This is a genomic window from Paenibacillus alginolyticus DSM 5050 = NBRC 15375 (genome assembly GCF_000422905.1).
Taxonomy (GTDB): domain Bacteria; phylum Bacillota; class Bacilli; order Paenibacillales; family NBRC-103111; genus Paenibacillus_E; species Paenibacillus_E alginolyticus.
This window is the reverse complement of record NZ_AUGY01000076.1, coordinates 1-42,072: the sequence shown is the minus strand read 5'-3', so window position 1 is coordinate 42,072 and position 42,072 is coordinate 1. Positions and strand designations below refer to the sequence as shown.

At 47.4% G+C, this 42,072-nt stretch carries 35 protein-coding genes and 1 riboswitch; of the genes, 7 read left to right on the top strand and 28 right to left on the bottom strand.

Going from position 1 to position 42,072, the window contains the following annotated elements; translation table 11 throughout:
- Positions 1 to 687 precede the first annotated feature (687 nt).
- The 3 genes from G519_RS0128040 to G519_RS0128030 form a co-directional block, all read right to left on the bottom strand.
- A complete protein-coding gene (locus G519_RS0128040; protein ID WP_029197516.1) occupies positions 688 to 2,265 on the bottom strand; it encodes a UDP-glucose--hexose-1-phosphate uridylyltransferase in 1,578 nt (525 codons plus the stop codon).
- A 100-nt stretch (positions 2,266 to 2,365) separates the two neighbouring features.
- Positions 2,366 to 3,352, bottom strand: coding sequence for a UDP-glucose 4-epimerase GalE (gene galE, locus G519_RS0128035; protein ID WP_029197515.1), 987 nt, complete (start codon positions 3,350 to 3,352; stop codon positions 2,366 to 2,368).
- Between the two features lies 1 nt (position 3,353).
- Entirely contained in the window at positions 3,354 to 4,535 is a 1,182-nt protein-coding gene (locus G519_RS0128030) for a galactokinase (RefSeq protein ID WP_029197514.1), read from the bottom strand.
- A 231-nt stretch (positions 4,536 to 4,766) separates the two neighbouring features.
- On the opposite strand from G519_RS0128030, the gene G519_RS0128025 reads away from it, so the two are divergent.
- Both G519_RS0128025 and G519_RS0128020 read left to right on the top strand, forming a co-directional pair.
- Positions 4,767 to 5,624 carry an AraC family transcriptional regulator gene (locus tag G519_RS0128025; protein ID WP_029197513.1) on the top strand — a complete coding sequence of 286 codons (858 nt, stop codon included), beginning with the start codon at positions 4,767 to 4,769 and terminating at the stop codon, positions 5,622 to 5,624.
- Between the two features lie 265 nt (positions 5,625 to 5,889).
- Positions 5,890 to 6,654, top strand: coding sequence for an SDR family oxidoreductase (locus G519_RS0128020; protein WP_029197512.1), 765 nt, complete (start codon positions 5,890 to 5,892; stop codon positions 6,652 to 6,654).
- 119 nt (positions 6,655 to 6,773) lie between these two features.
- On the opposite strand, the gene G519_RS0128015 is transcribed toward G519_RS0128020, so the two are convergent.
- The 7 genes from G519_RS0128015 to ilvA all read right to left on the bottom strand — a co-directional run bounded on the left by G519_RS0128015 (position 6,774) and on the right by ilvA (position 17,101).
- Complete coding sequence (locus G519_RS0128015; RefSeq protein WP_051253752.1) at positions 6,774 to 8,774, bottom strand: methyl-accepting chemotaxis protein; 2,001 nt, start codon at positions 8,772 to 8,774, stop codon at positions 6,774 to 6,776.
- Between the two features lie 189 nt (positions 8,775 to 8,963).
- Positions 8,964 to 9,947, bottom strand: coding sequence for an ABC transporter permease (locus G519_RS0128010; RefSeq protein WP_029197510.1), 984 nt, complete (start codon positions 9,945 to 9,947; stop codon positions 8,964 to 8,966).
- A 1-nt stretch (position 9,948) separates the two neighbouring features.
- Positions 9,949 to 11,028 (bottom strand): ABC transporter permease, encoded by a 1,080-nt coding sequence (locus G519_RS0128005; RefSeq protein ID WP_029197509.1) that lies wholly within the window; start codon positions 11,026 to 11,028, stop codon positions 9,949 to 9,951.
- On the bottom strand, positions 11,021 to 12,562 hold the full coding sequence (locus G519_RS0128000; RefSeq protein ID WP_029197508.1) for an ABC transporter ATP-binding protein: 1,542 nt from the start codon (positions 12,560 to 12,562) through the stop codon (positions 11,021 to 11,023). The genes G519_RS0128005 and G519_RS0128000 overlap by 8 nt, the downstream gene beginning before the upstream one ends.
- A 129-nt stretch (positions 12,563 to 12,691) precedes the next feature.
- A complete protein-coding gene (locus G519_RS0127995) occupies positions 12,692 to 13,765 on the bottom strand; it encodes a BMP family lipoprotein (RefSeq protein ID WP_029197507.1) in 1,074 nt (357 codons plus the stop codon).
- Positions 13,766 to 14,022: 257 nt separating this feature from the next.
- Positions 14,023 to 15,561, bottom strand: a complete 1,539-nt coding sequence (locus G519_RS44865; RefSeq protein WP_051253751.1) for a putative bifunctional diguanylate cyclase/phosphodiesterase — start codon at positions 15,559 to 15,561, stop codon at positions 14,023 to 14,025.
- 132 nt (positions 15,562 to 15,693) lie between these two features.
- Positions 15,694 to 15,782: riboswitch (cyclic di-GMP riboswitch) on the bottom strand.
- Between the two features lie 62 nt (positions 15,783 to 15,844).
- The gene (ilvA, locus tag G519_RS0127985) at positions 15,845 to 17,101 is read right to left on the bottom strand and encodes a threonine ammonia-lyase IlvA (RefSeq protein WP_029197506.1); all 1,257 of its coding nucleotides are present in this window, start codon (positions 17,099 to 17,101) and stop codon (positions 15,845 to 15,847) included.
- Between the two features lie 167 nt (positions 17,102 to 17,268).
- On the opposite strand from ilvA, the gene G519_RS51360 reads away from it, so the two are divergent.
- On the top strand, positions 17,269 to 17,430 hold the full coding sequence (locus G519_RS51360) for a hypothetical protein (protein WP_164826787.1): 162 nt from the start codon (positions 17,269 to 17,271) through the stop codon (positions 17,428 to 17,430).
- A 146-nt stretch (positions 17,431 to 17,576) separates the two neighbouring features.
- On the opposite strand, the gene G519_RS44860 is transcribed toward G519_RS51360, so the two are convergent.
- Together G519_RS44860 and rluF are read right to left on the bottom strand one after the other, a co-directional pair.
- The gene (locus tag G519_RS44860; RefSeq protein WP_051253750.1) at positions 17,577 to 19,937 is read right to left on the bottom strand and encodes an S-layer homology domain-containing protein; all 2,361 of its coding nucleotides are present in this window, start codon (positions 19,935 to 19,937) and stop codon (positions 17,577 to 17,579) included.
- A gap of 249 nt (positions 19,938 to 20,186) precedes the next feature.
- On the bottom strand, positions 20,187 to 20,900 hold the full coding sequence (gene rluF, locus G519_RS0127970) for a 23S rRNA pseudouridine(2604) synthase RluF (protein WP_029197505.1): 714 nt from the start codon (positions 20,898 to 20,900) through the stop codon (positions 20,187 to 20,189).
- Between the two features lie 161 nt (positions 20,901 to 21,061).
- On the opposite strand from rluF, the gene G519_RS0127965 reads away from it, so the two are divergent.
- On the top strand, positions 21,062 to 21,685 hold the full coding sequence (locus G519_RS0127965; protein WP_029197504.1) for an NAD(P)-dependent oxidoreductase: 624 nt from the start codon (positions 21,062 to 21,064) through the stop codon (positions 21,683 to 21,685).
- A 476-nt stretch (positions 21,686 to 22,161) separates the two neighbouring features.
- Here the strand turns inward: G519_RS0127965 and G519_RS0127960 are convergent, their stop codons facing one another.
- The 4 genes from G519_RS0127960 to G519_RS0127950 all read right to left on the bottom strand — a co-directional run bounded on the left by G519_RS0127960 (position 22,162) and on the right by G519_RS0127950 (position 26,995).
- Positions 22,162 to 22,473, bottom strand: coding sequence for a hypothetical protein (locus tag G519_RS0127960; RefSeq protein WP_029197503.1), 312 nt, complete (start codon positions 22,471 to 22,473; stop codon positions 22,162 to 22,164).
- Positions 22,474 to 22,800: 327 nt separating this feature from the next.
- A complete protein-coding gene (locus G519_RS52495; protein ID WP_235549202.1) occupies positions 22,801 to 22,860 on the bottom strand; it encodes a putative holin-like toxin in 60 nt (19 codons plus the stop codon).
- Positions 22,861 to 23,157: 297 nt separating this feature from the next.
- A complete protein-coding gene (locus G519_RS44855; RefSeq protein WP_051253749.1) occupies positions 23,158 to 25,212 on the bottom strand; it encodes an ABC transporter ATP-binding protein in 2,055 nt (684 codons plus the stop codon).
- 37 nt (positions 25,213 to 25,249) lie between these two features.
- Entirely contained in the window at positions 25,250 to 26,995 is a 1,746-nt protein-coding gene (locus tag G519_RS0127950) for an ABC transporter ATP-binding protein (protein WP_029197502.1), read from the bottom strand.
- Between the two features lie 556 nt (positions 26,996 to 27,551).
- Here G519_RS0127950 and G519_RS50560 point away from each other — a divergent pair.
- Positions 27,552 to 27,728, top strand: coding sequence for a hypothetical protein (locus G519_RS50560; protein ID WP_154669620.1), 177 nt, complete (start codon positions 27,552 to 27,554; stop codon positions 27,726 to 27,728).
- A 102-nt stretch (positions 27,729 to 27,830) separates the two neighbouring features.
- On the opposite strand, the gene G519_RS51695 is transcribed toward G519_RS50560, so the two are convergent.
- The 3 genes from G519_RS51695 to G519_RS0127925 all read right to left on the bottom strand — a co-directional run bounded on the left by G519_RS51695 (position 27,831) and on the right by G519_RS0127925 (position 29,747).
- Positions 27,831 to 28,319, bottom strand: coding sequence for a DUF2231 domain-containing protein (locus G519_RS51695; RefSeq protein WP_029197501.1), 489 nt, complete (start codon positions 28,317 to 28,319; stop codon positions 27,831 to 27,833).
- Positions 28,320 to 28,488: 169 nt separating this feature from the next.
- Positions 28,489 to 29,328: a M56 family metallopeptidase gene (locus G519_RS0127930; RefSeq protein WP_036633970.1), complete on the bottom strand. Its 840-nt coding sequence runs from the start codon at positions 29,326 to 29,328 to the stop codon at positions 28,489 to 28,491.
- Positions 29,329 to 29,330: 2 nt separating this feature from the next.
- The gene (locus tag G519_RS0127925) at positions 29,331 to 29,747 is read right to left on the bottom strand and encodes a BlaI/MecI/CopY family transcriptional regulator (protein WP_029197499.1); all 417 of its coding nucleotides are present in this window, start codon (positions 29,745 to 29,747) and stop codon (positions 29,331 to 29,333) included.
- A gap of 165 nt (positions 29,748 to 29,912) precedes the next feature.
- On the opposite strand from G519_RS0127925, the gene G519_RS0127920 reads away from it, so the two are divergent.
- A complete protein-coding gene (locus G519_RS0127920; protein ID WP_029197498.1) occupies positions 29,913 to 30,683 on the top strand; it encodes a pirin family protein in 771 nt (256 codons plus the stop codon).
- 106 nt (positions 30,684 to 30,789) lie between these two features.
- Here G519_RS0127920 and G519_RS49345 read toward each other — a convergent pair whose 3' ends face one another.
- From G519_RS49345 to G519_RS0127880, 8 genes are all read right to left on the bottom strand, one after another.
- Positions 30,790 to 31,044, bottom strand: coding sequence for a hypothetical protein (locus tag G519_RS49345; RefSeq protein ID WP_084160375.1), 255 nt, complete (start codon positions 31,042 to 31,044; stop codon positions 30,790 to 30,792).
- Positions 31,045 to 31,103: 59 nt separating this feature from the next.
- Positions 31,104 to 31,571: a VanZ family protein gene (locus G519_RS44845; protein ID WP_036633967.1), complete on the bottom strand. Its 468-nt coding sequence runs from the start codon at positions 31,569 to 31,571 to the stop codon at positions 31,104 to 31,106.
- Positions 31,572 to 31,667: 96 nt separating this feature from the next.
- Complete coding sequence (locus tag G519_RS44840; RefSeq protein ID WP_051253748.1) at positions 31,668 to 34,172, bottom strand: trypsin-like peptidase domain-containing protein; 2,505 nt, start codon at positions 34,170 to 34,172, stop codon at positions 31,668 to 31,670.
- Positions 34,173 to 34,268: 96 nt separating this feature from the next.
- Positions 34,269 to 34,400 carry a formate dehydrogenase accessory sulfurtransferase FdhD gene (locus tag G519_RS50550; protein WP_127528301.1) on the bottom strand — a complete coding sequence of 44 codons (132 nt, stop codon included), beginning with the start codon at positions 34,398 to 34,400 and terminating at the stop codon, positions 34,269 to 34,271.
- Between the two features lie 9 nt (positions 34,401 to 34,409).
- Complete coding sequence (locus G519_RS0127900; protein ID WP_029197496.1) at positions 34,410 to 36,764, bottom strand: FdhF/YdeP family oxidoreductase; 2,355 nt, start codon at positions 36,762 to 36,764, stop codon at positions 34,410 to 34,412.
- 714 nt (positions 36,765 to 37,478) lie between these two features.
- Positions 37,479 to 37,838 (bottom strand): Na-translocating system protein MpsC family protein, encoded by a 360-nt coding sequence (locus G519_RS0127895; RefSeq protein WP_029197495.1) that lies wholly within the window; start codon positions 37,836 to 37,838, stop codon positions 37,479 to 37,481.
- Positions 37,839 to 37,969: 131 nt separating this feature from the next.
- Positions 37,970 to 38,980, bottom strand: a complete 1,011-nt coding sequence (locus G519_RS0127890; protein WP_036633964.1) for an ABC transporter substrate-binding protein — start codon at positions 38,978 to 38,980, stop codon at positions 37,970 to 37,972.
- 615 nt (positions 38,981 to 39,595) lie between these two features.
- Entirely contained in the window at positions 39,596 to 40,429 is an 834-nt protein-coding gene (locus G519_RS0127880; protein WP_029197493.1) for a DUF72 domain-containing protein, read from the bottom strand.
- Positions 40,430 to 40,606: 177 nt separating this feature from the next.
- On the opposite strand from G519_RS0127880, the gene G519_RS0127875 reads away from it, so the two are divergent.
- On the top strand, positions 40,607 to 41,779 hold the full coding sequence (locus tag G519_RS0127875) for a winged helix DNA-binding domain-containing protein (RefSeq protein ID WP_244280250.1): 1,173 nt from the start codon (positions 40,607 to 40,609) through the stop codon (positions 41,777 to 41,779).
- Positions 41,780 to 41,833: 54 nt separating this feature from the next.
- Here G519_RS0127875 and G519_RS0127870 read toward each other — a convergent pair.
- Positions 41,834 to 42,072 (bottom strand): IS3 family transposase (locus G519_RS0127870; protein ID WP_029197491.1); only part of this gene is annotated, 239 nt, incomplete at its 5' end.

The window sequence follows — 42,072 nt, the reverse complement described above, 5'->3', positions numbered from 1 at the left end:
GGGTACTGGCCTCGGCCTGAGTACAAATGAGAACAAACCTCATCAGCGAAGGAAAAGTCAACGAGTTCAGCAGCCCGACTCCAAATCGGATGTTCAGGAAGACATGCAAACACCTCAATGTCACTGAAAGATAATTGCTCAAATTGTTTATATCGGACTCTGCTCATAGGAATCCCTCCGGAAATGGTATATTTCAAGTATACCATTAAACGAGAGTATTGGAGAGTAAAATAAAGAAAACAAGCGATTATTTGGAGAAAATCACTCGTTTTGGAGTTTGTATATACGACAGAATATTTAGATTGAATCGACAGTCTCCTTTGTACAACTTTACGCAAGTTACTTCGCGTTTTCCAACCGACAACACTTTTAGTCTAAAGTAGCTCTGCAGCCTATAAAAGGGATAAATTGTTGTATAGCGTACAACATCCTGAGCTTTTCAAGAAGAAATCAAGGAAATTGTTGTACGCAGTACAACTTGCTTTTCTAATTATCCAATTTTCAAAAAACCAGAAACAAAACGATAGAAAAACATTGATACTTACAAATGACTATACTTATTCATAATCTCACTTAGCCTAGTAAAAATCTTGGCTAACTATCCTAAATAAGGTAAGCTTTATTGCTTACCCCTAACCCCAAATTGACAAAAAAACTCCCCAGTCTAATTGACCAGGGAGTTCCAAATTACTGCTGCGCAAAGCCCGCAGCTGCCAAAAACCGTCCAAAAGCCGCTTGCCCCGCTTCATCACGCTTGAACACGCCTGCGTCCAGCAGCACGTCCATGAACTTGCTGCCGACCTCGGCCTGCAGCACTGCATTGGCCTGCTCCTGCGGCAGCGCAGCGCCGTGCTTCGCGAGCAGCGTTTCGATCCATTCCGCATGCTTATGCAGCGGATGGCTGGCCTCTTCGCGGATCTCGCGGCCGAATGCGGCTTCGCCGGTGAGGAGCTTGGCGATATCCGCCAGCTCCTCTTGCAGGCGGCCTGGCAGCACCGCCAGCCCCATAACCTCAATCAAGCCGATGTTCTCCTTCTTGATGTGGTGCAAGTGCTGGTGCGGATGGAAAATCCCATCCGGATGCTCTTCGCTGGTGCGGTTGTTGCGCAGCACCAGGTCAAGCTCGTACTCGCCCCGTGCATTGTTGCGGGCGATCGGGGTGATCGTGTTATGCGGTACCCGCTGTCCGTCCTTCTCGCTGAAGGCGAGGACGTCCGCTCCCGCATCACTGTAGGCGCGCCAGTCTTCGAGCAGCTTGCTCGCCAGCATATAGAGCTGCTGCTTGTTGTGCCCGCTCAGGCGAAGCACTGACATCGGCCACTTGACGATGGCGGCCTTCACGCCGGCAAACTCAGCATGTGAGAATGCTTTCTCACTTGGCGCTTTTTCCATCGGGAATTTATGGCGTCCGCCTTGGAAATGGTCGTGGTTCAGAATAGAACCACCGACGATCGGCAGATCCGCGTTCGATCCGATGAAATAATGAGGGAACTGATCGATGAAGTCCAGCAAACGGTAGAACGTGTGCGACGTCGTTTTCATCGGAATGTGTTTCTCATGGAAAATAATGCTGTGCTCGTTGTAATACACATACGGCGAATATTGGAAGTACCACTTCTCGCCATCTAATTCTAACGGAATGACCCGTAGATTTTGCCTTGCCGGGTGATTCACACGACCTGCGTACCCTAAGTTGTCTACGCACAGTAGACACAAGGGATAGCTGCTTTGCGGCAGTGTTTTGAGCAGGGCAATTTCCTTCGGATCTTTCTCCGGTTTCGAAAGGTTGATCGTGATTTCCAGATCGCCATACGTTGTTTCGGCCAACCAGTAGGCATTTTTCTGAATGCGATCCATCCGAATATAGTTGGAGTCGATAGATTGCTTATAGAAGTAATCCGTCGCTGCCTCTATGCTCGTTGTTTTGGCTGTGTTCCAGAATTGATGTACAACCTCCGATGGACGAGGCATCAATAGCCCCATAATCCGCGCATCCAGCAAATCACGGTACGTTGTCGTATTCTCTTCCAAGAGGCCCGCCTCAAAAGCCGCATCAAGCAGCTCTTCCAGCATAGCAACCGGGCTGCTCAATTTCTCAGTCGGCACTTCACCTTGGTAAGGTTCGGCAAGACCGAATAAATCAAGCAAAGCATTTCTTGATGTATAGACATCAAGGTGTTCAATCAGCCCATTTTGCACAGCGAACTGAAGAAGCCTTTCTATAATCAACGCTGCGTGCTGCGGCGCTTTAACTGTCCGTTCCATGTTCCACATTCCTTTCTACAAAACCAACCTCTTTTCAGCTTCGTTCTGCACTGTTTTACGCTGTTTTACGCTGTTCCGCACTGTTCTACCCGTTTCTACCCTACTCTTCGTATCCGTTCGGATGATTTTGGTGCCAGTTCCACGCGCTCTCGATAATGGATTCCAAAGAATCACGTGTCGGTTTCCAACCCAGCTCAGCTCTTGCACGCTCAGAGGAGGCAATTAGCGTTGCTGGATCTCCGGCTCTACGCGGTTCGATGACGGCAGGAATCGCATGGCCGGTTACTTTACGGGCGATATCGATGACTTCTTTGACCGAGAAACCTGTGCCATTGCCTAGGTTATAAATATTGCTTTCTGCTCCGCCACGCAGCTTCTCAACCGCAAGAACATGGGCGCTTGCCAAATCGCTAACATGAATGTAATCACGTACACACGTGCCATCTTCTGTTGCATAGTCTTCTCCGAAGATAGAAATATGCGCCCTTTGACCAAGTGCCACTTGAAGAATGATAGGGATCAAATGCGTCTCTGGGCTATGGTCCTCTCCGATTTTGCCGCCTGCATGAGCCCCAGCTGCATTAAAATAGCGAAGTGATACATATTTGATACCATGCGCGATGTCGAACCACTTCATCATTTTTTCCATAGCCAGCTTCGTCTCGCCATACGTATTGGTCGGCAAGGTGCGGTCACTCTCTAGAATTGGAATATTTTCAGGCTCACCATACGTCGCAGCCGTAGAGGAGAAGACAATTTTCTTCACGCCGTATTGGGTCATCTTTTCAAGCAAACAAAGCGTTCCGTATACGTTATTATGATAGTATTTCGCAGGATTGGTCATACTCTCGCCAACTAACGAATTCGCTGCAAAATGGATGATAGCGTCAATGCTGTTCTCTGTGAAAACCGTATCCAGAAACTCGCCGTCACGCAGGTCACCTACGTACAACTTGCCCCCAAGCACAGCATTTCTGTGCCCTTGCTGCAAATTATCAACGATAACAACTTCTTCACCTTTGGCTAGCAGCTCTGCTACCGCATGAGATCCGATATAGCCTGCTCCGCCCGTTACTAGAATGGCCATTTTATATCGCCTCCCCGACTTGCTCAACACCATTGCCGATATCACAAACGTAGAAGCTTGGTGTCAGGCCTGTTTTTTCCGTATATTCTTTGCCCACTTGATCGATAAACGTCTGTACACTGTCCTCATGAACTAAAGAAACCGTGCATCCGCCGAATCCTGCGCCTGTCATACGTGCCCCAAGCACACCCGGAACCTTCAACGCTGCCGCAACCATCGTATCCAACTCTACCCCTGTTACTTCATAAAGATCACGAAGCGAGTCATGGGACCCGATCATCAGCTTACCGAAAGATTCGAGGTCGTTCGCTTCCAGCACCTCAATGGATTTGAGAACACGGTCAATTTCTTCAATAACATGCTGCGCTCGTTGGCGGATGGTTTTGTCTGGAATTAGATGTTTGAATTCATTAAATTGCGCAAGGTTCAGTTGACCGAGCAAAGTGATCGAAGGAAACTGCTTTTGCAAATAGGTCACAGCCTGCTCACATTGGCTTCTTCTCTCATTGTAAGCGGAGTCTATCAGACCTCTGCGTTTGTTCGTATTCCCAATAACCAGCTTGTAGCTGCCGCTTTGAAAAGGCACATGGCGATACTCAAGCGTGTCGCACATGAGCAGGATGGCATGATCCTTTTTGCCATTGGCTACAGCGAATTGATCCATGATGCCACTGTTGACGCCAACGAATTCGTTCTCTGTTTTTTGCGCGAGCAGCGCGATTTTCACGGTATCAATCGGATACTTTTCAAGTGTTAATAAGCCAAAAGCTGTAACGACTTCAATGGAAGCCGAGGACGAAAGTCCGGCACCATTCGGGATTTCACCGTGGAACAAAAGATCGTAGCCCTGTGTAACAGGGAAGCCTGCTTTCGCTAAGTGAACGAAGATCCCTTTTGGATAATTGATCCAGTCGTCCTCTTCTTGATAGGACAAGTCATCTATGGAAATTTGTTTGCGAAGTGCCAGGTTTGTCGATGCAAATCCAATTACACGATCTTGTCTTGGACGAATGATCATAGTCGTTCCGAACGTTAACGCTGCCGGGAAAACATAACCGCCATTGTAATCCGTGTGCTCACCGATCAAATTTACCCGACCTGGAGCATGAAAAGCTGAAATTGCCGTTGCAGAATTCCCGTAAATTTCAATAAACGTGGTTTTTAGAGCTTGCAAATCTGCCATTCTGGCACCGCCTTTAGTGGTTTTAGAAGTGATTTCGCTCGTCATCTGAGGATGACGGAGTCGTTTATGCTTGGTGTCTTGTAACTTCAGTATACGAGAAGAACGTAGGATTGGCTATGGAGGCATGTTATTTTCACATGGAAAAATGTGATCTCGCATTCGCAACTGTGGTTAGATTTATGATAAAGTGAAGCTAAATGAAGATGTGTCGATCGGAGATGAAAAGTAGGCATGACAAAGTCGGAGAGCTATTACGTTGTTTCGAATCCACTGCCTTCCCAAGTAAGTGAATTAACTGTGTTGTTTGCGGGTGAGAGCCAGACGAAGCCTGAGCATCGGTTAGGCCCCAAAGTATACGACTACTATCTGATTCACTATGTGATATCGGGGAAAGGGGTATTCTCTTCGCAAGGCGAAGAGTACGAGCTTGGCGCCGGTGACAGCTTCGTCATCGAGCCTGAACAGCTCATCAGCTATGTCTCCGATGAGACAGATCCTTGGCATTATTGCTGGATCGCTTTTACGGGTACGCAGGCCGCGGCGTTAGTCAGCTCTACAGGAGTGAATCCCCTGCAGCCCATTATTCATACCAAGCGCAACCGCCATATCCCTGTGCTTTTTCGCCATATCCAGCAAGCATTAAGAGCCAAAAAAGCGAACGCACAGCTAAAGTCCATCGGATACCTACATTTGTTACTCGGTGAATACTGTGAAACATTGTCAGCTTCCACATTGGCTGGTATGGTCACGGAAGCCGAGAGTGACCGCATCGTGCAGCAAGCGATTCACTACCTGTCCACCCAATACGCCGAGCCTATCACTATTGAGCTGATGGCCGAGAGTTTGGGTTATAACCGTGCGTATTTATCGCGCATGTTCAAGCGTCATACCAAGGTAACACCCGTCACGTTTCTTCTGAAACTGCGTGTGGATAAAGCTCGCCTGCTGCTTCGAGAACGGCTGGAACTAACCATCGAACAGATCGCATCATCCGTCGGTTTCTACGATCCTCTTTACTTCTCTAAGCAATTCCGACGTTGGTACGGCGTCTCGCCAAGCGAGTACCGGAATCAAATCAAATCCCTTTGATATTAACGTCCCATCTGTCTCAAGTCAACGATTCGCCACTTCGCAAGCATTGAATAATATCCTTCAAACAGCTCCTGAAGCATGCTCATACAGGGGTACTGGTAATATCAGTACTCCTCAATCCCAATCCTAAATCTACCCATTTCGATCGTAAAAGTATACTTACGAATGGCGTCTTCTTGTCGTGTCTGCGAATGAGAGAGCAACATTTCGAATGTCACTCTGTGATAAAACTAGACATGAATACATTGAAGGAGATGAGGATATGAGCATGCTGAAAGGTAAAATCGCTTTAGTAACAGGTGCAAGCCGGGGGATTGGACGAGGGATTGCTCTGCGTCTAGCGCAGGATGGGGCCATTGTCGTCGTACATTATGGAAAGAATTACGATGCTGCAGAGGAAGTGGTTCGTGAGATTCAGCATAAAGGCGGATCCGCCCTTACACTCGGTGCGGACTTGAATATCGTAAACGGCGTTCACGATTTATATGCGGGCTTGGACGAAGCCCTCGAGAAGCACACTGGTGGCAATCAGTTTGATATTCTTGTTAATAATGCCGGAATTGGGCAAGGTGGAACCATCGAGGAGACGACGGAACAATCTTTTGACGAAGTTCTGAGCCTCAATGTCAAAGCACCTCTATTTCTCATCCAACAAGCATTACCTCGCCTGAGAGATGAGGGCCGCATCATCAATATTTCTTCGGCTGTTACCCGTTTGGCTTTCCCAAATTTTCTGGGCTACAGCATTTCGAAAGGTGCGCTCAACACACTCACCTTCGTCTTAGCTCAGCATCTTGGGAATCGCAGCATTACGGTAAACGCCATCTTACCCGGTATCATCGATACCGATATGAATGCCGGAACATTGCAGGATCCGGGTGGGCAGAAATTCGCTGCCGGTCTCTCCCCTTTTAACAGATGGGGGCAGCCGGAAGATGTGGCCGATATCGCCGCCTTTCTTGCCTCTTCGGACAGCCGCTGGATAACGGGGCAATTGATTGATGCCAGCGGCGGGTCTCATATATAAAAAGACTAAAAAGCTTGGCGGATTCGCCAAGCTTTTTAAACCGTATTGGTTTCATGCGATTACTTCGCATTCGAATCCGCTTGGGAAACACCTACGAAATCGTGCCTGGCCGCAGTACGTTACTTCAACTTGAAACGGTTGATTTGATCCTGTAGATCGACCGCCAACACGCTGAGCGATTCGGAAGAGGAGCTGATCTCCTCCATCGCTTGCAGCTGCCCGCTTGCCGACTTGGCTATGACCTGCAGTTGATCCATAGCCTGCTTTACGATACCGACTGTCTCCTGAGAAGAAGCCGCCACCTCTTCGGTTCCCGCTGATATTTCCTCTGATGCGGCTGATACTTCTTGGATTTGGTCGTTGACATGCTGGGTCGAGGCCAGAATCGATTGAAACACTTGCCCAGCCGTTTGAACGAGTGCCGAGCCTTTCTCAACCTCTGAGAGTCCGTCTTGCATCGAGCTTGATGCCTCTTTCGTAGCATGGATCGTTTCACCGATAATGGAGGTGATGTTCACGGTCGCACTGCTAGTTTGCTCTGCCAACTTCTTAACCTCACTAGCGACGACGGCGAAGCCTCTGCCATGTTCGCCAGCCCTTGCCGCTTCAATGGAAGCGTTCAAGGCAAGCAAGTTGGTTTGTGACGCAATCTCGGATATAAAGCCAACAATTTGACGAATTTGCTCGGATTTCTCTTCTAAGCCGTGCACGAGTTCGGCAGTATGTTCCACGGCATGACTGACCTGTCGCATTTGGGTAATGGCTTGTTGAATTTCACCGTTTCCACGGCCAACCTCTTGAACGACGTTTTGCGCAGTTTCCGAGACATTCGTGGACGATTCGGCAATTTTCTGCACGCCCGATGACATTTCACCCATCGCGGTCGAAATTTGTTCGGATGCCTGGTAGTTGGCTTCGGAACACTGCACGACCTGCCCCACCGCTGCGGTAATATGTTCGGAGGCTTTCGTCGATTCGCTGGCAATCGCAGTGAGCTGCTCGGAAGATGCAGCGGTATGCGACACGGCTTCTGAGATTTTGCAAATCATCGCGGAAAAAGAATCGAGCATCGCATTGATGTTCTTGCGCATCGAGGCGATTTCATCCTCTCCATGCGTCTTCAAACGGCCGGATAAATCGCCCTGCCCTACTCGCTGCATGAGGAATGAAATTGTCGTGATTGGGCGAATCAACATCTGTGAGACGATCATAGCTATAACAATGACAACCAGCGCAGAAACAGCTAGCATAACGGCTGAATTTTTCTTTAATAGAGTCACCTGTTTGAATACTTCCGAATGCTCGGCAGTCAAAATCAACTTCCAGCTCGTGGCTTCAATGGTTTGATAAGCAGCTGACTTCAATGTGCCATCTGGCTCTGTATATAGGATATACCCGCTCTGATCCTTGAATACCGTATTCTTGTAAAGAGCCATCTTCTCAGCCGTCGATGATTCCTCTAGCTTTTGCCCCGTTTTCTTCGGGTGAACGAGATATGTACCGCTTGGTGAGAGAAGGTAGCCGTAACCTGTTTCGCCGAATTTGATATGGTTGATGATGGACAGTATTTGTTCAGGAAAGAGGAAAGATTGCACGATGCCGCGGAAATCGCCTTTGCTGTCCACAAGCGGGACATCGATGATGATAATATTTTTGCCGCTGCTTTCCTCCTTGATGATTTCGGACACCGATACTTTCTTATCCACAGTAGCTTTCTTAAAATTATCAAATTTGTTAGCGTCCAGCTTTTCGCCAGCTGTGTCAATGGACATGCCTTGCGGATCAATATAGGCAAATCGATAAACCTCCGGATCGCTCTCCGCCATAATTTTTAGCACGGGTAAGATCGTGTTCGACTTCCCATTCAAGAACTCTGGATGGGCTTTAACAACGGATTGAATCGAAGCAATTTTGCCATTCAACCAGGCATTGATCTCGCTCGTACTAAGCTCCGCAAGATGCATTTGCTGATTTTTGGTGTCAGACTCAACAACAGAAGAGGATTGAGAGGTAAGGATAAGCATAGAGATCAAAAGAGGGATAAGTGAGACGGCAAGCAGCAGCAGCGTCATTTTCACCTTGAGCGACTTGGCTCCTAACAAGGTTCGTAAAACAGACATTTGTGGCATTCTTCCTTCCGCAGTCAACTAATTTATGAAAAATAGCTAGGTGGATTGGAATTTCGCCATGTTTCGACATTTTCCCTGTATTTCCCGACACGTCACGTGTGGTAATTATTGACATTTACAGTAACAAAAAAAACATGCACAGCCGCGGGATTACTCCCATAGCCATGCATGTTTTTAATTTTATCGCTTACCTGGATCGTAAGGTTCACCAAGGGCTGATGGAGCTTTAGCCCGGCCTACTGCGCCTGCCAGTACTAAAATTGTCAGTACATATGGCAGCATGTAGAGGAATTCCTGCGGAATATTTTTCGAGAATTCGAACAAACGCATGAAGTTGTTGAGCGCCTGCGCCATTCCGAAGAAGACTGCTGCGCCCAGCGCGCCAACTGGATGCCATTTACCGAAAATCATCGCGGCCATCGCTATAAACCCTTGACCTGAGATCGTGTTGTGCGAGAAGGCACTTGTTGTCGTGAGTGTAATGGTCGCCCCGCCAAGTCCGCCTAAAAGACCGCTAATCAATACAGCGGTGTATCGAATACGCTTTACTTTAACCCCTACGGTATCCGCGGCACTCGGGTGTTCCCCAACGGAACGAAGACGCAAACCGAATGGTGTCTTGAACAGCACATAGTAAGTAATTGCGACGAGAATCAATGCAATGTAAGTTGTCGGATAGGCATTGAAGAAGGCATATCCGATATACGGTATTTTGGACAAAATCGGTATTTCCCATTTGGAAAACACTTCTTTTAACGTTTCGGTTTGACCAGCACCATTGAACAGCACTTTGACCAAATACAACGTTACGCCAGCTGCCAAGAAGTTAATCACAACACCGCTGATGACTTGATTGGCTTTGAAGGAAATCGTTGCTACCGCATGAATCAGAGCGAAAATGAGCGCAAATAGCATGGCAGTCAGTAAACCGATCCATGGGGACCAGATACCCATATTCGCCTCTTGTGCATAATAAGCACCCACCGCTGAAGCAAATGCCCCAGAAACCATGAGGCCCTCAATCCCGATATTAACTACTCCGGAGCGCTCCGAGTAAATCCCACCCAAGGCTCCAAAGATGAGCGCCGTCGAATAGACGAGCGTCGTGTTGATCAGTTCACTAAATTTCGTGAAAAACGCGTTAAGCATGGTGAGCAGGTCCATGTTACGTAGCCCTCTCTTTCTTGCGTTTACTATAGAACGGGATGAGCACCCATTTAACGATACCTTGAGTTGCAACGAAGAAGATAACCGAACCGATGACAATTCGGATAATCTCAGGCGGCACATCCGCACCGAAACTCATGCCTGCTGAACCATAAGACAGTCCACCGAACAGTGCAGCTCCAAGGACAATCCCTATTGGGTTGTTAGCGCCTAGCAGGGATACTGCAATCCCATCAAACCCGTACCCTGGGAAGCCTGCTGAAACAACTTGATAATGGAATACACCAAGGACTTCAAACACGCCCGCAAGCCCGGCAAAAACGCCCGAGATAAACATTGCTTTAACAATGTTCTTCTTTACATTCATTCCGGCATATTTCGCGGCATCGATATTATGACCAACTGCGCGCAGCTCGTAGCCTTGCTTTGTTTTCCACAAAATGATATAGAATACAATTGCTGCGAGTATCGCAATGAGTGTACCCCAGTGCATCCTCGCATTATCTAGCATGGCCGACAGCCATGTGATGCTCAGAGATGCCGAGTCTTGGATCATATAGGAGCGCTGCTGCTTCGGCTCTAGAAGAAATTGATTAATGATATAATTCGACAGGAACAAGGCGATCCAGTTCAACATAATCGTTGTAATAACTTCATTAACTCCGCGCTTTGCTTTCAAATAGCCCGCAATAGCTCCCCACAGTCCACCAATAAGTGCACCGACAATAACAGCTAACGGAGCATGAATGATCCACGGAAGACCTGTCACTTTGACACCGATAAAAGTAGCTCCCGTCATGCCCATGACGAATTGCCCTTCGGCACCGATATTAAACAAGCCTGTACGAAAAGCGAATGCAACGGATAGTCCCGTTAAAATAAGTGGGGTAATTGCACGAATGGCCTCACCCATATCATACGCATTACCGAAAATACGAGAAAATAGCGCTCCATAGGCGGCAATTGGATTATATCCGCCTGCCAGCATCACGAGTGCTCCGAATAACAGCCCAAGTATAATCGCCACGATCGGATTCACCGTTGATTCACTTGTAAAAATGCGAGCAACCTTATTCATGAGCAGCTCCTTTCTCTGTGCGCTTACTGCCAGCCATGAGAAGTCCAATCTCTTGATCGTTCGTCTCCTGCGGCAGCACTTCTCCCACAATCTGTCCTTCATAGATGACGGCAATGCGATCCGACACATTCATAATTTCATCCAGCTCAAAAGAAATCAACAGAACCGCTTTGCCTTTGTTCCGCTGCTCGATCAATTGACGATGCACGAATTCGATGGCACCGACATCCAATCCCCGCGTCGGTTGCGCGGCAATGAGAAGATTAGGATTTTTGTATATTTCCCTGGCAATAATCGCCTTTTGTTGATTACCACCCGACAAAGATCGCGCTTTATTGTAGATACTTGGCGTTCTAACGTCGAACTGCTTGATCAACGCTTCCGCATGGCGATCGATAGCTTCATAATTCAAGAAGCCAGCTTTGTTATACGCAGGATGAAAATACGTTTCCAGCACCATGTTCTCGCTCATTGTAAAATCGAGCACGAGTCCGTGCTTGTGCCGGTCCTCAGGAATATGCGACAATCCAGCCTCGGAGATTTCTCTCGGCGTATGGTTGGTAATATCGCTACCCATCAGAAGCACACGACCGCTATCAATGGAACGAAGCCCCGTTAACGCCTCGATTAATTCACTCTGCCCGTTGCCATCAACACCGGCAATGCCCAGAATTTCTCCGGCTTTCACCTCAAAGTTAAGCCCTTTCAGAGCAGGCAAGCCCTGCTGGTTACGCGCGACTAGTTCTTGCACCTGAAGAACGGGTTCTCCAAGCTTCACATCCTGCTTGTTCACTTTGAAGGAGACATCGCGCCCAACCATCTTCTCCGCCAGGATCTGTGGATTCGTCTTCGAAATTTCTAACGAATCAATCACTTTACCTCTACGAATGATTGTCACGGTATCGGCAATCTCCATAATTTCTTTCAGCTTATGTGTAATGAGAATGATGGATTTGCCTTCTTTGACAAGATTGCGCATAATGACCATCAATTCACTAATCTCTTGCGGCGTTAGTACAGCTGTAGGTTCATCAAAAATAAGTATATCGGCGCCGCGATACAGCGTTTTCAATATTTCCACGCGCTGCTGCATGCCGACGGAGATATCTTCAATTCTCGCTTTTGGATCCACACGCAAACCATATTGCTCCGATAACTTGCGTACTTTGTCTTGCGCTGTTTTGTAGTCGATTTTCGACCCTTTTTTGGGCTCCATGCCCAAAATGATGTTTTCTGTCACGGTAAATGGCTGAATCAGCTTGAAATGCTGATGCACCATACCGATGCCAAGCTCGATAGCACGATTCGGGCTATCAATAAAGACTTCCTTGCCTTGCACTTTAATATTACCTTCATCCGGCTGATAAAGTCCGAATACAATGTTCATTAGTGTTGATTTACCCGCACCATTTTCGCCAAGCAAGGCATGAATTTCACCCTTCATCAGCTTTAAACTAATGGCATCATTCGCCACTATTCCTGGAAACCGCTTCGTAATGTTGCTAAGTTCAACAACAGGGACTACTTCACTCATCAGATCACCCTAAGGATCAATTTTTTTAATTACCTCTAAAACTAAAGAACAAGGCTAGTTATTATAACTAGCCTTGTTTGAACAGAAGCAAACCTATCGTTCGTAACCGCAACGCCCTTTATACCTAAATTAAGGTTTTTCAGGAACTTTGATTTCGCCGCTAATAATTTTTGCTTTGTACTCATCCACTTTTTTCAAAATTTCCGCGGATACATTTTTCTTGGAAGTTTCAGGAAGGCCTACACCGTCATCTTTCAGACCAAGTGTAACCACTTTACCACCTTGGAATTTGTTGTCGATAATATCTTTGGAAACACGAATAACTGCTGTATCAACACGTTTCAACATGGAAGTCAATGTAACTTCATCGCCGAACTCAAGGGATTGGTCTTTATCTACGCCGATAACCCAAACCTTTTTACCGTTTTTCACGCGGTCTTTCGCTTCGTTGAATACACCATTACCTGTGGAACCAGCTGCGTGGAAAATAACATCAGCGCCATCGTTGTAGATCGTTGCTGCTGCTGCTTTACCAAGGTCTGGCTTATCAAAAGCGCCTGTATAGTTAATTTGAATTTTAGCATTTGGATTAACCGCTTTAACGCCAGCTACGAAACCAGCTTCAAAACGTTTGATAACCGGGATGTCGATACCGCCAACGAAACCGATTTTGTTTGATTTTGTTGTTAGACCTGCAACTACCCCAACAAGGTAAGAACCTTCTTGCTCAGAGAATGTTACGGATTCTACGTTTGGAGCTTCAACGACATTATCAATGATCGCTAATTTAGCATTTGGGTTTTGTGTGGCAACTGTTTTTAGCGCATCGCCCATCAAGAAGCCGATACCCCAAGTCAGGTTGTAGCCGTCTTTAACGAATTGATTTAAGTTAGGCGTGTAATCTGCATCGCCTTTACTTTCCAGGTTTTTCACTTTAACGCCTGTTTGTTTCTCAAGCGCCTTCAAGCCTTCCCATGCACTTTGGTTAAAAGATTTATCGTTGACGCCACCAATATCGGTAACCATACCGATTTTGAAGTCTTTACCGCTGTTGTTGCTAGGTGCTGCTGAAGCTGTTGCAGCCGCTGAAGTAGCCGGAGTTGCTGAAGCCGCCGGATTCGTTGTATCTTTTTTGGCACAGCCGGAAAGAGCCAATGCAGAAACCGTTACAGCCATAAGAGCTGTCGAAAGCATTTTCTTCATCGTTATTACCCCCATAGAATCATTTAATTTAAAACCATGAACTCTTACATTGTAGGTTGACCAAAATTAGTTAAATTATGTAAGACTGGCTATAGCATGAGTGTATCATTTTGAAACCCAAGATAAAAGCGATACACCAGCAAAACAACATAATTCGTTATGTCATACAAGTTGACACGGTCTTTTTGTAAGCCCCTACAATATAGGTTCCAAGCCCCAATTATTTATTATACTACCACTGGTTAATAAAATCTAGATTACCCTTTGTTAATTTTATCGTTCATTAGTCTCATGAATTCCTTGGGACCTAAAGGGCTGCTGAACAGCATTCCTTGCACTTCCGTACACTGCAAAAGTCTCAAATGCTCCAGTTGTTCTTCCGTTTCGACACCCTTTGCAATTAAATTCAGGCCTAGCCGGTGAGCCATGCGATTAATGGCAGCAGCCAGGAGCTGATTCTCATCGTCATCTACCAAATCCCGAATTAATGTGCTGTCCAATTTAACGCTATCGAGTGGCATTCCTTCGAGCCCGCTTCTTGTAAATAGGCCTGTACACAAGTCATCCATCACGATACGCACACCGAATTTCTTCAGCATAATCAATTTTTCGCTAGCCTCTTGTACATTGGACGATGTGATACTTTCTGTAAGGTCCAGTTCCACTAACATCGGATCAATACCTGTTTCTTTCAAAACGACGGCAATTTCATTAATAAAATGCTCATCTTTAAACTGCGAAGATGTAACTGCCAGGGTCATTCTCAGCGGTGAGTAGCCCTCGTCCTGCCAGGTTCTCATCTGTTGGCACGCCGTTCGTACAGCCCATTTCCCGATAGGTATCATGAAGCCCATTTCCTCGGCCGCTTTCTTCCAATCCATGCTCGGTGCGAGGAGGTCGTCTCCCCTGCTCCAATGAATAATCGCTTCCATTCCGATTAATTTCCGGTTTGTTATTTCATATTGAGGCTGATATAGGAGTTCAAGCCAGTTGTTGTCTAAGGCCTGTCGCAGCTCTTTCTCCATGTGAGCTTTGCTCTTCACCATGGCATCGATGTCAGAGGCATAGAATTGGAACTGGTTATGTCCCCGATTTTTGGCCGCATACATCGCTTCATCTGCATACGCCATGAGCTGCTCAGGCAGCTTGCCATCTAACGGATACAGAGCTATCCCTATGCTAGCTGTTATAGTTACTGGCATTCCATCTAGAATAAAAGGCTCTTCCAGAGCCATTTGAATTCGGGAAGCTACTACTCTTGCGTCTTCTGGCTTTGCAAATGATTCCAGTAAAATAGTAAACTCGTCGCCACCTTGTCGGTACACCGTATCTGATCCCCTCAGGCAGCCCACCAAACGTTCTGCTGCAAGGCGAATTAAACGATCACCGTAGGCATGACCTAATGAATCGTTGACGTCCTTGAATTTGTCCATGTCCAAAAACATAACAGCTGCCAGTTGTTCCTTACGCTGTGCATGCAGAAGTGCCCGCTCCAGTCGATCATTAAACAATCGGCGATTAGGTAATCCCGTCAATGTATCATGATAGGCCAGAAAGGCTAGTTGTTTGCTCTTTTCTTCCTGCTCTTTACTTGTAAGCAGCAAGCGATGGATACTCTTCGCAAAAAATAGACAGATTAGCGCTTGAACAAGCATACTAATGAAAACATAAGGCGAGAAGGAGAAAGAGGAAACAGCAAGTAGATTAATGGTCAACAAAAAGAAGCCCAGTACGCCTAAATAGGCTAGCGTTTGGGCCTTCATATGCTGTATCCACTTAGAAAGTATGCCTCTCATTCTCGAACCTCCTTATCTGATATGAAAAAACCTCTATCGAACCATTCAAAGATGAGCGACCGCGTTTAACGTGGTCAAAAAAAAGGCTATTCCGAATCGGAATAGCCGTAGGTTTTAGGTAAACTGCAACCTGTCGGCAGCCCAGCCATCATTGTTGCGAGGGCAACCTTAGATCTGCAGCTTTGCGTCCTTACCTTTCGATAAGTTTGCCTTTTAAGATATAATGGAATTAAATGGGACTAATTAACTATATCATACTCATTCCACGTTTGGCTATTTTTGTTTAAATAAGTAAGTTAAAGAGCTTGGGGTCCTTATTTATTTCTATATAGCCATAATCTTTCTGGGAAAGGCGCTCAATAAGCCCCTCATAATCATCTTTATTTTTGAGCTCAATGCCGACCAGCGCCGGAGCATCGTCTCTATTATTTTTTTTCGTATACTCAAATCGGGTAATATCGTCTGTGGGTCCTAAGACTTCTTCCAGAAATTCGCGCAAGGCCCCAGCACGCTGCGGGAAATTAAGAATAAAATAGTGCTTCAAGCCTTCATACACGAGCGATCTTTCTTTAATCTGCTGCATACGGTCAATGTCATTGTTGCCGCCGCTGATGATACAGACCACATTCTTACCGCGAATCTGCTCCCGATAAGCATCAAGTGCTGCAACAGGAAGTGCGCCAGCAGGCTCAATAACAATGGCGTTATTGTTGTAAAGCTCCAGAATAGTTGTACATTCCTTGCCGGAAGGAACAATGACGATATCCTCCAGCTTTTCTTTACAAATGTCAAAAGTGAGCTCGCCCACTTGCTTCACGGCCGCGCCGTCTACAAACTTCTCGATCGTGGATAAGGTCACGACCTTCCCCTGCTTGAGCGCTTCCGTCATGCTTGCCGCGCCCTCCGGTTCAACACCGATGATGCGTGTTCGTGGAGAGACACTATCCACATAGGTCGCCACACCCGCCACAAGACCGCCTCCGCCAATCGTTGCGAAGATAAAGTCAGGAGATTCGGGCATTTGATTCAAAATCTCGAGGCCAACTGTGCCTTGCCCGGCAATCGTACGGACATCATCGAAGGGGTGAATGAACACCTTATTCTCTTGAGCACAGTAGGCTTTGGCCTGGTTAGAGGAATCATCGAAGGAATCCCCTGTGAGAATAACTTCAACAAAAGACCCGCCAAATAGCTTAACTTGGGAAATCTTTTGTCTAGGCGTTGTCGTTGGCATGAAGATTTTGCCTTCAATACCAAGCTGTTTACAGGAATAAGCCACGCCCTGCGCATGATTGCCGGCGCTCGCACACACGACACCCGCTTCGCGTTCCTCCGGTGTTAAGCTTTGAATCACGTTATACGCTCCACGAATTTTGAAAGAACGAACAATTTGCATATCTTCACGTTTAAGATAAACGTTGCATTCATACAAGTTAGAGAGCAGCTCATTGCGTTGCAAAGGCGATGGTTCGATCACCCTGCTGAGCACATGATTGGCCCTAATAATATCTTCCAAACCTACTTTACTGGAAACAACCATTTTCTCTTACTTCCTTTCTCCACATTGTGCAATTAAAGTTTTAAAGATTATTGTAGCACAACTCTCGCCACCTGTACGAAAATAATATTGGCAGCGCTCTTTCCTCTGTTTCACTTCGTGCCCAGCAGGGTATTACATAGCAATACAACTTCAAAGGAGTGATTCAAATGTCGACTCAACCTCGTAATATCGATATCGAAGAACGCCATGTGGAGAAGAAATCGGATTCCAGTTTAGTTGCTTCTACTTTCATCAAATATGCTGCTTACATCGTCATCATTTTCGGCGTTCTGTATTTCCTAGTTCGATATGTGTTCCCAATGCTCTAGAGCTAGGACGTAAGTTCCCATCAGAGAGGGTACGATAATATCTGCTGCCTGCTCAACTACAAGAAGCCTCTAACCACTATTAAGTGGATTAGAGGCTTCTTTATTGACTATGAGAGGAGTTAATGAACTCCCCTCAACCGCTTAATTTAGTAATAGTAGCGAGGCTGTTCCTGAAGCTCAGACCGTCTTTGCAAGAAGCGGTAGAAGGCGCTGGCCGCCTGTGCTTTCGTCACTTCTTGCCCAGGTACGAATTGTCCCTCGTCCAGAGTCATAATATTCAGCCCCACCACAATAGCTGCGTCACCCACATGCTTAAGCTTAGCAGCATCTGCGAAATTACTATTGAAAATACCGTCGAACTTCGTCAGGCTCTTATACCCAAGCGCCTTCACAATTAGCTGTGCCATTTCTTCCCGATTCATCGCAGCTTCCGGGTTGAAATCAGCACCTACATCCAGCAAACCGCGATCAACCGCATTTTCGACATAGGCAAAATAAGGAGAAGACTTGCTCACATCAGCGAAAGATGCTTTCCGTTCAGCCCCGTAATAAATGCCACCGTTACCGCCATTCATGGCAATAACGAGCATTTTGACCAACTCACCACGTTGAATGGTTTGATCCGGATTCACTTTGCCATCCTTCACATCCAGCGCTTGATAATCCAGCATAAGCTGAAGTTCATTTTTAGCCCAATGGTTGTCAATATCGCTTACTGTCACTTTATCCAAGGAAATCACATCACCTGTTTCACTATTCCGCCATTGACCGGTTTGCGCATCCAAGAGAAAAGGTTCACGGTTGAATTTGGGAACGAGTGAATAGACGAGCTTAGCATCTAGTTTCCCGTCTGTCTTCATATCCATGGATTGCGGGACATCCCCAGCTGCCACCATCACTCTGTACTTCTCTAGCGGAATTTCACCGATGAACCCGCTGCCTTGGGCCATATAATTCAACTTAATGTCGAACTGCGCGAGCCAAAGATCTTTGGCTTTATCGATAGCCAACACCTGCGGTTTTTGCTGAGGATAGGGCAGATTGCTGATGGAGAAGTGATAGCCAACAATTTGACCAGTCACACGATCGATGCTTACCGTCACTTCTTCATTCCCGGCATTTACGCCATCAATCACGCGCTTAAAGCTAATATCCCAATTGCGCATATGCTTCAGCTGATCTTCCGAATAATTTTTAGCCGTCTGAACACGAAGCGACAGCTGATCTGTATAAGCAGGAAGCTGCTTTTTCACAAAATCAACACCTGTTGTTATCGCAGCTTCCAGGGCAATCTTACCCTCTATATCTTTATTAGCGTCAGTTCCGTAAGGAATGTAGCTGCTGAAATTCGTAATCTCTCCAGTCTTGCTATTCACGCTAGCCCATGCGCCTTTGCCAACGATTTTAACCTTGGAATCCTTTTCAGACGTCTCATTCCAACTTAAATTCCAGTTCGAATTGGTTTCCCCCGTTTCAGGGTTCGTCGATTCATTATAGGAGGCTTCTTGGATTTTGTAGTCAGGTGATAGGTTGAAAACCGTTGTTACCTTCTTAATGGCCTCTTCCTTCGTCAGGTCCAAAGTAGCAGACGGCTTAGCAGCTAGAGGCTTGTCGGTTAACGGCTTATTCCCCTCTGTATCTTCCATCCCTTTGACTGGACTCCAGATTTCGCCTGTTTCTGCATTCAGGGAGAAGCCGCCCATCATGTAAGAAGTAATCGGCAATTTCTTGCCTTTGGCACCGTATGGAATCTGGTAAAGTAAAGAAAGATTCGCCTTATCGCGGAACTTTTGGGCAGCATTCTCCTTAGAAATCGGTGTTACATTCTGCTGAAACGTGACATTGTCATCCCAATTATAGTTATAATTCGTAACTTGCCCTTCCCCGTTGACAGTCACATTCATACCATTTGGAGCAAAAGGAACACCGCCTACAGACCGATCAAACCGAATATTGTACTGGTAATTACCATTCAGCGGCGTACGAAATGCATTCTCCTCTGCATCATTGTATACAAGCTCCTTCTGCTTATCTGGATTCACTTTGCTAATGAAGGCAGAAGCGACTTCCTTGGCAGCTTTGAAATCCACCTTTGGCGGATAGCTTGGCTTGTGGTCAGGGTCATTATCATTCACGGAAAAGGAAGTCAGCGTTCCGTCCAAGCCGTTAATCGATACGTTTAAAGAGCCGTAATTCCGATCTTTCACCATTTTAGTGTAATTAATGTTCCACGTCGGGAAATTCCGGCCATTCATGTTGTAATAAGCATTCAGACTAATGGATTGAAATGTATAGCCTTCAGGCAGCGTTATGTAGGTCTTCACTCGTTCAATGGCTTGCTCTTTGGTAATTTTGGCATCCAGCTGCTTATCCTCTTTACCTGGATTTACAGGGGGTGCAATCGACGTGCTTCCAACACCAGCTTCAACCGCCCAAACCCCAGGCGCAGCAGTGAGCAGCAGTGTAGAAGCGAGCACCAACGTTCCTGCTTGTTTGATTAATTTCAAAGTCATCTTCCTCCTCAACGTTTTACGTTCCAAAAGCTTTAGAGACATAGAGTTTCCATAATAATCCTCGACGTGTAAACCTGGAAAAAAGTTGCTTTAGAAACTAGATAACCGCTATATATTTTTATTTATACGAAATGCCACTAGATCGAAACGGTTCATGGCTAAAAAATCTAGGATAACTAACAAAAAACACATGTCTGAGAACCCTTTTATCAGGTGTTCATACATGTGCTTTTATTAACTGAACTATCGACTCGACTGGGTGTTCTCTTTGCTAAGTGTGTGCATTAAATCCTGCATTTCACCTTGCGTCAAATTCCGCCATTTGCCCACCTTCAAATTACCGAGATGGATATGCATGATCCGAACCCTCTGCAGACGCACTACGCGATACCCGAACGCCTCGCACATCCGGCGTATTTGCCGGTTAAGCCCTTGCGTGAGAATGATTCGGAAAACGCGGTCGCCAACTTGGTAAATCTCACAAGGCTTCGTCATCGTCCCCAGAATGCGAACCCCGCTGCCCATTCCTTGCAAAAACATCGGTGTAATCGGCCGATTGACCGTCACGATGTATTCTTTATCATGGTTATTCTCCGCTCGCAGAATCTGGTTTACAATATCTCCGTTATTGGTCAGAAGGATGAGCCCTTCGGAATCTTTATCCAGTCTCCCAATCGGAAAAATACGCTCCGAATGCCCAACGAAATCAACAATGTTGCCCCTGATATGCGCTTCGGTAGTACTCGTGATCCCTACAGGCTTGTTGAGAGCAATATACACATGCTCCTTCTTCTCACCGATTGGCCGACCGTCAATCCGAACCTCGTCTCCAGGGCCCACGACGCTTCCCAACCCAGCAAGCTCACCATTAATCGTAACGCGCTTCGCTTCTACCCACTTGTCCGCTTCACGTCTGGAGCAAACCCCGGTTTCGCTAATATATTTATTAATTCTCATGCTTGGGAAATTCCCTTCTATGCCGTAATCAAGTACCTACTATTATGCTGGATTCGCTCACTCGGTTCAAGTAGCATTCAAAGGGGTCGACGTAAATTCCCTCCCCGCGTGTGATAGGCGTATAATAATGGTAACTATTAACGAAACAGGGAGGCACCAACGTGCATATTCTCATACTAGGAGCCACAGGAAGAGTAGGAAGAAGAATCTTGGAAAAAGCACTAGCGGACGGCCACGAAGTCACTGCACTCGTTCGAAGCCCGGAGAAGCTGACGGGAATTCACTCCGAAGGCTTAACCTTGTTTCAAGGGGACGCTCGTAACGGAGATGATCTACATGCTGCCCTCCGCGGAGCGGAGCTGGTCATAAGCTGCCTCGGCACCGATGGCGGCACGGTGCTGACCGAGTTTACGCCTCTACTTATAGAGGCTATGAAGACACACGGCGTAAGCCGAGTTATCACTGTCGGTACAGCCGGCATTCTGCAAAGCAGAGCGCATCCCGGCTTGCTTCGCTATGAGGCGCCGGACTCCCGGCGCTCGAGGGCGCGAGCTGCCGAAGAGCATCGCAAGGCGTGGGAGCAGCTCGCTGCCTCGGGCTTAAGTTGGACAGTCGTCTGTCCAACTTATTTGCCCGACGGCGAGCCGCAAGGGCAGTACCGCATCGAGCGGGACTATTTGCCCGATGGCGGGATGTCCATCTCCGTGGGCGACACCGCGGCTTTCACGTACCGAGTTGCTCTCGAAGGCGAGTTTGTGGGATGTCGTGTGGGGATTGCTTATTAGCGGAACAGAGCAGAGCAGAACAGATAAGCAGTGCAGAACAGCGCAGAACAGCGCAGAAACAGAGCAAACAAATATTACAAACGGCTTACGCCGCCCTTGGTTGAGATTCATTTATGGTTGAGGCAAAGCAAGCTACATCCAAGAGACGTAATCCTGAAACATTCGCTTACCCATCCGTGTGATTGTTGTACTTTCTACAACTTTTGGCAAGCTAATCCGCTGTTGTCCACGTGATTGTTGCAAAAAATACAACAATATTAGCCTAAAGTAGCTCTATAGCCTATAAACTGGCTAAATTGTTGTTGAATATACAACAATCTGAGCTTTCCAAGCAGAAATCAAGGAAATTGTTGTACGCAGTACAACTTGCCTTACCTTTTTAACTTCGTCACCACACACCCCATAACCAAAATTATGTAAAAAAAACGGATGGAAGCCAGTTATCGGCCTCCATCCGTCTTTTTTTGTACGAACAACTAGTAACCTCTTCTTCCCTTCGCCAATGCCTGGATGTTGATCCAGGACACAACGATCCCAACCACACGGAAAAGGTACCCCGCTACTGGTATAAAACTCAAGAAAGCCATAACAATATTGATGACCGTCTTGGTCGTGGTCCCATTGCTTGTAAGTATGGCAAAGACCAGATTGACGAACACGAGTGGGATCACCCACGAGCACGACCACAAATATACAAACGGAATAAGACCAAGCAAGTATCCGACAGCAATAGCAATTTCGGACAGCAGCTGAAGCAGGTTTAACAATCGAATCGTTTCTGGGCGCATGATGCTCCTCCATTTCAAATAGGGAAATATTACTTATTGTAGCATAGAGCCGACAGATAGTCTTTAGTGCGGTTAAAGAGCCTTGTCCGTAGTGGAGTTCATTCTAGTTCAGATGCTGCAATTATAGAGAAAACCAATGTAGTTCGCACTTAGTAATCGGCTCATCATCTCCTTATAGTTAATAGGTTGTTTTCCCAGCATACGTAGTATGATTATAATAACAAAGAGACGGTGCGACCAACACCATCTCCTGCACAGACTTGGGTGTGAATACCCTCCGAATTGTAGAGTTAGTAAGCCACTAGCTCGTCAACCTATACGAGTGGGTTACTTCCGTTTATCGATGTATGTCAATAGCGCCAGTATAAAGCTACCGAACGCAAGCATGATTATTACAAAGTCTACCATTCGGTAGGCTTTTTCTTTACCTCAATTTCCTAAAGGGTAGTGAAACTATTGCTGATCAAATTATAGAAATACACAACCAATCTATAAGATCAATTATACGATGACAGCAACATTTCATATACCGTTTCCAAGGATAAACGACTCCGTCGTCCTTCTGGGACGAGCGCGTTTGTCAAGGTAGATGCGAAGCAAAAGTATAAAACTTATACTTTCTTATCTACTCAGAAAAGCCAAAGCCAGCCTCCGGACAATAAGTCCGACGGCTGGCTCCCTGCCCTATAACACGCTTCGCACTTCGCTTTCAGCGGCCGAGGCTGTTTCCGGATGTCCCTGCTGCAGCTGGTACATTTGGTAGTACCGACCGAGGAGCCCCATCAGCTCCTCATGGTTGCCACGCTCGACGATCTCCCCGTGGTCGAGCACAAGAATCTGGTCGGCGCTTTTAATCGTCGACAGGCGGTGGGCAATGATGAAGGTGGTCCGCCCCTTCGAAAGCACTTCGAGCGCGGCCTGAATGATGGCCTCGGTCTCCGTGTCGATGGAGGCCGTCGCCTCATCGAGTATCAGAATCGCCGGGTCGAACGCCAGCGCCCGGGCAAAAGAAATCAGCTGCCGCTGACCGGCAGACAGCGTGCTGCCCTTCTCGATCACGGGCTCATCGATGCCGTGCGGCAGGCTCTTGAACATCTCATCTGCGCCAACCTCTCGCAGCGCAGCCTCCACCCGTTCCCGGGTGATGGACGGATCGTCCAAGGAAACATTGGACGCGATCGTCCCTGTGAACAGGAACGGATCTTGCAGTACGATGCCCATATGCTGACGCAGCAGCTGTTTGGGCATCTCCCGCACATCGCGGCCGTCCACCGTGATCCGGCCTTCATTCACATCGTAGAAGCGGAAGAGCAGATTCAAGATCGAGCTCTTGCCCGATCCAGTATGACCGACAAGCGCCACCGTCTGCCCCTGTTTCGCCTCGAAGGTGATGTCCTTGAGCACATCCTCCCCTTCTTTGTAGGCGAATCGAACATGCTCGAACTTCACATTGCCCAGATAGCGATCCGATTTCTCCGCAGCCACGTCGATGCCCTGCTCATCAAGCAGCTCGAATACACGGTCAGCAGATACTAGAGCACGCTCCAAATTCGGCAGCTGATTCACAATCCCGACCATCGGATGAAACATCCGATTCAGATAATCAACGAAAGCGTACAGCACACCGACAGTGATCAATGAGTTGATTGAACTGCCCCCGACATACCAGATCAGACCGAAGAAGAATAAGTTCCGAACCACATTCATCAGGTTATGAGAGGTCAGCGAGTTCAAGCTAAGCAGTTTATTCTGATATTTCGTATATTCATCGTTCAATTGTTCGAATTCCTGGACCGTTTCCTTTTGCCGGCGAAAAGCTTGAATGATCGTCATGCCTTGAATCGCTTCATTGATCATCCCATTGATCGAGCCGATCCGCTCCCGAATTTCATGATTATAGAAGGAGGCATATTTACGGTAAACAATGATCCAAAAATAAAGCAGAGGAATAACCGGAAGTGTGAATAAAGCCAATCTGTAATCTAGAACGAATAAAGCCGCGATGATGCCCACAATGTAGATCGTACCTGTAAAAAAGTTCGCAAGCACCTGTACATACAGGTCCCTGACAGACTCCGTATCATTAGTAATCCTTGACACAATTTTGCCCGCAGGCTGATTATCAAAATAGTTGATCGGAAGTCGCTGGATTTGTGCAAAAACATCACTTCTCATGCGCTGGATAATCCGATTCGCCGCCGATTGAAGTAAATACTTTTGTCCATAGGTAAAGCCTGCACCAATAATAATTAGCAGAAAATATAAGCCTGCAAGCTTCATTAGACTGTTAAATTCCGGTTTATAGAACGTGTAAAGCTCTTGAATACTCAGCTTCTTAACGGCATACTCCGCTTCTTCCGTTCCTTGTGTAATTGTAAGCTTACCATTGTCTGCTAGCTTGCGTACGCCATCAAAGGCGATCGGCTGATCCACCCATACGAATTGGCTCCCCACCTGCAAAATGCGAACTTCCTTCCCCTTCGGCTCGCCTTCTGTGAAGTTGTCGCTTCGCTTATAAAAAACTCCACCCGCTGGGACGGCCTTATCAGTTTGCGTCGCAGACGTTGTCTCGTACCACGGCTTCTCGATACCGAGAATGTGTGTATCAATCATCTGTCTCGCGATAAAAGGTCCTGCCAGCTCCGTTGCCACCGCGACCGATAAGAATAACAACGCTATGAGCAAGGGCTTTTTGAATAACGCCGCGTATTGAAATAACCGCTTACCTGTTTGTTTCATGAGGGTTCTCACCTTCTTTTCATCGGATATCTATTTATTAAACCTTCGTCTGTTCTTCTAACTGCTGACGGTCATACTGCTCTTTATACCAGCCGCCAAGCTCGACAAGCTGCTCATGAGTACCTTCTTCAACGATATACCCCTCATCCAGCACAAGAATCCAATCCGCATGCTGAACAGCGGAGAGTCTGTGCGTCGTGATGAGTGTCGTTTTGCCGGCTCGTTCTGACCGAATGCCGCGAATGATTTCAGCCTCTGTTTTGGCGTCCACCGCAGAAAGCGCATCATCCAGCATGAGGATTTCGGGGTCTACATAAAGCGCCCTCGCAATGGAAACGCGCTGTTTCTGACCGCCGGATAAGGCGACGCCTTTTTCACCCACCAACGTTTGAAGGCCTTCTGGCAAGAACTCCACGTCCTTGCGGAACGCGGCCAGCTCAAGCGCTTGTATCAGCTCTTCCTCCGTTCCTTGGCTGCGTCCGAACATGATGTTCTCTTTTACTGTTTTGGAGAAAAGAATCGGCTCTTGCGGCACGTAACCAATCCAGCCATGCAGCGTGTCGATGGTTAATTTCTCGATCGGTGTTTCCGATATAACAATCGCACCTTGACCTAATGGATACTCTCTCAGCAGCTGTTTAAGCAGCGTTGATTTTCCGCTTCCCGTACGTCCTACAATTCCGAGCGTCTGTCCACGCTGCAGGTGGAAATTAATATTCACCAAGTTATCGATTGAAGAAGAAGGATAGCGGAACGTAACATCTTTAAAGCTAATCGAGTTCGGCAGCAGCAGCGTCGTCGCTTTGGGATCCTCTTTTACATCCGGTTTATAACCAAGTGTTTCATTCACCCGATCGAGGGAGGCATTCCCGCGCTGCATAATGTTCATTAATTCGCCAATAGCGAACATCGGCCAGATCAGCATGCCAAGGAATGTATTGAAGGACACGAGCTCTCCGAGCGTCAGTTCACTGTGAAATACCAAATATCCGCCGTAACATAATCCGATTAAGTAGGAAATGCCCACTAGGATTTTGACCGTTGGTTCAAAAAGGGCGTCGATCACCGCAACCGCAATATTTTTGCGATAGACATCGTCTGTCATCGTTTTGAAGCTTCGTTCACTGGCTTTCTCTTGGACAAAAGCACGGATGACGCGAACACCGGCTATCGTCTCCAGCACCCGGTCATTCATTTGCCCGAAGGCATTCTGAGCGAGCAAGAATCTTTCATGGATGCGTCCGCCATAGATCGTAATCGCAACGGCCATAATGGGCAGCGGGATAATCGAGGCGAACGTCAGCTTCCAGCTAATGAAGAAGCCCATCATACTTAGGATGGTAAGCATAAATAACGTCGAGTCTACGAAGGTCAAAATTCCAAAGCCCGCTGTCGTCGACACCGCTTGCAGATCATTCGTAGCTCTCGCCATCAGGTCACCCGTGCGGTTACGCTCATAGAAGGTTGGCGTCATCCGCAGCAGTTGCCTCATTAATCGGGATCGAAGAATGCGCTCCAGCACGAAAGCACCACCAAATAGCTGATACAGCCAGACGTAGGATAACCCATAGCCAGCTACAATTAGCGCCCCCCAAAAAGCGAGCAATTGGATCAATTTACTGCCCGTCAAAGTTCCCATGTGTATGCCATCAATCGCGTAGCCAATCAATTTCGGTGGAATTACATCAATGATTCCAACAATAATAAGCAGTCCAATGGCGATCGTGTAACGAATCCAATTCATTCGGAAAAACCAAGCTAATTTTTTTAATACCGTAAACATGTAATGATGTCACTCCTCTCAAATGGTGCTGTCCAAAATGACCTAAAATCCATACAAAAAAGGCACACCGCACGCAGCGATATGCCTTCTATGAAACAGAAAAGCGCTCGTTACGAACTTCTTCGTAACCCGCGCTTTTCAATAGCGTATGTGAAGGGGCGGCAGCAGCCGAACAAGCACAAATCATGCGCTTCCGGCTAACATTCGGGTTACCAAATATGAAATTGTATGGTTTTTATCTGTAAATCTGCGATGGGTAATAGGATCCATAACCATATCAATCATTTTGAAACCCTCCTTTAGTGTTGTTGTTAAAAATCATGCATGGTACGAACTTCTCTTCCAAAAGTTGTATATTCTTGCTTACAGAGGTGATCTTACCATCCTTGGCGAGTCTGTGTCAATCGGAGAAAAAGACTATAAACAAACTATCTTACCTCGTTATTTCGGATGAATTTACTCGCCTTTTAACCCCTTTGAATTGTCACACATGTTTCAAAATATGGCGGCATATCCATAGTATATAGGTTCATAGCGCATAGGGGAGTGGATGTGCATGGTCGATCAAGTGTTTGCTCTGATGGGCTGGATTGTCGCTTTTGGAGTTGTTATCGGGGGAGTCATCGCCGGCATTGCGCGCTTTGTCGAAAGAGATTCGATACAGTACGATATGACATTTTTGTGGAAGCATCGTTATACGCTGGAGGAGCTGGAGCTGGTTCGGGGCAAGTAGTTTTGGGCTTCATCCTGTTGGTCATGCTAATCCACTCTAGACAAGCAAAGCAAAAAAAAGGGCTATCCACAAGGCCGCAAGCCTTTGGACAACCCTTTTTTATTATTTCGCTGGTGCTGCTGTAGCCGCTGGTGCAGTGGATGCTGCTGGAGCTGCTCCTGGTGATGCAGCAGGCACAGCCGTCTTAGCTGGAACCGGTTTATGCACCATTTGTCCGCCAATGTGCCCTGTATAGCCAACGAGGATAACTGCCGCTAGCGAACCAATCAAGTAGATAGGGTTACGACCCAATTCTTTCTTTTTCCAGATCAATAAACCAACGCGTACAATCGCTAACACGATTGACAAAACCATCGTTAATTTCGCATAAAACTCATGCGGAACCACTAGTGGATTACGCCATGGGGATGGGCCTGTTAGGACACTTGCGATAGCCCCGAGCGCGCCCACAACTAGGCAAAGCATACCAGCGGAGTGCCATTCACGTTTTTTCGCGATCATTGCGATTAAGTCAAAAATAAAACTAAAAACAAGAAGTGCGATGGGTACATGTGTTACGATGTAGTGTAAATTTTTCAAGATATAATCCATTAATCTCTCTCCCCCATATTAAAAACTATGTACGATTTCACACTACAAAGTGTAGTTTTGGATATCCGAAAAGTCAAGACTTTTCAGCATTTTTTGTCGAAGCCCGTCAACTTATCTGACATGGGCTCCGACTGCTAAATGTAAACCAATAGTATCAGGGTATCTTATCTTAGATAAGACCCACAAGTAAAATAATTGTTAAGAGCGAAATAAGCAGCCGAATAAGAGGCCATTTGAATGGGAGTTTCATCTGTGGATCGAGAATATGCATGATACGTACATTCATTGATGTTTCTGCGAATGAGGCGTGAGATAAGGATACATGCGGTGTTGGTGATTGTTTGAGTAGTTTGAGGAGAGCACTGCCTAAATGTGCGGACTGTTTCATTTGTGTAATGGCATATTGGTCTGCCCTAAGTTCAATCATAATGGGGTATTTATCTGCCAACCAAGCGAATATTGGAATGTACCACATGGACTTGGATATTATCGAAAGCAGGAAGATAGCGAGAGGATCTCTATGCTCCATATGGCACTTCTCATGCTCGATAACAGCGTGCAGCTCGTTAGGTTCCAGCATGTCCATAAGTCCGGATGATAGGATCATCCGCGGCTTCCACAGCCCTATCGTCATCGCGATGGGAGCTTTGTAGGAAATGATCTGGAAACGACCTTCAGCAAGCTGAAATTTATCGCGGTATTGCTCTGTTAGATGAGGGTCTTGATACCTTTCTACGAGCTTCATAGATTTAATGGAACCGAGGAAATGACGAGCCGAAATCCAAAGGACTGCACTAAATGAGTAGAGGATAAGGGCATTCACTGCATGCCAAGCAACGGGAGCAGGGACATGAAGATCTTTGAATAAAATGACACATAAATCAAATATATTAAATAACGATTTCCATTTGAAAATTTGCTGGAGCGCGTAGAGTAACATTTGTCCTAAAATAGCCCCCGATAAGGCGAGTGACGCAGCATACAACCATTTGAACCGCGTTTCCAACATCGTCATCGATCCTTTTTGATATCTTTAATTTTTTGCTCCAGCTTGTCGAGCAGATCGGGGTCTACTTTATCAAGCGCATCCACCATATGAGTGACGGCCAAAGAACCGAATTCTTCAATAAGGTCAAAAGTAAGCTCTTTGGATTGCGTTTCCATGAACTCATCTCTCGTAACGACGGGCTTGTACTTAAACGATCTGACAACGGATTTCTTTTGCAGAATTCCTTTGGCTACCAAGCGGTTCATAACCGTCATAACGGTATTGAAATTAATGTTTTTGGCTTGATCCAACTTCTGTTGGACATCTTTAATCGTCATTTCAAGGGAGTTGGTCCAGAGAATTTCCATAATCTTTGCTTCTAAGGGGCCGAAAAAGCGGTTAAGTCCGCTTCCTTCATATTTAAAGTTTTGCATTTTCATTAAAGTCACACTCCTTACATTAGAAATTGTAGTTCGGGGTAGATGCGAAGTCAAGATTTACCCCAGTTGGGTAATCGATAAGGCTTTGACAGCCGGATAGAAAAGACTTATAATTACTTACATATAGTAAGTAATTATATATTTTATAGCGAAGGGGCTGTATTTATGAAAATCCAAGTATTTTCAGCTGAGCAACAGGGCGTTGGCGCATTTGACGGAGGCAAATTCCTGGAACAACGAGCCATCAGCTTTCCGGGTGAGAAAACGGCTGTTGACCGCGTCGGTCCCTTATTCTACTGGGCTTGGGGCAAAGCTTCCGAGGTTTCGGAGATCGGAATGCATCCTCATAAAGCGTTCGAAATTGTCACTTATGTCGTCGATGGTCTCGTCGAGCACAAGGATTCCCTGGGTTCCTTGGAAACAGTAACAGATGGCGGTGCGCAAGTCATTCAGGCCGGTTCCGGTGTTTATCACGCAGAGGCGTTCCGCCGAGCAGGCAGCGAAGCGATGCAAATCTGGTTCGAGCCTCACCTGAGTCAGACTGTGAAAAAGCCTGCCACTTACCATCAATATGAGCATGAGAAATTCTCAACCCTCCATAGCGGTGGAGCAACGATGAAAACCGTAATCGGCGGGGATTCCCCCATTAAGCTGGATACGGACGTTAACATGTACGATTGGAGCCTTGAGCCTGGTTCCGAATTCAGCTACACCCTTACGCCAAACCGCCCGCTAGCCTTCCTCGTTATTCGAGGACAAGGAACCAGTAAGACCGCCGCGGGTGAGCTTCAAACATGGTCCCACAAGAACTTTGCGATAATCCAAGCTACCACGGAAGGTGAAATTCTTCAACTGAAGGCGGATAGCAATCAAGGCCTGCGCATCATTGCCATTGAAGTTCCAGAAGATCCCGGCTATGCGTTATATCATAAATAAGCAAGAGGCTGTCCCAAAAGTCATAAAAAATGACTGAGGGGCAGCCTCTCGTTTTTCTAAAACAAAATGAAACCGTTCTTTGGTAAAAGGGAGGAGCCTCTTAATATTATTGGTTACTCTGCAGCCTTGCCTTTTCATCGTTCAGTGATTGGACAGCCTGCTGCACTGCTGGCGAATCCGATTGATCCAATGCTTGATCCAGCGCTCTTTCCGCATGGGCGATTGAATTCTGAGCCTCTTGCGTCGTCTGCGACGTTGGATGAGACATCGCACGAGAAACGGCTGCATGGACATTATCTACTGAGTTTTGAGCTGAGGATATCGGATTCTGTGATTGTAGACTTGAATCTGGCTGAGTCATGGTGATTAAATTCCTCCTCTGGGGTTAATTCGTTACACCCGCTATGTTGAGGCATTTGGTCACATTTTATACCTTCTATTTGATTCTCTCCCCGTTAAGCTTCGTCCAACAGCCGCAAAAAGAACAAAAGATATACTGGCTCCAAGCACATTCAGTATTACATCATCAACATCGAAGCTGCCTACCCGCAGCAGCATTTGCAGTAATTCCAAGCCTAAAAGTGGACATCCAAAGTACAGAAGGAACGGACCATAACGTTTGGCGGAGCGAAATAAATAAGGCAGTAAAAAACCACAAGGAGTGAAAACACCAATGTTGCCAAACAAATTAATGATCCAAGTCCGGGTAGAAAACGAATCAACATGCAGCACATACATACCAATCGTTCGAAAAGGGACCACATTATAAGCAAGTTGACCTGTCGTGTGCATATGCCGCCCGAAGCCTAGAAACATCCAATACAGCAAACAGCTCGTGTATCCTATGAAAAGCAGCCAAATGAGCGGTCGAACAACCTTCATTTTCATGGTTTGTATCCCCTTTTAGAGAAGTCATCCAAGGTTAACACAAGAAACCTCCCTTCAGCCTTGATGACCGATAAGAGGTTTCTCGATTAGCGATCTCTATTTTTTCACACCATCCAAAAATTTGAACGACTCAAAAGCCTTGTTCAGCCGAGCCAGATTGGCTTCGGTGCGAACCGCATCATCCATACGGAGCGTAGCGGTGTAAGAAATATTATTTTTATTGAAAATATAGATCGTTTCCTTGTAAGGAATCTTGGCGCTTGCATAGCTGATCTCATACTTCTTAGCCTTAACACTACCGAATAGCGTGACATCCGCATCGGTAAACGTATAGTCATTATCGTTATCGTGACTCTTCTTCTGAGCGGCATCTTCCTCTTTAACCATCTCTTCGTAAGTGGTTTTGGTTTCTGCATCAACGCTCAAGTGCCCGCCTGTGAAGAGGAATGTCTTATTCACTTGATCTTTGTTATCGTACGACTTGCTGCTGGTCCAGATCTCTGGAATTTGCAGCGCGTATTTGAATTTCTCGTTTCTGTAAGCAACCGTACGACTGGGATCCAAGAGTTCATCCAGATCCTGAATGAAGCCAAGCTCTTGATCCATGCTTTCTTTATCCACTTTGACCGTAGAAGTTAATGTTTTCAGGATATCCTCAAGCGTTGCCTTGTCTTCCTCTTGCGGATAGTTCATATCCAACTCATATTTATACTTATCCTTAATAAAAAAGAGGGAAATGCCAGCGCTCCACTTATTGCCTAATGTACTTGCATAGGTTACTTTCAGAGCAGGCACTCCGGCTAAGGTTATTTCCTCGGGTTCTTTCATACTGCGGTATATGGGCGCATAGGAATCTTCAAGCTGCTTACGCTGACGATCCACCCACGCTCCCAGTGTATCACCGGATGAAGCTGAGGTTACGCTGACATGAAGCGTTTGGGAATAGTCATCATTAAAGAAGGATGAACTGCTCGAATAACCGCCTTGCTGCCAATTGGAGGGCAGATCAAAGGATAAACCATACTCGTTCTTGTAGGTTGTATTGCCGCCAGAGTAAACTGAAATGTCTTTCAGCGACTCATCCTTATCATTAAAGGAAACCTTAAAGCTATCCAGCAGATCGTTGTAGCTATTTTGCTTAAAATTGTTGTTGTAATGCTCTTTCGATACAAATAATTGCACCGTATATAAGCTGCCTTGGTGAAGGTATCCGCGGGTCTGGATATAGCCTTCATCCCCTGAGCGACCGACAATTTTGGCATAGGGATTACCTTCACGCTTCACATACTGACGTTCCAAAATGGTCGAAGAGCCGGAATAACTGTCTTCATCACTCGCCAATCTGTTCAGAAGCGCTGAAGGTGACAGCTCGTCGGATTGATTGCTTTCTACTTTAATCGATAGGGAGAAGTCCCCTTTCGCATCCACGAAACTGACGGAGTCGCCATCATCGGATTGATGACCTTTCACTAAGCCCGCCGGGTATTTCATGGACCATCCGTAGTGGCTGTCGCCGATTTTCGTTTTGCCGCGGTCCGCATCCAAGTAAGAACCCTCAGCGTCCTGCGTGCGTTTCATTTCCTTTTGCTGCGCTTCTCCGAGTGTAACTGACTTCGATTTGGTGGAATTTCCTGATTGAATGGTTATTTCAATCGTTTCACCTGGCAAAAACTTCTTAATCGCCTCATTGTAATCCACCAGCGTCTTCACTTTACTTGTGCCGATCGATACGAATAGATCATCTTGCTGAATGCCAGCTTTGGCTGCTGGTGAATCGGGCTCAACATAGGCAACTCTTAAACCCGTAGAACTTGGTAAACCAACAACCGCTTCCCAGCTTTCTTCCAGCTCCAAACCGAGATAAGGGCGTTTTACTTTGCCGTAAAGCTGAAAATGCTTTAATACATATTTGACAGTATCCACCGGAATCGCGAACCCGAGGTTTTCGACACCGATATCCGCATATTTCATCGTATTAATCCCAATGACTTCACCATTCATGTTGATCAAAGCACCCCCGCTGTTACCAGGGTTAATGGCCGCATCCGTTTGAATAAGCTGATATTGCGAGCTCACGGAACGGTCAAGCCCGCTGACAATCCCAACGGTAACGGAGTTCCTGAGGGCAAAAGAAATCGGAGTCCCGATGGCGGCCACGGTTTCACCCACTTTGATATCGGAGGAAGAAGCGAATTTCGCAGGCGACAAGCCGGTCGCATCGATTTTGACCAAGGCTAAATCGCTCTCCTCATCGATATTTGTTGCACGTCCATTATAAGTGGTACCGTTCGACGTAACGACGACGATATTCTTCATATCTTTGACCACATGCGCATTCGTCACGATGACGCCATTCGATTCCACAATGACTCCCGTTCCATGCGCGAGATTAAAACGGTTCTTGTCTAACGATTTATCCGAATCAGATGAAGGCTTTCCAATAATAGCCACCACAGAAGGCGATGTCTTCTCAATGACCTTCGGAACCTCAGCATTCACTTCGGCTGCATATATGGTTGCAGGTCCCTGCAGAGAGACAAGTAAGAAGGCTGCAAGCAGCACGGTGATCCCTTTTTTCGTAAAAGCATTCCAATTCCCCATTGTTGTGTTTCCTCTCTTAACAAAAGATGGCAATAGCTAGAATCTAGCATAATTAAGATAGAGAAACAATACAAATATTTCCACAAAAAGAGGGCATTATCGACATTCCGCTATGCGTTCGGGGTGCGAATACCCCGATAATTGTTCCATAGGGATGAAGCCAATAACCGTAATACCTTGATCTAGAGCCAACCGAAGTGCCAGATCTGCCGGGGCAGATTTCGACAAAAAATAGCTTCACTCCACTTCTGTCTCCAGTTCTTGAATACGCCGTTCCACATAGCGTGTATCCTTGTGAGCGTGGTAGGTTTCTGCCTTCTCTACAATGACCGCCGTGTTATACTCCGGGATGCCTGCATACTTCTCATACACACCTTTGGGAATCAAAGAGTTTCCTTCGGGCCAATGCACCTCGATGTTGCCTGGTTTTACGTCGGCATGCTTTACCCTTCCGTGCATGCTGCCGTAGCTGTTGTAGATCACGATCGCCTCACCTTCATTCAAAGAAAGAGCGCTAGCGTCGTCGTTATGAATAAGCACATCGTAGCGATCTGCTTCATTGAATGGATCGATGTCGCTGTAGATCATCGAATTGAACTGCTTGCCGCGGCGCGTCGTCACCGCGAAATGCCCTTCCGGCTTCCGCAGCTCCGGAAGCTCAATCGGCAGCAGCGCGCCGCGACCATCCGGCGTCGGACAGACGCCGTCCTCGCACAGCCACGCGCCGCCGTATTGAAACACATCACCGCGCTCACGCAGGTGCTGGATGCCGTTGTAACTCGGCGCGGCTAGAGCGATTTCCGCGCGGATGGCTTCTGCGGTGCCGCAGCCGAGCTGCTCGGCGGCATCCGGTTTCACGCGGCGGGCGAGATCGACGTAGATCGCCCACTCCGCGCGGGCTTCGCCGATCCGAGGGCCGGCGATCTCGGGTGAGAAGTACACCATCCGCTCCGTGGAGGTGGACGTGCCCCCTCCGGGCTGCTCGTAGCGCGTCATCGCGGGCAGCACCACCACAGCCTCCCGCGCGTCAAGCAGCGTGGAGGTGTTCAGGATGATGTCCTGGTGGACACGGACATCGATGCTTGTGAGGGCTTCGCGGACGAATGCCGGGTCCGGCATCGTCTCGAGGAAGTTGCCACCGGATGTGTAGAACATCCGGAGCTTCCGCTCCTGCTCCTCGGGCAGGAGCGCGTTCTCGAGGGTGACACCGACGATGTCACCCTGCCATTTCGGCAGCTCGAACCCCCAGAGCTGCTCGATTCTTGCGCGGTCGGCGGCGCTGGCGATTTCGCCGCCCGGCAGGCTGAAGGGATCGGCGCCCATTTCGCCGGATCCCTGCACGCCGCTGTGGCCGCGGATGGGCATCAGCCCACAATGCTCGCGGCCGAGGAAGCCCCGCAGGAGGGCGAGATTCGCCACCTGCGAGATGTTGTCCGTGCCGAAGCGGTGCTGTGTGAGCCCCATGCTCCACACGAAAACCGCGCTCTTGGCACGCGCCAGCAGCTCCGCGAACTCGCGCATGCGTTCGCGGGTGAGGCCGGACGACTGTTCCAGCGTCGTCCAGTCCTGCTGCGCCACGTGTGCGCGCAGCTGTTCTAGCCCGTTCGTATGCGCCTGCACGAACGCATGATCAATCGCGGAGCCCGGTTCACGCTCCTCCATCTCGAACCACACCTTCATGACGCCGTTCATGAAGCCGATATCCCCGCCGATGTTTACTTGATACACATCGTCGGCCAGCTTCGTCCCGAATAACGCCGATTCAGGAATCGAAGGAATCCAGTACTGCTCCATGGACGGCTCGTAGTACGGGTTAATGACAATGATCTTCGTCCCTTTGCGCTTGGCCGCGTACATATACTTCGTCGAGACCGGCTGGTTATTCGCGGCCACACTGCCCCAGAACACCAGGACGTCCGTGCCGATCCAGTCCTTGTAATTGCACGTCGACGCGCCCACGCCAACGGATCGCTTAAGTGCCGTCTTCGACGGAGAGTGGCAAATTCGCGAGGCGTTGTCGATGTTGTTCGTACCGAGCAACCTTGCCACCTTCGCTGCCACATAGTACGACTCGTTCGTAATCCCTCGAGCCGTCAAGTAAAAAGCCATCTGCTTCGGGTCAATCGTACGCATCTTTCCTGCAATCGTGTCCAACGCCTCATCCCATGTGGCTCGACTGAATTTCCGCTCCCCATGGCGCCGGATGAGCGGATAAGGGATACGCCCGAGCTGTCTGAGCTCGGTGCTGCTCATGCGGCTCAGCTCATCGATGTCCGCATGCAGCAGCTCCTCGCGAATCGCCGGCATCGTGTTCAAACGCAGCACATTCAGCCGCGTTGTACAGAGATGCGGCCCCGCCAGCGTTTGGTCGTAAAGCCCTGATACGCCTAGCGCGCAGCCATCGCACACCCCTTGCGTCAAAATGCGATACGCATAGGGCAGATTATCGCGATTCTGCCAGGCGATTTTTGCCGTTTCGCGAATATGCTGCGGCTTTATCTTCCCGAGCCCGAATGGCACCTTGCTTACCCATAGCTTCGGATCTGGCTTAGCGGGCAGCTTGATTGGCCCCGTATGCTTCGTTTTCCCCATTTAAACAACGCTCCTTTGGTTCTATATTTATATCTCTTTCAATCTTTTTGCTTTTGCTTTTGCTTTTGCTCTTGCTCTACTCTTCCTTTTGCTTTTTCTCTTACTCTTGCCCAGTGTAATTTCCCATCTTCATACCTGCGAACAACTCTCCAATAACGCTTTCCCACACCCCACTCTAGCCGCTATCCCATTGGCTCAGATCCGCTAGTTACTTCCCCAACTTCCAGCTCGCACAGCATCCTTTCACTATCGCTTCCCCCTACTCCGTACACTCAATAGCTGCCCCAATCACCCCAGCAAACAAAAAACCACCGCAAAACAATACCCAGACCTCCTCTCATCAGAGGAAGTCTCAAGTCTTGTCTTACAGTGGTTAGTCTCCGGCAGGTTCGCTACCAAGTGCCAAGCACCTTTACCTATGTATATGCTGCTATTTGAGCTGTTATTTACGGAAATTCTCTTACTTAATGACTTCCATTTAAACCGCAGCTGCATAAAGTGCAGCAAATTGTTCTTAACATCCTAGATTTAATGAATTTGATGCATTTCCTACAGCTAATCTGACCCGATTCAGGAAAAAACGTCAAAAACAGCTAATTTTACTGCACAATTTGCAGTTTTTTCTGATATCACCGCTATTCAACCGAAAATAGATGCACTTTTACATCATCTCATTGCGGAAGCCAGGTTCGGGTCATCGGGTTGCCATCATCTCTACCTACAAAATTTCTTTTCCAAATCCTGATCAAAAACGAACACCGACATCCCCTCATCCAGCTCAATATCGATATCGACGAACAGCTTAACGAACTTCGCGCCAAGCAGCTCCTCCATCTCAACAGGGGGGTGTTCTTTATAAATCTTTTTCACCATTTCCGTGCGAGCCGTGCGGAGCATTTGTCTGCCATCACCGGTTTTCGCTATAAACTTTTCTACTGGAGAGAGGTTTCCTGCCATTTCGCATATCGCCCAGCATTTACAGAAGGTCGTCATCACGCGCTCCGGCCCCTTGCCCATATGCTTTTTGCGATAAGCCTTCACTAGGTTACTAAATTCGGCCTCCATTCGGTTCATCGGCCAGCCACCTTTATATGTACTGCTTCAATCATAGCAAGAAAGCGTATACCTGACAACCGAGTCGCTAGACTCATCTATGAGAAACACTACTCCACTTCCTAGTTATAAGTAATTCTGCTTTAAGCGAATTATTTTTTCAGAAAATATTTCTCCAAGTCATCCAGCAATAAATTAGCCGCTTTAATTCCGCCTGCCGTATTCCAAACCGCATCACTTACTTTATACACCTTGCCTTGTTTCACGACATCGAGGTTTTTCCAAAGCGGATCATTCGTCCATTCTTGCTCAATTTTATTCGCTTCGCCCTTTTCGTTATCCCATGTGAAGTAGAACAGAATGTCCCCGTTCATATCCGGAATACGTTCTTTCGTCAGATCATCTGCGAATTTATCTTGATTCTGCGAAGCAGGACGCTGGAAGCCCAGTTTATTGAGAATAACCCCTGAGAAGGTATCCTTCATATAGATACGAACTTTACCCGGCATAAAACGAACAATCGATACCTTCGTCTTTAGCTTATCACCTGCTTTCGCTTTGAAATCTGTGATGCGTTTCTCGAAATCTCCAATGATTTTATCGCCCTCAGCTTTCTTGTTCAAAGCTTCCGCATACAGCTTGAAGTTGATCTGCCAATCGCCAGATAATCTTTCCGAAAATACAGTAGGAGCAATCGCTGACAGCTGCTCATATACTTTTTCCTGACGCACCTTATTTCCGATGATTAAATCAGGCTTTAGGGAAGCGATCATTTCTAAATTCGGTTGGTTTTCGTCCCCAACTACTTTCACGCCTTCCATATCCGTTTTGATATGATCATACCAATCTCCTAATGTAAAAGACTTCACCGCACCAACAGGCTTAATCCCCATCGAGAGTACGGCTTCCGTACCTTCATTTGTTAACACGACAACCTTGTGGGGAGTGCCTTTTATCTTTGTCTCGCCCATGGCATGTTTAACGGTATACTCTTCCGACTGAACAGGTTGGCTTTCTTTCTTCGTATTCGTGGTAGCTGCAGCATTTAACTTCGAAGTATCCGTTTGTTGTCCGCAAGCAGCTAGGATCAGCGTGATTATCGTGATAAGAACAAGCAGCTTACCTCCATATGTACGATTTGCAGCAGAAAAATGGCTATGCATAAATAGTTATCTCCCCTTTAAAATGTTATGAGAATGATTATCATTATCTTTTATCATCCTAAATTACTTTACTAACTAATGTCAATATCTCTACAGGCTAATGCCCCTCTTTATGAGAAAACCTCTATCGAAGCCATTCAAAGATGAGCGACCGCGTTTAAAGCGGAGAGACTTTGGTCTACGACCAAAGATCCCTATAGCGGAGAGACTTTAGTCTATGACCAAAGATCCCTATAGCGGAGAGACTTTGGTCTACGACCAAAGATCCCTATATTAGGTTTTATCGCCAATAAGAAAGCGGTTTTCGGGTACCGAAAACTTATACTTTCTTGTGTGAAAAAAAAGACCAACCTTCATTTGAAGGCTGGCACTTTAGCATTCCATTTCGTTGTCAATAACTCAATCGTTATCCTCTTCATCCCATTTACGGGAGTACGCTTTCTTCGTTACCCAGAATGTCAAACCCACGATGATCAAAAGGGCGATAACACCTAAGATGACGGCACCAACCATTGTCTAACTCTCCTCTTTTGCTTATATTCAGCCCGATTCATTATAACCCTTACTATAGCCCGAAAATCTTGCAACACGCAAATGAACAACCCTATGTGATTGCTAAAACAAATCCAACTGCCGTGGTCCCAGCCCTTCATATTCCAAACCGAGCAGCCCCATCAATTCCTTGGCATTCCCTGCGGCATGTCCACCTGAATTGTTATTGAAGATCACGCATACCTCTTGTGTTTGCTTCTGCAACTCTAGCAGCCACGTCTTCCACTCCAGCAGCTCCTGCTGATTGTAATGGTATAAGTACCGCACGTCGCGCCAGTTCGCCTCATTGTTTTGCACCCAACCGCCAACATTACGGCCGTGGAATCGAACCATCGTCATCTCGGGATGTGTAGCCTCCAGCACTGTCGGCACCGAACCAATCCCGGCCTGCGGTTCATCACAGATGCTGTGCATCCAACCCTCTCGCCGCATAAAGGTGAGCGTCTTGTCGCGCATTTCCTCCGTAAACCAGCTCTGATGGCGGAATTCCAGCGCTACGGGCACATTACCCATCTTCTCTTTGGCATCACGCAGCACATCCACATTCGTCTTACTGCAATCAAACCATGGCGGGTACTGAAACAGAACAGCTTTAAGCTTCCCCGCTTCTTGAACAGGTCGGATCGACTGTAGGAACACCTCAAACATTTGCTCCATCCCACCGGCAAAAGGGTTCTCTCCCCGCAGATGACCCGTCATTCCTTGGTATGCCTTAATAATGAAACCAAAGCGTTCTGGCGTCTCTTGGTTCCATTTTATATAATTGCGTTCCGGTTGGATCGCGTAAAAAGAAGTATCCACTTCCACAATCGGAAAATGTGCGCCATACTCCCGCAGCTTCCCTTTGCTGCCGCCTAACTCATGGTCGCCCCAGCCGGCTAGACCGATGTTGATCATGCCCTTCACCTCTCGGATATTCGTTCGTTAATCCCATTCTAGCGTGCTGATACCAACGGAAACAACTTGTCTGGCTTTAAAACGTACATTCCTCCTTGACATTACGTTGTCAGCAAGTTCTTATATAATGGAATTTATATAGCAAATGATCGTTCAAATCATAGGAGGCATGTGCACATGTCGTTAATAAATTCTTCGAACGAGGGCTGCTCTAAAAAGGACATTGCTAAACCCTACATGACCGGCTGTACCAGCCCCATCCTCAGTCAGCGCGCCTTAAACCGAGCATTACTAGCTCGGCAATTACTCCTGGAGCGCTCGAACAAGCATGTCCTACAGGCTGCCCGGCACCTCGTCGGGCTGCAGGCGCAAGCTCCTAACCCACCGTATGTGGCGTTGTGGACTAGACTGCAGAACTTTCGCCATGAGGAGCTGTCTCGGCTCATCATGGACAGAAGCATCGTGCGCATCGCTCTCATGCGCTCGACGATTCACCTCGTCACGGCCGAAGACTGCCTGACGCTGCGTCCTGTCCTGCAGTCCGTGCAGGACCGCGCCTTAAAGGGCACGTTCGGCAAGAAGCTTGCCGAACTGAATCTAGACGCGCTCGCCGCCGCCGGGCGAGCGCTGTTAGAGGCGCAGCCGCTCACCTTCAGTGAGCTCGGCAAGCGCCTCCAAGCCCAGTGGCCGCAAAGCGATGCCACTGCTCTCTCTCAAGCGGTGCGCTGCAGCCTGCCGCTTGTCCAGGTGCCGCCCCGCGGCATCTGGGGCGCCAGCGGACAGGCCGCCCATACCACAGCGGAGGCTTGGCTCGGCCGCCCGCTGGCACCAGGGCAAGACCCCGAAGCCATGCTGCTGCGCTACTTGGCGGCATTCGGACCTGCATCCGTCAAGGATATGCAGGTCTGGTCCGGGCTTACTCGGCTGCGCGAGGTGGTCGAGAGGCTGCGCCCCAGCCTGCTCTCCTTTCGCGACGAGCAAGAAAATGAGCTGTTCGACCTGCCGGACGCTCCTCGGCCGGACCCTGCAACCCCAGCTCCGCCACGTTTCCTATCGGAGTTCGACAGTATGCTCTTGTCCTACGACAATCGCATCCGCATCATGCGCGATGAAGATAAGCATCTGGTGTTCACGGACAATGGCATCATCCGGGCCACGCTGATTGTCGATGGTTTTGTTCGCGGCATTTGGTCCATCATCCAGAAACGCAAATCGGCTATTTTGACCATCAACTTATTCGAGCCCTTATCCCAAGTTGATCAAGATGAGGTTGCTGAGGAAGCGGAACACCTGTTTGATTTCATCGCCCCCGATACCAGTACGCGAGATATTCTCTTTATGAATCAATAAAAAACCCGAGGCCAGCCCTGGTCTTACCCCTGTCAAGTAGACAGATGAAAAAAGCTATGCTGCTAGCGCGCACCGATATTCAATCGGGGCGCGCTTTTTAAGTTTGGTTTGAAACCGTTGGTAGTTATAAAAATAAATATAATCTTCCACCGCTTGATGAATTTCAGTTCCTGATTTACACTGTTTGAGATACAACTTCTCTGACTTGAGATGCGAAAAAAAGGATTCGATGCATGCGTTATCCAGGCAGGTTGCTTTGCGAGAGTGGCTGCCTTTAACGCCGAATGCTTCTA

Coding starts and splice junctions, on each gene's coding strand:
- G519_RS51360 (WP_164826787.1), top strand. CDS start 17,269: ATGTCGACTCAACCTCGTAATATCGATATCGAAGAACGCCATGTGGAG.
- G519_RS0128025 (WP_029197513.1), top strand. CDS start 4,767: ATGACAAAGTCGGAGAGCTATTACGTTGTTTCGAATCCACTGCCTTCC.
- G519_RS0127950 (WP_029197502.1), bottom strand. CDS start 26,995: ATGTTTACGGTATTAAAAAAATTAGCTTGGTTTTTCCGAATGAATTGG.
- G519_RS0127880 (WP_029197493.1), bottom strand. CDS start 40,429: ATGATCAACATCGGTCTAGCCGGCTGGGGCGACCATGAGTTAGGCGGC.
- G519_RS0127895 (WP_029197495.1), bottom strand. CDS start 37,838: ATGAACCGAATGGAGGCCGAATTTAGTAACCTAGTGAAGGCTTATCGC.
- G519_RS44855 (WP_051253749.1), bottom strand. CDS start 25,212: ATGAAACAAACAGGTAAGCGGTTATTTCAATACGCGGCGTTATTCAAA.
- G519_RS0127920 (WP_029197498.1), top strand. CDS start 29,913: ATGAAAATCCAAGTATTTTCAGCTGAGCAACAGGGCGTTGGCGCATTT.
- G519_RS0128030 (WP_029197514.1), bottom strand. CDS start 4,535: ATGGCAGATTTGCAAGCTCTAAAAACCACGTTTATTGAAATTTACGGG.
- G519_RS0128010 (WP_029197510.1), bottom strand. CDS start 9,947: ATGGACCTGCTCACCATGCTTAACGCGTTTTTCACGAAATTTAGTGAA.
- G519_RS0127875 (WP_244280250.1), top strand. CDS start 40,607: ATGTCGTTAATAAATTCTTCGAACGAGGGCTGCTCTAAAAAGGACATT.
- ilvA (WP_029197506.1), bottom strand. CDS start 17,101: ATGGTTGTTTCCAGTAAAGTAGGTTTGGAAGATATTATTAGGGCCAAT.
- G519_RS44840 (WP_051253748.1), bottom strand. CDS start 34,172: ATGGGGAATTGGAATGCTTTTACGAAAAAAGGGATCACCGTGCTGCTT.
- G519_RS0127930 (WP_036633970.1), bottom strand. CDS start 29,328: ATGTTGGAAACGCGGTTCAAATGGTTGTATGCTGCGTCACTCGCCTTA.
- G519_RS0127890 (WP_036633964.1), bottom strand. CDS start 38,980: ATGCATAGCCATTTTTCTGCTGCAAATCGTACATATGGAGGTAAGCTG.
- G519_RS50560 (WP_154669620.1), top strand. CDS start 27,552: ATGGTCGATCAAGTGTTTGCTCTGATGGGCTGGATTGTCGCTTTTGGA.
- galE (WP_029197515.1), bottom strand. CDS start 3,352: ATGGCCATTCTAGTAACGGGCGGAGCAGGCTATATCGGATCTCATGCG.
- G519_RS0128005 (WP_029197509.1), bottom strand. CDS start 11,028: ATGAATAAGGTTGCTCGCATTTTTACAAGTGAATCAACGGTGAATCCG.
- G519_RS44845 (WP_036633967.1), bottom strand. CDS start 31,571: ATGAAAATGAAGGTTGTTCGACCGCTCATTTGGCTGCTTTTCATAGGA.
- G519_RS44865 (WP_051253751.1), bottom strand. CDS start 15,561: ATGAGAGGCATACTTTCTAAGTGGATACAGCATATGAAGGCCCAAACG.
- G519_RS51695 (WP_029197501.1), bottom strand. CDS start 28,319: ATGGATTATATCTTGAAAAATTTACACTACATCGTAACACATGTACCC.
- G519_RS0128020 (WP_029197512.1), top strand. CDS start 5,890: ATGAGCATGCTGAAAGGTAAAATCGCTTTAGTAACAGGTGCAAGCCGG.
- G519_RS49345 (WP_084160375.1), bottom strand. CDS start 31,044: ATGACTCAGCCAGATTCAAGTCTACAATCACAGAATCCGATATCCTCA.
- G519_RS0128000 (WP_029197508.1), bottom strand. CDS start 12,562: ATGAGTGAAGTAGTCCCTGTTGTTGAACTTAGCAACATTACGAAGCGG.
- G519_RS0128040 (WP_029197516.1), bottom strand. CDS start 2,265: ATGGAACGGACAGTTAAAGCGCCGCAGCACGCAGCGTTGATTATAGAA.
- G519_RS0128015 (WP_051253752.1), bottom strand. CDS start 8,774: ATGTCTGTTTTACGAACCTTGTTAGGAGCCAAGTCGCTCAAGGTGAAA.
- G519_RS0127925 (WP_029197499.1), bottom strand. CDS start 29,747: ATGAAAATGCAAAACTTTAAATATGAAGGAAGCGGACTTAACCGCTTT.
- G519_RS0127995 (WP_029197507.1), bottom strand. CDS start 13,765: ATGAAGAAAATGCTTTCGACAGCTCTTATGGCTGTAACGGTTTCTGCA.
- G519_RS0127900 (WP_029197496.1), bottom strand. CDS start 36,764: ATGGGGAAAACGAAGCATACGGGGCCAATCAAGCTGCCCGCTAAGCCA.
- rluF (WP_029197505.1), bottom strand. CDS start 20,900: ATGAGAATTAATAAATATATTAGCGAAACCGGGGTTTGCTCCAGACGT.
- G519_RS0127960 (WP_029197503.1), bottom strand. CDS start 22,473: ATGCGCCCAGAAACGATTCGATTGTTAAACCTGCTTCAGCTGCTGTCC.